The sequence below is a fragment of the Ruegeria sp. YTSA226 genome (genome assembly GCF_059609905.1).
Genome location: NZ_JBXWMQ010000021.1, coordinates 1 through 57,027, shown reverse-complemented (window position 1 = coordinate 57,027; position 57,027 = coordinate 1). Strand labels below are relative to the sequence as shown.

The window sequence follows — 57,027 nt, the reverse complement described above, 5'->3', positions numbered from 1 at the left end:
CAGCGCGGTATCGGCCATCTGGAACACGATCTGGCAATCCTTGAGCGATTCGCGCGACCGATCCTTCACGCTGGGAGCGGCAACCTTCCCATCGAGCTTGATTTCTCCCTCACGCAGCGGCGTCAGGCCGGCCACGACCCGCGCCAGCGTGCTTTTCCCGCAGCCGCTTTCACCAATCACCCCTACGACCGATGCCGCAGGGACATCGACTGACACATCCGAAAGAATGGTCAACGCCCCATAGCCTGCCGTGACGTGTCGTGCGGAGATGACCGGCGCTTGCGCCGCGCTGCCGTCAACATGGTCGACCAGATGCGGTGCGGGCCTGACGGCGTCCATCAGCGAGCGGGTATATTCGTGCTTCGGATCGTTCAGGATCTGGGCGGTTGGGCCTTCCTCGACCTTTTCGCCATTCTTGAGAACAAGAATGCGGTCTGCCACCTGTGCCACAACCGCTAGGTCGTGGGTAACATAGATGGCCGCCGTGCCCTGATCGCGGATGATGTCCTTGAAGGCTTTCAGCACCTCGATCTGCGTCGTCACATCCAGCGCCGTTGTCGGTTCGTCGAGGATCAGCAGATCCGGTCCGCAAGACATGGCCATCGCCGCCATGAGGCGCTGCAACTGACCGCCCGAAACCTGGTGCGGGAACTTGTCGCCCACAGTGTCGGGGTTCGGCAGGTCCAGCTTGCGATAAAGATCAACCGCGGTGGCGGTAAGGGTCGCGGCGTCACCGGCGCCGTGCCAGAGCGGTGCCTCGATCACTTGCTTGCCGATCCGCAGCGCCGGATTGAAGCTGGCAGCCGCCGATTGTGCGACGTAGGACACTTCGTCACCGCGCAGCGTATGGCGCTCTTGCGGCGACAGTTGCATGATGTCACGCCCATTGAGCCAGATCTCACCGCCCGCGATGCGGCAGCCGGGACGGGCAAAGCCCATCGACGCCAGCGAGATCGTGGACTTGCCGGACCCGCTTTCACCGATCAAAGCCAGCACTTCACCCTTGGCAACGTTCAGCGACACGCCCTTGACGATCGGCACATAGCTGCCCCCGGGTGGACGACCCTCGACGCGCAGGTTCTTGATGGTCAGGATATCGCTCATTGGTCGATTTTCTCCAGAACGGTTTCACCCTGCTGACGCTGCTGGAACCAGTCCACGAGCAGGTTCATTGATACGGTCAGTGAGGCGATGCAGGCGGCCGGGATCAGCGCGGCGGAGGATCCCAGGAACAAGCCGCCGACGTTCTCCTGCACCATCAGCCCCCAGTCGGCGGCGGGTTCCTGAACGCCGAGCCCCAGAAAGGACAGGCCCGACAGGAACAGGATCGAGAAGGTAAAGCGCAGGCCGAATTCGGCGATCAGCGGGGCCATTGAATTTGGCAGGATCTCGCGCGTCAGGATCCACCATGTTCCTTCACCTCTAGCGCGCGCCGCCTCGACAAAATCCATGACGCCGATGTCATAGCCAAGCGCGCGTGACACTCGAAAGACGCTGGTCGACAGGACTAGCCCGACCGTCAGCACAAGAACCGTGATCGAGGTGCCGAAAGCGCCGATGACCACCAGTGCCAAGAGGGTCGAGGGGAAGGCCATGAAGGCCTCGACGATGCGGCTGACGACGATGTCGAACCAGCCTTTGAGGATCGCGGCGGCAAAACCCAGCGTTACGCCGAAGGCAAATGAGATCACTGTCGTTATCAGCGCAAGCAGAAGCGTGGTGCGCACCCCGTAGATCAGGCGCGAAAAGACGTCACGCCCCAGTTTGTCCGTCCCCAACAGTCCGCCTTCGCCAATTGGTGCAAAGGTCGTGCCCGAGATGATCTCGGCCTCGCCATGCGGCGCGATCCAGGGGCCAAAGAGCGCCAGCACCAGCCAGAACAGCAGAACAGAGCCTGCGATGGTGGCGGTCCAGGTCAGGCGCAGACCCGCAAAGACCGAGGCGCGCGGCTTGGCAATTTCGGTTGCGTCGCTCATTTGGGGTACCTCAGGCGCGGATTGGCCATGATGGACAGGACATCGGCCAGCAGGTTCAAAAGGATATAGACAGCGCCAAAGATCATGGCACAGGCTTGGATCAGGGGGATGTCCCGTAGCGTGACGCCATCGACCAGCAGACGGGTCAGACCCGGGACGCCGAACACGGTTTCGACGATGATCACGCCGGACACCATATAGCTGAGGTTCAGCGCGATCACGGTCAGGATCGGGGACAGCGCATTGGGTAGCGCATGGCGGATGACCAGACGGCGCTTTGGCAGACCCTTGAGCGCGGCCATTTCGAGATATGGAGAGGTGAAGATGTTGATCACCGATGACCGGGTCATCCGCATCATATGCGCAAGAACCGCAAAGCTGAGCGTGGCAACTGGCAGGGCAAGTGCGCGGAAATTCTGCCAGAAATCGAAATAGGGTCGGGTATTGGCAGAGGCCGACAACCATTTCAGCTCGACCGCGAAGACCTTCATCAGGATAAGGCCGATAAAGAATTCGGGCACTGCAATCAGCGCGAGCGTGGTCATGGCCAGCGTCTTGTCAACCTTGCCACCGGCCCGCATTGCCGACCAGAGGCCCAAAGCCAGCGACAGCGGAACCGAGATTGCTGCCGCCAGCAGCGCCAGTCGAAGCGTGTTCCACATCCGGCTTTCGATCATGTCGGCCACAGGCCGCTTTGTCGCCAGCGAAGTGCCCAGGTCACCCCGCACCATCCCGCCCAGCCAGTCGAAATACCGCACGATCGCGGGGCGATTCAGCCCCATTTCCTCGCGCAATGTGGTCAACGCCTCTTCTGTGCGGCTTTGTCCCAGGATCGCTTCGGCCACGTCGCCGGGAAGGATCTCGGTGGCACCGAAAATGATGATGGATGCCAGCAGCAAGGTCAGCAAACCCTGCGCCAGGCGCGTTAATATGATGCGATACACCTCGTTCCTCCCTCAAGGCTGATCGCAGTTTCAGGGAAAGCGCCGTTTTCGACAAACAACCATAGAAGGCATGATGGGTGTGTTTTCGTTATGGGTCGGGCATGGGTCGCTCTGGATCATGGCAAAGCCCGTATTTTTGTTGTTTGCCTGATGCAACCTTAAAGCGGCACAAACTTCAAAACCGGAGAAGCCCATGACCGCCTACGAATACCCCCTGTTGATCAAGCAGATTCTGTCTGCACCGCTTTCCCAAGCTTCTGGGCAGGAGATCGTTCATTCCGACACCATGCGCTACGACTACCACACTTTCGCAAAGCGGATCGGACGCGCCGCCGGGGCCTTACGCGCCCTTGGCGCTAGCGAAGGCAGCGTTGTCGCGGTGTTGGACTGGGACAGCCACCGCTATCTGGAATGCTTCTTTGCCGTGCCAATGATCGGCGCGACCCTGCACACGGTGAACATCCGCCTGTCGCCGGAACAAATCCTCTACACGATCAACCATGCCGAGGATGAGCTGATCCTATGCCATGTCGATTTCCTGCCGATGCTCATGGGGATCGCTGACCGGATCGAGCGGCCCTGGCGCCTGGTGGTGATGAGCGATGACGGCCAGACACCCCCGGACGTGAAAGCCGAGGGCGAGTATGAGGCCCTTCTGGACGCCGCCACGCCGGTCAGCGATTTTCCAGACTTCGACGAGAATATTCGTGCAACTTTGTTTTACACCACCGGCACGACGGGCGACCCCAAGGGGGTCAGTTATTCTCAGCGCCAGCTTGTGCTGCATACGCTTGCTGTGGCATCGGGCCTGGGTCCGATCCCCGGAGGCGGGCTGAACCGTGGCGATGTCTACATGCCGATCACACCGCTTTTCCATGTTCACGGCTGGGGCATTCCCTACGTCGCGACGCTGATGGGGCTGAAGCAGGTCTATCCGGGGCGATACGATCCCGCGCGCCTTCTAGGATTGATTGCCGAGCATGGCGTGACCTTCTCGCATTGTGTGCCGACGATCCTGGCGATGTTGTTGAATGCACCGGAGGCGGCAACCACGGACCTGAGCCGCTGGAAGGTCATCATCGGCGGCTAGGCCCTGCCCGAAGGACTGGCAAGCCAGGCACTCGCGCGGGGCGTCGACGTTCATGCGGCTTACGGCATGTCGGAAACCTGTCCCTTCCTGACCGTGGCTGACATGATGGCGACGCGCGACCCAGAGGCGCCGATCGAGGTGCGGACTGCGACCGGCAAACCGGCGCCAATGGTCCAGATCCGGGTTGTGGATCCCGAGATGAACGACGTGCCACGTGATGGAAAGTCTACCGGCGAGATCGTCGCCCGCGCCCCTTGGCTGACGCAGGCCTATCTCAAGAATGAAGAAGGCACGCGGGCGCTTTGGCACGGCGGCTGGCTGCATACCGGCGACGTGGGGCTGTTCGATCAGGACGGGACTATGCGGATTACCGACCGATTGAAGGATGTCATCAAGACCGGCGGCGAATGGATATCCTCGCTGGAACTGGAAAACCTTGCTAGCAAGGTTGCGGGCGTATCCGATGCCGCCGCTATCGGAGTGCCAGACGCCAAATGGGGCGAACGCCCGCTTTTGGTGATCGCGTGCGCCGAAGCCGCGGGTGGAACCGTTGCGCAGCTTAAAGCCACCTTTGCAGTAGCGGTTGCAGACGGGACGCTGTCGAAATGGGCCGTGCCCGACCGGATCGAGATCGTCGAAGCGCTGCCCAAGACCTCGGTCGGAAAACTGGACAAGAAAGCCCTGAGAACTCGTTACTGTTAAGAAAGAACCTCCGCCATGAAAGACGCCGTCATCGTTTCGACCGCCCGCACACCCATTGCCTCTGCCTTCAGGGGGGCCTTCAACAACATCAAGTCACCCACGCTGGCAGGGTACGCGATCCGAGCGGCTGTCGAGAGGTCTGGCGTAGATCCTGCCGAGGTTGAAGACGTCGTGATGGGCTCGGTCCTGACTGCCGGCACTGCCGGGCTAAACGTCGCTCGGCTAGCAGCGCTGGCGGGCGGGTTGCCCGCCACGGCGGCCGCACAGACCATCGACCGGCAATGCGCCTCGGGGCTGATGGCCATCGCAACAGCAGCAAAGCAGATTGCGGTCGATGGCATGGGCGTCGTGGTGGCCGGTGGTCAGGAAAATATCTCGGCGGTCCAGGCGCGGTATTTCGACTGGGTCATGTCCGAGAAAGACCCCGCCGTGACCTGCGCGGCCGAGCACGCCTATCTGCCGATGCTAATGACGGCCGAGAACGTGGCGCGGCTGCACGGCATCACGCGTGAGGCACAGGACGAATTCGCCGCACTGTCGCAGGCCCGCACCGCCGCCGCGCAGGCCGCCGGGGCCTTCGATGACGAGATCGTCCCGGTGACCGCCACCAAGCTGATCAAGAACCGCGAAACCGGCGAGGTGCACGAAGAAACCGTCACGCTGACGCGGGACGAGGGCAACCGCCCGGGCACCACGGCGGACACGCTGGCGGGCCTGAAGCCCGTGGTAGAGGGCGGGCTGGTCACCGCAGGCAATGCCAGTCAGTTGTCGGATGGAGCCTCGGCCTGTGTCCTTATGTCGGCAGAAGCGGCCACAAAGTGCGGGCTGTCGCCGCTTGGGGTCTATCGGGGGATGGCCGTTGCCGGTTGCGCCCCCGAGGAAATGGGCATGGGCCCGGTCTATGCCGTGCCGCGCTTGCTTGAGCGGGCCGGGTTGACGGTCGACGACATCGGGTTGTGGGAACTGAACGAGGCCTTCGCCGCGCAAGCCATTCCCTGCCGTGACCAACTAGGGATCGATCCCGACAAGCTGAACGTAAACGGCGGCGCGATTTCCGTGGGTCACCCCTACGGGATGACAGGTGCGCGGCTGGTTGGCCACGCACTGATCGAGGGCAAACGACGCGGTGTCCGATACGTTGTTGTCACGATGTGTATCGGCGGCGGAATGGGGGCTGCCGGGTTGTTCGAGGTGGCCTGATGGCGAATCCCGAAAAGCTTCTTCTCATCATCCTGGACGGCGTGCCCTACGGGAGTTTTCGACGCCTGTTCGGCAATCTGGAAGGTTGGGTCGACTAGGGCGAGGCGCGGATACAGCGGATGCGTTCGGTCCTGCCGTCCACCTCTTCGGCCTGCTATGCATCGAAGCTAGCCGGCTTTCCGCCGCACCTCCATGGCGTCACCGGGAACAAGCGCCGCCAGCGTCTTGAGGCGCCGGATGTGTTCTCGGAACTGGCCGGAGCGGGGCGCAAGACCGGTGCCGTGGCGCTGAGTTGGTGGAGCGAACTGTTCCACCGGATGCCGTTCGACCCCGTGCGCGACATCGAACTCGACAGCCCGCAAGGCCCGATCCACCATGGCCGTTTCCACACCATGGCCGATGCGACGGAAGCCAACCAGATGAGCCCGTCCGACGCCGATCTGTTCGCCACATTGACATATCTTTGCGAGGCCAAGGGGATCGACTACGGACTGCTGCATACGTCGACACTTGACAGCATGGGACACCGGTTTGGCCATGGGAAACGAGAGATGAGCGACGCCTGCTACTATCTTGACGCAGCACTTGCGCCCTACGTAACTCGTTGGCGCGACCTTGGCTATGACGTCATTATCACAGCAGATCATGGTCAGGATGACCTTGGCCATCACGGCGGTGCCGGAGAGGATCAACAGGACGTTGCCTTCTATTACTTCGGTGACAGTGACTTGCCTCCAGAAGAGACGATGCTGGATCAGCTGGCACTTGCGCCATCGATTCTGACGCGAATGGGTGTGCCTGTTCCAACAGGCATGACCGCAGAACCATTCCTGACGCGCGCGCGGTGAAAGTCGGACCCATAACCTCAGTTATGGCAAAGTCATGAAATCGGTTGTTTGTGCACTCTGCTTGTCCCCCGCAATCTCTAATGAATAGCGGGGGCAGCCCGTCATCGGTCATCTGGGAGGAAAGATATGTCCGACATCGACAGCTTGGTACGGCAATACAAGGCCGGCGCGCTCAGCCGCCGGGGTTTTTTCAAGCGCGCGGGCGCATTCGGCCTTTTGGTGCCGGCGGCAAGCGGTATCCTTGCCATGGCCGGACCGGCCCGTGCCGAAGAACCGAAGCGCGGCGGCTGGCTGCGGATTGCACAGGGCAACACGGACAACACGCTCGAGCCTGTGCGCATGGTCGATACCGATGACGGCATCTATTCGAACTGCGTCTATCAGCGCCTGACCCGTTTCGCGCCGACGCTGGAGGTCGAAGGCGACGCGGCTGAAGAATGGAGCGTCAACGGCGCGGCCACCGAATGGAGCTTCAAGCTGCGTGGCGGCCTGACCTTCCACAACGGCCAGCCGGTCACCGCCGCTGATGTCGTCGAAAGCCTGTCACGGCACATCGCTGAGGGTTCGGAATCTCCTGCCAAGGCGCTGCTCTCGACCGTCACCGCGATCGAGGCGCCGGACGCCACGACAGTCAAGATCACACTGTCCTCGGGCAATGCCGACCTGCCGGTGATCATGTCCGACTACCATCTCGCCATCCACCCTGCTGGCCATACCGATTTCGCAATGGCTATCGGTTCGGGTCCATTCAAGGTGATGGAGTTCATCCCCGGCGAGCGTGTGGTCCTTGAGCGGTTTGAAAACTACTACGAAGAGGGCAAGCCCTATCTTGACGGGATCGACTTCATCCCGGTACCGGATGCCAACGCCACGCTCAGCACGCTGCTGGCCGGTGACGTCGACGCCATCCGCGATGTGCCCGCTTTCGCCGTAGAGCAGTTGAGTAGCAACGACTCCATTACGCTTCATAACACGCCCACAGGCGCCTTCACCAACATGGTGATGATGGTGGATCGGGCGCCGACGAATGACCCGAACTTCCGGAAGGGGATCAAGCACGCACTGGATCGCGAGTTGGTGCTTCAGCAGGTGTTCAAAGGCATCGGCACGATCTCGGCCGACACGCCGATCGGGCCGACCTACAAATACTGGTGTGAGGACGTGAAGCCCGCCGAATACGACCTCGATAAAGCGAAGTTCTACTTCGACAAGGCGGGCGTCAACGCGATCGACCTCTACACATCGGAAACTGCCGGCAGTTCAGCCAACGACATCGCGCTGACCTTCCAGCAATCCGCGAAAGGTGCGGCTGATATCAACGTCATCAAGACCCCGTCTGATGGCTACTGGTCGAATATCTGGATGCAGAAGCCGATGACCATGTCGGGTTGGCAAGCGCGCCCGACTGTCGATGCCTTCCTGACAATCGCACACATGAACGGCGGCAGCTGGAACGAAACCATGTGGGGCTCCGAGCAATTCGACGCAATGATCATCAGTGCACGTGCGGAGCTCGACGAGGCTAAGCGGGCACAGATGTACTGTGACATGCTGCATATGATGAACGACGACGGCGGCTTCGTGAACGCGGTCTTCCAAAACCAGCTTGAAGCAACCGCCAAGAATGTGATGGGATGGACACCGCATTCCGTCGGCGGTCTGGGCGGGTTCGGGCAGACGCTGCGCAACGTCTGGCTCGCATAAGCCGGTATTCTCCCTGTCAGAGGTAACTGCCCGCTGACTTTTGGCCGCCGGTCCACCCGGATCGGCGGCCTTTCATTTCTCTTCCACTCAATAGCCGGAGCAAACATGCTTTCGATCTCGCCTTCCACACGTCTGCGTCCTTCGCCCTTCTACGAGGCGACATTGGCGGATGGCGTCTGTGCCATGACAACATACAATCGCATGCTGATGCCTACCTCGTACGGCCATCCCGAAGAGGAGTACTGGCGCATCATCAACGGCGTCTCGATGTGGGACGTGGCAGTTGAACGCCAGGTGCAGTTGAAAGGCCCCGACGCAGGGCGGCTGGCACAGATCCTTGCGCCCCGTGATCTGTCGAAATGCAAGATTGGACAGGGCAAATATGTCCCCCTGTGCAATCACCACGGCGTGTTGATCAATGACCCCATCCTGCTGAAGCTGGAGGAAGACCGCTATTGGCTGTCCATCGCAGACAGCAATATCTGGTTCTGGGCCGAGGCCATCGCGCGCGAGCGCGGTCTGAATGTCGAGGTGAGCGAACCAGACGTGTCGCCCCTCGCAGTCCAGGGGCCAAAGGCGGAAACCGTCGTCGCCTCGATCTTTGGCGACTGGGTTCGCGACCTGAAATACTTCTGGTTCCGCGAGACAGAAATCGACGGAATCCCCGTCGCGGTGGCCCGATCAGGATGGTCCAAGCAGGGCGGTTTCGAAATCTACCTGATGGATGGCACCAAAGGCACCGCACTCTGGAACATCGTCAAGGAAGCCGGACAGCCCCACGGCATCGGGCCGGGCAACCCCAACTGGTGCGAACGTGTCGAAAGCGGGTTGGTCTCGTATGGCGGCGACTCGGATGGGCAAACCAATCCGTTCGAGGTTCGGATGGGCAAGTATGTCGATCTTCATGTGCCCGACGACACGATCGGGATCGAGGCCTTGCGCCGCATCGCGGCCGAGGGGCCGAAACGGCATCAGTTGGGTGTCGTCCTTGAGAATTCGGAACCGGTCAAGGCGGAATTCACCTGGAACGACATCGACATGGATGGCACGCGCATTGGCGACATGACCACCTGTGTCTGGTCCTACCGCATGAAGAAAAACATCGGGTTCGCGCTTGTGGCGACCTCTGCAAAACCCGGTGACCGGGTCGTCGTAAGGCGCGCGGCCGGAGCCGTCGAAGGTACCCTGTGTGAATTGCCATTCCTCTGAGGGCAACATGACTGTCATCACGGAACCCGCCCGGCAGACGCCGGTCATACACAATACGGACGTGCTTGTGGTCGGATCCGGCCCCGGAGGGCTTGCCGCAGCCTTGGCAGCTGCCCGGGCCGGGGTCGAGGTCTGTCTGGTCGAGAGGTTCGGATGCTTCGGCGGCAACATCACGGTCGTCGGCGTCGAAGGCTTTGCCTGGTATCGCCACGAAGCGACTGTCGAGGCCGGCGGGATCGGGCGCGAATTCGAGGACCGCGCGCGCGACATGGGCGCTGCCGTGCCCGAAAGCCAGTCGCTGAGCTACGAGATCGACAGCGAGGGCTTCAAGCTCGTCGCGGATCGGCTGGTGGAAGAGGCCGGAATCCACGGCATGCTGCATCGCCAGTTCGTGGCCCCGGTGATGGATGGCGACCGTATCGCTGGGATCATCGTGGAATCGAAGGCCGGGCGCGAGGCGATCCTGGCGAAAGTCGTGATCGACGCCACGGGAGACGCCGACGTGGCGCATCGCGCAGGCGCACCGACGTACAAGACACCCGCCGAACACATGCAGGCCGCGAGCGTGATGTTTCACCTCGCGGGTGTGGATAAGGCCGCTTTCATGGCCGAGGTGCGCCGCGATCCGCAGACCTACAAGGACTGGTCCACCGGCGAATGGACGGTCGAAACCGATGGGAAAGAAGACGAAATGTTCTCTCCCTTCCTCAAGAAACCCTTCGCCAGGGCAATCGAAGAGGGTGTGATTCCGGCGCATCTGAACACCATCGCGGGCACCTGGGGCGCGATGCATGACACGGGCGAGTTGACCTACATGAACCTCGTGCATCTGGCGGGGGTGGATGGCACCGATCCCGACAGCCTGACGCGGGGCGAGATTGAGGGGCGCCGCCAGGCGATGCTGGCCATCGAAGCGCTGCGCCGCTTTATGCCGGGCTGCGACGGCGTGCGCCTGCGCAACTTTGGCATGACCATCGGCATTCGCGACACGCGCAAGATCCGTGCCGCTTATGACATGACGGAAACCGACGTGCGCCAGCAAGGCCGGTTCGAGGATTCCATCGGCATCTACCCCGAGTTCATCGACGGCTATGGCGTGCTGATCATCCCGACCACCGGGCGCTACATGCAAATACCGTACCGCGCGTTGCTGCCAGGCAAGGTCAAGGGCCTACTGGTGGCGGGCCGCGCCATCGGTGGCGACCGGATCGCCCATGCGGCAACACGCAACATGGCCTGCTGCGCTGTCGCCGGGCAGGGCGCGGGCGTCGCCGCGGCGCTGGCGATCAAGGCGGGCTGTGATGTGTCGCGGGTGGACATGGCTGGGATTCAGGCCGAGCTGCTCCGCCAGGGCGTGAGGATCGCCTGACCATGGCAGTGCTGATCCTTGAGATCGAAACCGATGTGTTGGTTGCGGTGTCGTACTCTATGCGATCACCAGCTCGCAGTTCGGTCCGGGGCAGCGCAGCCAGCAACTGGCGGCACCATGTTCGTTGTCGTCCCATTCTCCCAATTGGACGAATACATCACCGCGCAAAGGTATTCTCGATTTAGCGAATTTCGAGAACTTCAAAAGATCGATCTGAGAAAACTTGCTGCATCGCCGAATGTACAATGTTGCATTCGCGAATGCTTCTGACACTCACGTTCGCTGCGCCTGCACAAGTCCGGTTTGTCCGCAACACGGTCGTCCACCCCGGGCGCCTGAATGTCTGGCTTTTCCGCATGTGCATCCACGGAGTACATTGCAGACATGTCGCTGAATGCTGCAGAACGCGTTTAGGACTGCCGCTACAGATCTCCCAAACACGGCATCACTTGCAGTAAGATTAAAGCGAGTGGCCCGCGCTACGGTGATTATTGCGGGCATCTAGCTCTCGTTCAGCCGCTTCTCGGCGTCTTTCGCTAGCTTCCAGCTGGTCTCTAACCCCGACTGCAGCGTGTCGTAATTCTGCTCCTCGCGCAGCAAGTCGGCCAATGTGGTGACGGACGTGAGATGTGACTTCATCAATAGCGCCACGCAATGCGCCAAGCCATTCACCTTGCTTTCGATCCTGCTGGTCGAGCGTTTCTCCAAGGCGTGCAATTCCTTGGCTGAGCTCTCGCAGGCCGTCACCAACCGTTCGACGGATGCGAGCAATTCGCGCTCCAAAGCTGTCAGGGGTGTTGTCGGTGGATTGGTCATCTAAGGCTCCTTGATCTCGATACAGATGATGGGCGTTTGCGCCATCGTGCAGGTCTTCAGTTCTGTCCGGTTCGGGTCCAGCGTCACCCATGTCTGCCCGGATTGTTCGATCGGGGTTAGACCCAGTTCCTTCAACTCCGAGCGCGTCATCAAACCCGTCCAAAACCAACTCGCGATCAGCACCGTCACGATCCAGGCCGAGACCATCGCCACGATCACCCATGGGGAGATCGTCAGCCAGCGCCTGATCGTCTCGCTCCGCCTCTCCAACTCGCTCTTGCTGTCGCTGAGAAAGAACCTGATATCGGTCTCGATTATATGCAGCGCGCTGGTCGCAATGCTGCTGAAATCGCTCCTGAAGCTCTCCAGCTGAGATGCCATCAAGGCGGCGTGGTCGCTGCGTACTGTCTCCAGGTCCGCGTTCAATTTCTCGGCGAGGCGGTTCGGTTTGCCAGTCGTCATGGAAAATCTCTCCTTTCAAACGCCAGCGCTCTCCGGTGTCGGGGTCTTTGGCGGTGATGTAATTCTTGTTGGCACGCGGGATCTCGAAGCCCGCATCGGCCAAAGCATCGATCATGCTGGCGCGTTCCGTGATGATGCCAACGCTGATCTGATCGAGGATCCAATCGTGCAGCGCTTCGCGACCTTGCGCGCGGGTTGGGGCCTCAATCGTCGCCCTCACTTCACGGGCGCGTTTTGGGTCCAAAGGGTCTGCCCAATCGTGGGTCTTGTTCATCAAATCGCGAAGGCTGGCAAAGGCGTTCTCATGCCCTGGCGGTGCGATGTTAAGCGCCTTGCCGGTGCTGAGCTCAAGGCGTGGCGCGCAAAAGTGCAGTTCAACGTTACCCTCATGCGAGTGGCGCACCCAGAGACAATCGTATTGATCCCTGTCCAGCCCAGCAAAGGCCAGAGCCTCAAATAGCTCAATGGCCTCTTGCTGGGCGGCGGGACTGGGATCATCGCTCTCGGCAAAGCTGATTACGCCCGCCGTGTAGCTCCATTTGTTAGGGCTCGCATCGATCAAGTCACGGGTTTGGTGGGGGTTGCCGTGCAGTACCTCGGGCAGCGGGTTGCGGATCTTGGTTTGCGGCTGGCCGGTGTCGTCGCGGATGAGGTTGCGGTTCTCGTCATAGGCCAGAACTTCGCGCGCGGTCAGGTAGTCAACGGGGGCCGCACCGCCACCGGTGCCTGTGGAGAAAAACGAAATGATCATGCGTCACCGCCTGTGTGTGCCGCCACGATCTGCGCCAAATGCCGTTCGATGACCACCAACTGCGCCGCAACCTTGAGCGCATCGATCTGGCTCGCACGGCCAGATTTGACCGCGCCGTTGATCCAGCGGGAGAGCTGATTGAGGTTACCGCCGACACGGGCAATCGCAAAGGTCAGCTTTGGGTCAACACGTGGGACGGGCTTGCGCCGACGTGCCTCAACCAGCCCCAAGGCCTCGCGCATCAGCGTGGCATTGGGCAGGCCAGCGGCGCGCGCTTTGGCCACAAGCGCTGCCTTTTCCGACGGGGTGCATCGAAAGATCACGCTCTCGGAATGGCCCTCTTTGACGCCGCTTGCGCGCGTCTGGTTGGGGTTTGAAGGGGAGGCTTGCCGCCCATCACAAGTCCCGCCGATGTAATCGGTGGGTAACCTTGCTCTCTGGTCTTTGTTGGGATCGGTCGCGTTCATGCTCTGAGTCCCGCCGCCTCAATTTCGGACCGGCTAACCAAGTTTGCGGCCAGCAACGCGGTCACTTGGCCGGGTGTGATGTGGCGGCACAGTGGATGTTTGTCTGTGACCCATTCGGCCAAACCCTTCAGCAGTTCGGCCTCTTTGGCTTTGCCTGCTTCTCGCGCCTCCTCAACGTCCTGAAGGTATTTCAACCAACGGCCAGACGTGAACCAATTGTCGGAGAAACACACCTTGGAACGGGTGAAGCCTTTGCTTTCGGTTGCATAGGCCCGCACGACTTCCTCGAGGTCTTTAGCATCCACACCATCGGCCAGCGCGTGGTGGATTTGTGAGAGGCAAACCGCTTTGCCGCGAATGCGATCTTCGGGATAGGCGGACAAAATTTTTTCTGAAATCTCATCCTCCACCGCCGCCTTCGCGTGCGAAGGATTTGGTTTTTGATATGGTTTATATCTGTTCTTATAGGATTTGCCCTCTGGGGCAGATGGCTTGCCCTCAGGGGCAAATGCATCATTTTCCCTTTCGGTCGGATCCATTTGCCCATTTGGGCAAATGGAGTTGCCCAAGGCATACCAGCAGGTCCGATCATAACGATCATCGCTGAAATTGCCCTTGATGATCAGCTCCGCGCTGACCAGCTTTTCGAGCGCTGTTCGGATCTGCTTCTCGCTCAGATACGGGAACAGCTCACCAAAGGCCGAGATCGAGTTGTAGGTCCAATACCGCCCGTCGCGAAGATTGCGGCGATTGGCTTGGTTCTTCTCGATCCAGAAGGTGATGTTCTGGAAGATCACAGCTGCATTGAGACCGACACGTCCGGCGATTTCAGGATCAAAGCTATGGCGGCTCATGACTGACCCCCGAAATACGCACAAACGTGCGAATTTTGTACAGGTTTTGTACGAGAAATCGGCCGTTTCAGCCGATTTCGGCCTGAAAGCTCATGGGACTTTCTGCACGCTCCCGCACAAAGCCCTGTAAATAAGCCATATTTTTCAGATGTTTTTGGTGACCCCGGCAGGATTCGAACCTGCAACCTGCCCCTTAGGAGGGGGCTGCTCTATCCAGTTGAGCCACGGGGCCGCGCAAAACTCTCTGTAGCGTGGTTTTTTCGGGTTGTCATCGGCTTTGAAGGGCAGTTGTAAAATGCGTCCTGTTCACGCTACCATCGGACAAAACAACAACGCAGGTGCACCCCGTGACCACAGAAAACAAACGCCCACTCACCCTTCGTGATGTTTCTGAAGCGTCCGGAGTGTCTGAGATGACGGTCAGCCGGGTTCTGCGCAATCGGGGTGACGTGTCGGATGCGACCCGCACACGCGTTCTGGCCGCAGCAAAAGAGCTGGGATACGTGCCGAACAAAATCGCTGGTGCACTTGCCTCAAGCCGGGTGAACCTTGTGGCAGTGATCATCCCGTCGCTGTCGAACATGGTGTTCCCCGAGGTGCTGACCGGCATCAATCAGATTCTTGAGGATACCGAGCTACAGCCAGTGGTCGGCGTCACCGATTATTTGCCCGAAAAAGAGGAAAAAGTCCTGTACGAGATGCTCTCGTGGCGGCCTTCGGGCGTAATCATCGCCGGATTGGAACATACCGATGCCGCACGCGCCATGCTGGATTCGGCGGGGATTCCGGTGGTCGAGATCATGGACACCGATGGTAAGCCGGTGGACGCGATGGTCGGGATTTCCCATCGCCGCGCTGGACGTGAGATGGCACAGGCGATCCTGAAAGCGGGCTATGAACATATCGGCTTTATGGGCACCAAAATGCCCCTGGATCACCGCGCTCGGAAACGGTTCGAAGGCTTTACCGAAGTGCTGGGCAAGCATGGGATCGAGATCGAAGACCGCGAGTTTTATTCCGGGGGCTCGGCCTTGGCCAAAGGCCGCGAGATGACTCAAGCCATGTTGGAACGCTCACCGGATCTGGATTTCCTGTATTATTCCAACGACATGATTGGTGCTGGCGGGTTGCTGTATCTGTTGGACCAGGGGATAGACATTCCAGGCCAGATCGGTTTGGCAGGGTTCAACAATGTCGAACTGTTACAGGGTCTGCCGCGCAAGCTGGCCACAATGGATGCATGTCGACACGAGATTGGGCGCAAGGCAGCCGAGATAATCGCCGTTCAGCTTTCCGATCCCACTTCCGAGGTCGAAAACCGCATAACTCTGACCCCCAAGATCAGTTATGGCGATACGCTGAAACGCCGCTGACCCATGGCGATGCAAAGGCTGAACAATCGGGCGGCCCGCGCCCTGTTCATGGACCGGCACGCGCTGGCAGAACAGCCGTCCGGGGCTGCGAAAGGGCCTGACCTGCTTGAATTGATCAGGCGTCTGGGATTTGTTCAGCTGGACAGTATCAACACGGTCGCCCGCGCCCATGACATGATCCTGTTTTCGCGCAGGCCCGCGTATCGCGCCAAAAACCTCAAGCATGTGTATGAACGTGACCGTGGGCTGTTCGAACACTGGACCCATGATGCCGCAGTCATTCCGATGGAGTTCTACCCCCATTGGCACTTGCGGTTTCAGCGCGACGCTGACCTGCTGAAATCGCGCTGGAAAAACTGGCGTCGCGATGGGTTCGAGCAGCAATTTGAAACCGTATTGCAGCATATACGCGATCATGGGCCAGTTTCCTCGTCGGATGTGGGAAAAGACGAAAAGAAAGGCTCCGGCGGATGGTGGGATTGGCACCCGTCGAAAACCGCGCTGGAGTTCCTGTGGCGCTCGGGCGCGCTGACCGTGATCGGCAGGCAAGGGTTCCAGAAACGCTATGACCTGACCGAGCGGGTGATCGAGACGCATCTTTGCCCCGGCAACATGCCGTGTGACGCCGAACATACCTTGGATTGGCTGTGCCATGCGGCACTTGACCGGCTGGGGTTTGCGACCTCGGGCGAATTGGCGGCGTTTTGGGATACGGTCAGCACCGCAGAAGCCCGAAGCTGGTGCAAAACCGCCTTGACCGAGGGCCATGTCGAAGAGATCGAGATCGAATGTGCCAATGGTCAGGTCAGGAAACTGTTTGCACGCCCGGATGTTGCTGAACAAGCCGCGCAGATCCCCCCAGCGCCGGGTCGGATCAGAGTGCTGAGCCCGTTTGACCCCATGCTGCGGGACCGTGATCGCGCGCAGCGGCTGTTTGGGTTTCACTACCGGATCGAGGTTTTTGTTCCTGCCCCTAAACGCACCTATGGCTATTATGTTTTCCCGCTTCTCGAAGGCGACCGGCTGATTGGCCGGATCGACATGAAGGCCCATCGCGATCAGTCGGTGCTGCGGGTCAGCGCCCTGTGGCCAGAACGTACAGTACGGTGGTCAGATGCCCGCACGCGCCGCCTACAGGCCGAACTGGACCGGGTTCGTCGCTTTGCCGGGTTGGATGACATAGAATTTGCCGAGAATTGGCAAAAAGACCCTATTTAGGGTCTGATATAATCAATTTGACCGGCTGCAACCCGTCAATCTCACCCTCGAGTGAATCTCCGGGATGAACCGGCCCTACACCGGCCGGCGTTCCGGTCAGGATCAAATCCCCTGGTCGCAGATGATAATAGCCGGACAAGTGACTTATGATCTCGTCAATCGACCAGATCAGCTCATCCAAGGTTGCGTCCTGCCGGGTTTCGCCATTAACGCGCAAAATGATGCGTTTTTGCGGGTCGGGTTGCCAATCGCTCACGCGGGTCAGAGGGGCAAATACGGCTGCATTCTCGAAATCTTTTCCAAGATCCCAAGGGCGCTGTTTGTTGCGCTCGCGAATTTGCAGATCACGTCGGGTCATGTCCAGGGCGCAGCCAAAGCCAAACACCGCTTCCTGCACCTGAGAAGTATCAGCCTGAAAAACCGGCTTTCCGATTGCAACAGCCAGCTCCATCTCATGGTGGAAATTTTCGGTCCCCGGAGGATAAGCCGTCGTCACCCCAGACAGGACCGCGTTTGCAGCGGCCTTGGTGAAATAGAAAGGGGCCTCACGGTCGACCTCATGTCCCATTTCAGCCGCATGTGCGGCATAGTTCCTGCCCACACAAAAGATTCGCCCAACCGGGTATGTGTCGTCCTCGCCGGTAACCGGCAAAGCGATCGGATCAGGAATAGAGAACAGGCTACCCATCATCATGCCGCCATAACACAGGTTAGTTAAAGTGGATATTAAAGGGCATAAACCAGAGCAAGTCGCAATCCTTGGAAACCCGCACGCCGGTTTTTGCCGACAATTCGGGGATGATTCGGCACAGGCTTGCCCAAATCGAACCGGTAAGCCTGCGCGTGTTTCAAAATTCGCAGGCATGGCTACTTATGGCGCTGGGCTTACTTTCAACATGCGGCTGAAAACACTGCGACAGCTCATTCAGTTTTTAGCCGTTAAACCTTGGAAAACCGCTGTATCGCGCTAGCTTGTTGCTAACAGAAAGCGTTCAGCACTGAGACGTCACCACTCACAAAGGCGGCGGACCACCAATCCTTCGCCTTCTTGCGAAGACACCCGCGTGGACGGCAGAAATCGCTAAAATCCGGGTGCGAGTATTCAGAGGACCACGGCTAAACACCCATCCCCCTGGGTAAGTTTGCGCCTGAGAAACCCCGATTTTCGGGGTCTGATGTTCTCTGAAACGTTGCCGGATCGTTTGAACACCCCTCGTATCCGGCTGTAGGCCAGGCACATGGTCCACTCGGGCCTGGCCACTCCGCCAGAGAGGTCACAAAGGCCCTCTGGCGGAGCCCACACACCGTTAGTCCCGAGAATCTGATTGTAATTTCAACTCGTGCAGATCGTTGAGAAGATCCAGCAACGCCTCGTGCCTCTCTGGTCCCAGCGTGTTGCGGATTTCTTCAGCCAATAGCAACGTATAGTCGATGTTATCCCGGATAATCCCTGCCCCTTTGACCGTGATCTCAACAATCTGCCTGCGCTTGTCGACCGGATGGCTTTTCCGCACGACAAGGCCCTTGGCCTCAAGCTTTTGCAGAATGCGGGTCAGGCTGGGCAAAAGCAGACAGGCACGGTCAGCAATATGGGTGGGCTCTTGCGGGCCTTCCTCTTCCAGCACTCGCAGAACCCGCCATTGCTGTTCGGTTACACCTGCCTCGACAAGCATTCTACGGATGGGCCCCATAACCCGTTCCCTCGCGCGCAGCAGCGCAATAGGCAAAGACCGGGACGTCAATGGAATTTCATGAGCCATGTTAAATTCTGGCCGAATTCGGTTCATTCTTCAACTGACCTTTCCGTGTTTGGAATTCCAGGCATTTATCGCTTATTAGAGCTTAAATTATTCCATTTCTCTCTGCGGAAACATATTCAGAAAAACCTCAGACCACTGGATTCCTGCAAAGGGCGTTGACGTTTCAACCCGGATATTCATCACTGGCACAGGATCGAAAGCGGTGTTCAGAGAAGATTGGAAGATAAAATGAACTGGGATGAATTCTCGGATTGGGGCGCCAAGATTGCTGAGTGGGCACAGGACTACCATCTGACTGTCGGCGACAATCCGGTTCGGGCCAGAACGGAACCCGGTGATATTCTTAACGCCTTACCCGCGCGCCCTCCCGAGCGCTCCCAGGCGATGGAGGAAATCTTTCACGATTTCGAACAGATCGTGATGCCTGGGATTACCCATTGGCAACATCCTCGCTTTTTTGCCTATTTTAATGCAAACGCCTCGGCCCCGTCGGTTCTGGCCGAGTTTCTAACCAGCGCCATCGCTCCGCAATGCATGTTGTGGCAGACATCCCCCGCCGCGACCGAGATGGAGACGCGGATGATGGATTGGTTGCGGCAGGCCCTGGATCTGCCCACGGGCTTTGCAGGTGTCATTCAGGATTCCGCCTCGTCCGCGACCCTGGCCGCTGTGCTGACCATGCGGGAAAAGGCGCTGAATTGGCAGGGCAACCAACAAGGGTTGTTCGGACAGAAACCGCTGCGCGTATATTGCTCGGCCGAGGTCCATACCTCGGTTGATCGTGCCATATGGGTTGCGGGGATCGGGCAGGAAAATCTGGTGCGGGTGCCCATACAAGGCGACTGGCGCGGGATGGACCCACAGGCGCTGGAAACAGCAATCCAAGCCGATTTAGACTCTGGTTATCAACCAACCGGCGTGATCCTCTGCGTCGGCGGCACCGGAACCGGCGCGGCCGATCCAGTAGAGGAATGTCTGAAGATTGCGCAAAAATACGGGCTATATTCGCATGTCGATGCAGCTTGGGCTGGCTCGGCCATGATATGCCCCGAATACCGCCATTACTGGGAGGGAGTCGAGCAAGCCGACAGCATCGTGTTCAACCCGCATAAATGGCTGGGTGTTCAGTTCGATTGCTGCGCCCATTTTCTGAAGGACCCCGATGATCTGGTACGGACACTCGCGATCAGCCCGGAATTCCTGAAGACCCACGGCAAGGACGGGATCATAAATTATTCTGAATGGTCGGTACCGCTGGGCCGCAGGTTCCGAGCCCTGAAACTGTGGTTCGTCATCCGCGCCTATGGTCTGGAAGGGCTACGTGAAAGGTTGCGCAATCATATAACATGGTCAGTGGCTCTGCATGACCGGCTGAAAGCTGAATCCGATTTCGAAATCACCACTAACCCTATGTGGTCATTGTGGACATTCCGCTATGCCCCCCCTGGATCAACCGATCTGGACGATCTGAACCTACGGCTGGTCAATGCGATCAATGATGATGGCCGCATTTACTTGACTCAAACCCGCGTTGATGGCGACTTGGTGATCCGCTTTCAGGCCGGTCAGTTTGAGACCACGCAGGCAGACGTCCAAATGGCATTTGACGTGATCACTGAAATCGCCCGCTCGCTAAACTAGAGGTTCCACATGTCCGCACCCGTCAACACGTTCAAACAAGCCCTGAAAAACGGCGACCATCTGATTGGGTGTTGGTCCAGCTTTGCTGAGGCGGTAACAGCCGAGATCATGGGCACTGCCGGATTCGACTGGCTGGTGATCGACGGTGAGCACGCGCCGAATGATATCCGGTCCATCCGGGATCAGCTGATCGCGCTGGCCGCCAGTCCGACACATCCCGTCGTGCGAATCCCGGTGGGCGACACCGCATTGATCAAGATGGTACTGGACGCAGGTGCTCAGACAATCCTGGTACCGATGGTGGAAAGTGCCGAACAGGCGCGCGATCTGGTACGTGCCTGCCACTATCCGCCCCAAGGTGTGCGAGGCGTCGGCGCGATGGCCTCACGCGCAACGCAATATGGAACGGTTCAGGACTACATTCAGACCGCAGACGATCAGATATGTCTGCTGTTACAGGTGGAAAACCGCGCCGGTATCGCCGCATTGGATGCCATTGCACAGGTAGAAGGCGTGGATGGCGTGTTTATCGGTCCGTCTGACCTGTCCACTGACATGGGTTTTCAGGGAAACAGCGCCGCGCCCGAAGTCCAGGCGGTGATCGCCGACGCGATGAAGCGCATCGTTGCAGCAGGCAAAGCCCCGGGCATTCTTGGTGTCACGGATGAGGCATCGCAGGCCTATAAGGACATGGGCGCCCAGTTCCAAGCGGTGGGGATCGACGTGATGCTGCTGACACAGGCGGCGCGTGCCCTGGCCGCAAGGTGGAAGGCCTAAGCCCGCATCGCCGAGGCCGCCTGAGCATACCCGCCCGAGGCACCATCGACGAAATGGACGTGATCGTCACGGGTGGCTGAGGGGACAAAGCAGGTCATCATCGCCTCATCCTGCGCGTGCAGCCCGTATCGGATCCTGCCCTGTTTCCGGGCCTGTTCAAGAACGGTCTGAATCTGGTTCAGGGTGGCCGGGTCACAATCCAGGGTCATTTTCAGCCCGTCATCGAATTTGCGGAAATCCGCATTGCGGCTGACCGTGCGCTTATAGTGTTCCGGCTCAAAATTCCCCAATCGCTTGCCGGATTTGAACAGCAGCCCGATCATCAAATTCTGCGCCAACAGCTTGATTTTCTGCAGCAAAAGATTGCGACCCGCACGGGACACATGGGCGTCCAGCGCCAAACCAGGCGGAGGCCAGCGGATCGGAGGGCCGCTTTCCGGCATCGGGTGGCCGGACCGGTCCAATCCTTCAGCGGCCACTAGAACAGCCCTTGACAGGTCGGCGAAATCGGTCTCGGTAGCGCGGGCAGTTGGCTGAACCACCACCGAGACAATCTGACCATTCTGCGCCTTGCTGTTGGACCAGCGGCAGGACAGCCCGGTCAAATCCGGCAGCGCACCAGGGGCTGCGTACGGAACCTCAAACCGGCCTGCTTTCATCTCGGCCTCGGCCCAGGCCAGACCACCGCCCGAGAACATTGCATAATCCACCCCCTCGGATGGCGCGTAACGCGCAACCCGAAGATCCTTGCCCGCCTGCCGGATTTCGGTGACGGGCACGACGGCCCCACGCAACGCGATCGAGAACTCTTCTTCTGCCCAGCGCCGCAAATCGGCCAGAACGCTACGTGCTGCCTCTGCCGCGCTTGCCGGTACGGCGAACCCGGCACCATCACCCCCAAAGACATAGGGAAATTCTTGCCCGCGAAGCGCATTGATCATGGCCGAGATCACCGCGGCCCCAACCATGTTCACGGCCTTGTATCGTCCCCGCTCTATCTGACCGGTGGAATCCACGACATCTGCGACACCAAGAACCCATTCCGTCGGCACCGCGGTAAAGCGTTCAGGATCGGTCAGATTGTTAAAATCCCGCAACAGCGGAAGGCTGTCATAAAATGCGGCCTGTGCATCTTTCATTGGTTCCTCGACAATATGAATAGACCTTCAGATAGCCCAAATTTGTTCGATGTCCGCTGAAAACATCATAGCACACGCGCTTGTACATATCACGGGGACATGCCAAGCATTTGCTGGCGGGTTGGGCGAAAGAGGCGTCTCATGAAAACCGGACTGGTGGTTCTGTGTCTGGGCTATGTGCTCAGCCAATTTTTTCGCGCCTTTCTTGCCGTTCTCAGCGTCGATCTGGGGCGTGACATCGGGGCAAGGCCCGAAGATCTGGCCTTTGCCTCGGGGCTTTGGTTTCTGGTTTTTGCCGCCATGCAACTGCCAGTGGGTTGGGCGCTGGACCGGATCGGGCCGCGTTTGACGGCTGCGGTTTTGTTGCTGGCAGGTGGCGCGGGCGGCGCTGCGTTGTTTGCAGTGGCCAGCACCCCGTTTCATATCGCAATCGCGATGGGGCTGATCGGAGTCGGGTGCTCGCCCGTTCTGATGGCATCCTATTACATCTTTGCCCGCGAATACCCGCCCGCCCGCTTTGCCACGCTAGCAGCCATCATGCTGGGCGTTGGGTCGGTCGGCAATCTTGTGGCCTCCTACCCCACAGCACTTGCGGTCGAACTGATGGGCTGGCGCGCCACAATGGCTACACTGGCCATCGTCTCGGCCATTATCGCAACGGGCATCTGGATCAGCGTTCACGACCCCAAACCGGTTGAGACCGAGCATCGCGGGTCAGTGCTGGACCTGCTGAAAGAACCTGCCCTGTGGGCCATCCTGCCGCTGATGCTGGTGGCCTACGCCCCCGCGGCTGCGACACGAGGCCTGTGGGCGGGTCCATATCTGAACGACGTTTTCGCCCTCAGCACTACGCAGATCGGAACCGCGACGCTGGTCATGGGGGCGGCTATGATTGCCGGTACCTTTGCCTATGGGCCACTGGACCGGCTGCTGGGAACACGGAAATGGGTGATCTTTGGCGGCAATGCCTTGGGCGCGGCGGCGCTGGGGCTGTTGTGCCTGTGGATCGACATGGCGGTCTGGGTGTCAGTAAGTCTGATGGCGGTGATCGGATTCATGGGCGCCAGCTTTCCGGTCATCATGGCCCATGGCCGCGCCTTCGTGCCGCCGCATCTGGTCGGGCGTGGCATGACCCTGTTGAATCTGTTCGGCATCGGCGGAGTGGGACTGGCGCAATTTGTCACCGGCCGCGTCCATGCCGCGACAGTGGACATCAGTCCAACCGCGCCCTACACAGCGATATTCGGCTTTTTTGCAGTCACGCTTGCCATTGGATGCGTGATTTACCTATTCAGCCGCGACAGCGTTGACTGACGCTGGAACCATCGGGAGAGCCCATGTCCGACCCTGTTGTCATCGCACCCAACCTCAAACGCAGGCTGTCCGGCGTGACCGCGACGATTGCGCGGCTGGTGCCTTTGCAGGTGCAATGGATCGACATCGCCGCCACCGGACCGGGCCTTCCAGCCGACCTGCCCCATATCCCGCTGGGCCGCCTGCCCTTTCTGTCGCGCAAGACCACGCGCGTCTGGCATGCGCGCCGCAATACCGAGATGCTGTTGGGCCTGTTCCTGCGCAATGTCTTTCGTCTGCGCCTGAAACTGCTATTCACCAGCGCCTCGCAGCGGTCGCATACGGGCTATACCAAATGGCTGATCGACCAGATGGACGCGGTGGTTGCCACCTCGCGCAAAACCGCCGGATATCTTGAGCGGGACGCGCAGGTCATCATGCATGGCATCAACCTGCAGAATTTCACCCCGCCCGTGGACAAAGCCGCCCTGCGGGGCAAACTTGGCCTGCCCAGTGGTCTGCTGCTTGGGTGCTATGGCCGTATCCGGCACCAGAAAGGCACCGATGCTTTCGTCGATGCGATGATCGACCTTTGTGGCCGTTTCGAAGACGTCCATGGCATCGTCATGGGCCGCGCGACCGAAAAACACACCGGCTTTCTGGCCGAGTTGAAAGACAAGGTCGCCAAGGCGGGCCTGTCTGACCGCATCCTATTCAAACCCGAGGTCACTGTGGATCAGATCGCCGAGTGGTACCAGGTGCTGGACTTGTTCATCGCGCCGCAACGCTGGGAAGGCTTTGGTCTGACCCCGCTCGAGGCGATGGCCTGCGGCGTGCCTGTGGTGGCAACCGATGTTGGTGCCTTTGCAGAGATCGTGACCGACCCCTCACTGGGCCATGTGGTCGAACCGGGGAACATTCCCGCCCTGGCTGATGCCGCCGCTGAAATGCTGTCGAACTCCGAGTCGCTGGCGCTATCCGGCAGCGCCGCCCGCGTCCATGTGGAACAGAATTTCGACATCTACGGCGAGGCAAAGACCTTGGTGGCGCTCTATGAACGGCTTCTAACCGACGCCTGAGGCGATGCACCGCGTCAAATCGGTGTCATTGGGGGAAATATCCCGTGAAACCTCTTTTTTCTTTGCTGCAACGCGGCTATGAACGCGCGTCCTTAACTTTGGAGACATGAAATGGGCTATCGCGTCGTAGTCGTCGGCGCCACAGGTAATGTGGGCCGCGAAATGCTGAACATTCTGGCAGAACGCCAGTTCCCCATCGATGAACTTGCCGTGCTGGCAAGCCGTCGGTCGCTGGGAACCGAAGTAAGCTTTGGCGACAAGACACTCACGACCAAAGACCTGGACACGTTTGATTTCACCGGCTGGGACATGGCGCTGTTTGCCGTGGGATCCGAGGCGACCAAGGTCTACGCCCCCAAGGCGGCGGCGGCTGGCTGCGTGGTGATCGACAACTCGTCCCTGTATCGCTATGACCCTGCAATTCCGCTGATCGTGCCGGAATGTAACCCCGAGGCGATCCACGACTATAAGAACAAGAACATCATCGCCAACCCCAACTGCTCGACCGCGCAGATGGTTGTCGCGCTGAAACCGCTGCATGACCGCGCCAAGATCAAGCGCGTCGTCGTGTCGACCTATCAGTCGGTTTCCGGCGCGGGCAAAGAAGGGATGGATGAGCTGTGGGATCAGACCAAAGCCATCTACAACCCCACCACCGAAGTTCCGCCGAACAAGTTCCAGAAGCAGATCGCCTTCAACGTCATTCCGCAGATCGACGTCTTCATGGAAGACGGCTCGACTAAAGAAGAGTGGAAGATGGTTGTCGAAACCAAGAAGATCGTCGATCCCTCGATCAAGGTTACAGCCACTTGCGTCCGCGTTCCGGTCTTTGTCGGCCATTCAGAGGCCGTGAATATCGAGTTCGAGGAATTCTTGGACGAAGACGAAGCCCGTGACATCCTGCGCGAAGCACCAGGTATCATGGTGATCGATAAGCGCGAACCGGGCGGCTACGTCTCGCCGATCGAATGCGCAGGTGATTTCGCCACCTTCATCAGCCGCATCCGTCAGGATTCAACCATCGAGAACGGCCTGAACCTGTGGTGCGTCAGTGACAACCTGCGCAAGGGCGCAGCGCTGAACGCGGTACAAATCGCCGAATTGCTGGGCCGTGAGGTCCTGAAGAAGGGGTGAGCGATACGCACAACCCTTAGCATTGATTAAGTAAACCCCGCTGCATGGTCAGCGGGGGGTTTTTTTTTATTGAACGTCGGCTAGGCGGACAAAGCCGACCTTGGAGAAAAGCGAGGTAATGCTTGAAAAATCTTGCTTCCGCTGGGATGGTTTATCCGACAGAATTTTCTGAGGAATTTCGAATGCATTTTCCCAAACTTGCCGCAGTTTCGTCGATTGCTCTTGCAATAACCAGTTCGCAAGCGCTCTCCCAGGATGGGGGACCGATACTGTTCACAAACGTCAACGTGTTTGATGGTGTGAATGAGGAAATGATTGCAAATGCCAATGTCGTTGTAACCGACAATCTGATCACAGATGTGTCCTCAGAACCCCTCGCCGTCGCCAATGGTATCGTCATCGACGGTGGCGGGCGCACGTTGATGCCGGGCCTGATCGACGTGCACTGGCACACGCTTTACTGTTGCAATCCGCAGAGTGTGGTTGTGACCGGCGATATTCTTGAGGTCGCGGTGCGGGGTGCCATCGGGTCCGAAGGCACGTTAATGCGCGGCTTTACAACGGTGCGCGACGTTGGCGGCAATTCATTTGCCATAAAACGGATGATTGACGCAGGCGAGATCGAAGGCCCCCGTATTCTGCCGTCCGGCCCACCCGTGACACAAACCGGCGGCCACTTTGACTATCGCCCCTACCAAGCGGTTCCGACGAACGGCGCGGATTCGCAATGGTACTGGTACAGCGTTGGTTTGATGGCGCAGGCTGATGGTGTTCCGGAAGTGGTCAAACGCGCGCGTGAAATCATGCGCATGGGCGCAAGCCAGCTTAAGATTTCCACCGGTGGCGGGGTGTCATCTACCTATGACCCTCTGGATGTACGCCAATACACCAAGGCCGAAATCGAGGCATTCGTAGAGGTGGCTGACACCTACAACACCTATGTTGCATCTCATGTCTTCACGGACGAGGCAGTGGAGATAGCCGTTGCCGCTGGCGTTAAGTCCATCGAGCATGGCTTCTTGATGAGCCGCGAAACGATGGAACTGATGCGCGACAACGACGTGTGGTTGTCAGTGCAGCCTCTTCTGGATGACGAGGATGGCTTTTCTTTCGACGACCCTGTTAGCCAGCAGAAATGGATCGACGTCACCAACGGTACAGATTTCACCTACAAAACGGCGAAAGAAGTTGGCGTGAAAGTCGCTTTCGGCACCGACATCCTGTTCGATCCCAAACTGGCCGAACGTCAAGGCGCGTTCCTTGCCAAGTTGCAGCGCTGGTACACGCCATACGAGGTGCTGAAAATGGCGACTTCAACCAATGCTGAACTGCTCAAACTCTCAGGCCCGCGCCACCCCTATCAACAAGGCGATTTGGGTGTAATCGCAAAGGGCGCTTATGCCGACTTAATCCTTGTGGACGGCAATCCGCTGCAAGATATCGACCTGATCGCAGACCCGCATGAGAATTTCGATCTGATCATGAAAGACGGCAAAGTCTACAAGAACACGCTGGACTGAGTTCCAGATGAAGTCCTTTGCTCAAAGCCAGCTTTGTAACGACTGCTCGGGGCTCAAAGCCGCCATCCGAATACACCTCGGGGTCCTCTAAATCACCCCTGCCCCTCGACCAGCGTTTTCAGATTATCCAACCCGCGCTGGTAATCTCCGCCAACCCATTTATCCATCATCAGCCCCATCCAGCGGGACATGGGATTCATACCCAATTCGGATTCAAACCCCCAGGTCACTTTGGTGCCGCTGCCCTCCGGCTGCAGTTCAAACATGGCAATGGCAGTGCCCATTGGACCAAAATCCAAGGCGGTTCTGACCATCTGGTTTTCAACGCTTTCGGTGATCTCTTGCGAACCGGTGCCGACCTGCGGGTGATCCGACGACCAGTTCAGCACATTCCCGACCCCGGAATCAGGCCCGCCATAGGTCAGCTTCGTCTCGGGATCACGAGATAACCATGGCGACCATTTCTCGGTCTCCTGCATGGAGTTGACATAAGGAAAGATGACCTCGGGCGAGGCATCAATCGTGATGCTACGCGAAACATCTGCTTTGCCTGGCAATATAAAGGACACCCCTACCAGAACCAGAATCAAGACTAGCAAGGTGACAAGAACACGTTTGATCAATCGCATGGAATGCTCCGAATCCCTAAAATGACATCCCAAACTTATCAAAAAAACAGCGCGGAATCAGTAGTCTGATCCGCGCTGCCTGAAATTGTCGAAAATCCGCCGGGTCAGACGACCACGAATTTCTTTTCGCCGGGATCATAACACTGAAGGCCACCTTCACCGATATCTGTCCACAAACCGTGCAGGCTGAGCGAGCCGCTCTCTACCGCCGCGGAGATGAAGGGGAAGGTCATCAGGTTTTCGAGCGAAGCAACAACCGCCTGCCGTTCGAACTGGCGCGCTTGGTCGGTGCTGTCTTCGATATCGGCAACCAGATCATATTTTGGTTTGAGGATATCCATCCAGCGACCAACAAAGCTTTCTTTGGCTTCCAGCAGTGGTGCCTGGCCCTTGCACATGTCGATACAGCCCTGCACACCACCGCATTGGGAATGGCCCAGCACGATCAGATGCGCCACTTTCAGCGCGGTCACCGCGTATTCGATGGCAGCACTGGTGCCGTGATGATCACCGTCGGGCGCATAAGGCGGCACCAGATTGGCAATGTTGCGGTGAATAAAGAACTCACCCTGATCCGCCCCAAAAATCGAGGTGACATGAACCCGGCTGTCGCAACAGGAAATCACCATGGCCCGCGGACGCTGCCCTTCGGTGGCCAGACGGCGATACCAGACCTGGTTTTCCGAATATGTGGTGGCTTTCCAGCCATGATACCGATTGACCAGATAGTTTGGCAAAGGTTTGGCGAATTCCATTCTTGTGTCCCTGTTCGTGTCTCGGTGGACTGCTGTAACCTGAATTCGAAGAAAATTCGAGCCATTATCCTGCCCCATGGCAAGGTTTTGCAAAGGAATTGCGCACCACATTCGGGCTATGCCGTGGGGGCGTATGGAATTGGGGTGAATGTGGTGGATAAGATCGTCACGCTTGAACACAAAGAAACAGTGCGGCTGGATTCGGATCGTCTGAATGGGCTGTATCGACAACTGGGTGAGAAAAACGCGTTGGACGTGCTGTGTCGCACGGTCGAGGAATTGGCGGTGCGCCTGTCGAATTGCGAGCGGTTTTGGCGACAGCGTGACTGGGCCGGGCTGCGCAAATGTGCGCGATCCCTTGTGGCGATTGCCGAACAGATCGGAATGACTGCGTTAGCCGGTGTGGCCAATGATGTGGCACAAAATGTGGATGCGGGCGACTCGGTCGCCGCCGGGGCCACCCTGTCGCGGCTGATCAGGGTGGGTGAGAAATCGCTGACTGTGATCTGGGATCAGCAAGATCTTTCGGTCTGACAGGGCTTGCGGACGGTCCATGGACGGCTAGGTTGGGCATAAGCCACAACAGTCGAGATTTCCATGACCCTATCTTTCGCTCCATCGTCGGACGCATCTGTCTCCCTTCACGTCATTGCCCAGCCGGATCTGGACGATTGGCTGGCGGGCCAGCCCGAAGCCGTGACGACCTGGGCCAAGATCAGTGGATTTACCGGTGCACTGGGTCAGGTCTTACTGATTCCCGGCGCTGACGGTGCGGTACAGTCTGCTTTGGCGGGGTATGGCACAACCACAGGCCGGGCCCGCAAGCGGTTTCCGCTGGCCGCCGCCGCCGAAGCCCTGCCCGAAGGCACATATCACATCGCATCGGGCATAGACCAAGCGGATCTCGAAATCGAATGCCTGGGGTGGTTGCTGACCGGTTATGCCTTTGACCGCTATGCCAGCCAATCCCCGGCCAAGGCTCGTTTGGTTGCCCCCGACGGCATCGACACCGCCCGGCTTGAAATTCTGGCCGGGGCCGAGGCCTTGACCCGCGATCTGGTCAATACACCGGCCTCTGATATGGGGCCGGAACAGCTTCATAGCGCAGCCGAAGCCCTGGCACAGGAATTCGGCGCCTCTTTCGAGGTTGTTCTGGGCGACGCCCTGCTAGAGCAGAACTTCCCCATGATCCACACGGTTGGCCGCGCCGCCGCACAAGCGCCCCGTCTGATTGAGATGAACTGGGGCGTGACAGGCCCAAAGCTGACCCTTGTCGGCAAGGGCGTCTGCTTTGACACTGGCGGGCTAAACCTGAAACCCGGCGCCTCGATGGGGCTGATGAAGAAAGATATGGGCGGGGCCGCAAATGTATTGGGGCTGGCCCGGATGATCATGGCCCTAGAGCTGCCCGTGCAGCTGCGCGTGCTGATCCCGGCAGTAGAGAATTCCGTTGCGGGCAACGCCTTCCGGCCCGGCGACATCCTGACCTCGCGCAAGGGGCTGACCGTTGAGATCAACAATACCGATGCCGAAGGGCGCTTGGTTCTGGCCGATGCATTGGCGCTGGCGGATGAGGGCGAACCGGATCTGGTGATCTCGATGGCGACGCTGACCGGGGCGGCACGTGTGGCAGTGGGCGCCGATCTGGCGCCGTTCTATACCGACAACGATGCCGCGGCTGATGCCTTGACCCACGCTGCAGGCAGAGCAGCCGATCCTGTCTGGCGCATGCCTTTCCATGACCCCTATGAGGGCCTGATCGAACCCGGCATTGCCGATCTGGATAACGCTCCGGCAGGTGGTTTTGCCGGTTCGATCACCGCCGCGCTGTTCCTGCGCAGGTTTGTCGGTGACAGCCCCTATATGCATTTCGACATCTTCTCGTGGCAGCGCAGCAAGGAACCCGGACGCAGCAAGGGCGGGTTCGGTCAGGGGCCCCGCGCCCTTCTGACGGCCCTGCCTGAGATTTTGGACATATGACCCGGCACCGCATCATACAACCGGTCATCGACCTGTTGCGCGCCCCGGACGGGCCGCGAGATCGCCAGCTTTTGTATGGGGATGGTGTTTGCACGCATGAAGAGAACAAGGGCTGGAGCCGGATCACCTCGGACAAGGACGGCTATGCGGGCTGGGTCCGGTCAGACTGTCTGGCTCCCGAATTGCCTGCCACCCATTGGATCACCGCGCCCTCAACCCATGCTTATGAGCAGCCCGCGATGAAATCCCGGGACCGAACCTCGTTAAGCTTTGGCAGCAAGGTTCAGGCCCTGTCCGAACAGAATGGATTTCTTGAGACGGAACTAGGCTTTATCCCGGCCATACACGCCAAACAGATCAACGTAACCCTGACCGATCCGGTCGCCGTGGCCGAGCTGTTTCTGGGAACGCCCTATCTTTGGGGCGGCAACAGCCGGTTCGGACTTGATTGTTCAGGTCTGGTTCAGGCCGGAATGCTGGCTTGTGGGCTGCCCTGCCCCGGTGATAGTGGCTACCAGGAGCGTGATCTGGGTCAGGCGCTGACCCCTGGCACACCCGCTCAGCGCGGTGATCTGTTGTTCTGGAAAGGGCATGTGGCCTGGGTCTACGGCGACAATATGCTGCTGCACGCAAATGCGTTCCACATGGACGTGACCTTTGAGCCGATGGATGTTGCAATCACGCGCATTCTGGAACAGGGCGATGGGCCCGTGACCGCCCATAAAAGGCTCTAATCCAAGTCGACCGACCGTATCAGCTTGCGTTCCAATACCCGCAGAACCGTGCGCAGATCATGACCGCGTTTCAGGATGCGACCATCCATACCGACCACCGAATACATCCCTTGTCGTGCCCGCAGACGCGGGTCCTTTTCAACCCGATAGATCGGATGTTCTGCTGTGCGCCTGAAAATGGAAAACACCGCCATATCACACAGGTTCGAAATCCCGTAGTCGCGCCATTCTCCGGCGGCGACCATCCGGCCATAGACAGAAAGGATTTGGGACATCTCGTGCCGATCGAACGCGACGGGCATCTGGGTCGAGTTTGCAGAATACCGGCTGGGAGGCTGCATGTTCATGGTTCAAGCCTTGCCGGAAAACGCGTTCGAATCAAGCCCATCCGCAAATAGGTGTGGTTTTTTGGTCAAGTCTAACGCTGTCGCCCGACTTGCCGACAGATCAGGATCACCGGCAGCAACCCCACTGCCAATATGACCAGCGAGGGCACAGCAGCGCCCTCTAACCGCTCGTCTGATGCCAGCCTATAGGCCTGCACCGCCAGCGTATCGAAATTGAAAGGCCGCATGATCAGGGTCGCGGGAAGCTCTTTCATCACGTCCACAAAGACGATCAACAAAGCTGTCAGCAAGGAGGGTGTCAGAATCGGCAAATGCACCCGGCGCAACGTCCCTAGCGGCGTCTGCCCCAAAGACCGCGAGGCCGCATCCATATTGGCATGCACCGTGCTCTGCCCTCCCTCATATGCGCTGAGCGCGGCGGCCAGAAACCGCACCATATAAGCGGCTACCAACAGCCAGATCGAACCGGTAACAAGCAACCCGGTCGACAGGTCGAAATTCTGCCGCATCCATGCATCCAGTGCGTTATCGAAACTGGCAAAAGGCACCATCAGCCCGACGGCAATCACACCGCCTGGAACCGCATAGCCCAGCCGCGCCATGTACCCGGCACCAGAGGACACCCTCCCCGGCCGCAATCGCTGGAAGAACCCAACGCTGATGGCCGCAAAGACCGTAACAAACGCCGCCACACCGGCCAGCGTCAGCGAATTCTGAATGAACCCGAGATAGCGCCGTGACAGAAGGTTCTGTTCGGACTCCATCCCCATCTGAACCAGAATGAACACCGGCAACAGAAATCCGAACAGCACCGGTATGGCACACAGGGCAAAAGCCGCGCCCGCTTGCCAGCCCTTCAGCCGGGCGGATGGCAGCGAGGCGTGGCTTTTGCCTGCCTGATAGTATTTGGCCTTCCCGCGCTGCATCCGTTCTGCCACGGCCATGACCAGCGCAAAGCCCAGAAGGCAGAGCGCCAGCTGCGCCGCACCCACCCGATCACCGATCGAAAACCAACTGGTATAGATGCCCGTGGCAAATGTCTGCACCCCGAAATAGGCCACGGTGCCGAAATCGGCGATGGTTTCCATGATGGCAAGCAGCACGCCACCCGCAATCGCCGGGCGCGCCATTGGCAGCGAAACGTGCCAAAAGGCCAGCCACGGACTTTTGCCCAACGCGCGCGCTGCCAGAAAGGCCGTTGCACTCTGCTGCAGAAAAGCGGCCCGGGCCAACAGGTAGACGTAAGGATACAAGACCAAGATCAACATCACCGCCGCACCCTCGGTCGACCGAATCTCGGGGAACCAATAGTCGCGCGGGCCCCAGCCCGTTACCTGACGCAGGGTGGTCTGGACAATGCCCGGGTGATCAAGAATGAATGTATAGGCATAGGCCAGCACATAGGCCGGAAAGGCCAGCGGCAGCACCAACGCAATTTCCAGAATGCGCACGCCAGGGAACCGCGTCATCGTCACGAGCCAAGCTGCGCCCACGCCGATGGAAAGCGTGCCCGTGGCCACCAGCACGACCAGTATCAGCGTCGTCATAGCATAGCCGGGCAGAACAGTTTCCAGGAGATGCGAAACCGTATCCGTGCCGCCCGTCGTAGCGGCCAGAACAACCGCAAGCATCGGCAACAGACAGGCTGCCGCCACAAGGCAGGCCACTACGCCGACGAGGCGTGTACCTACAGCGCCGCGGTTGCGCCGTCCGTGCTCAGAGATTTCGATATCGGCCATGATCCCGGCTTTAACTGGCTAAGGCGCAGAGTCCGTCTTTAATCGACCAAAACGCTCGGAAACACCAGTGGGCAGCGAAACAAATCTGCGACACATACTGCCGCAGAGTTGCACAGCCTTCATTCGTAGACGCGCTGATCCTCGATCACCAAACCATCTTTCGGCAGCGATCCCGGCGCCACGACTTCGATCGCGCCTTTCAGCTTCAGCACCTCGACGACGGATTTCGCATAAACCAAGTCATTTCCGCCGGCGCTTTCGATCTGAACCGTCATCGTGTCCATCTCACCCTGGCGGGCGGCAATGACGCGCGCCTTGACGATTTCATCATGCTTGTCGACCAGCGCCGCGACCTGTTCAGGGCGCACGAACATACCCTTGATCTTGGTTGTCTGATCCGCGCGTCCCATCCAGCCCTTGATGCGCATGTTGGTACGACCGCAAGGTGACTGACCAGGTTGAACCGCCGACAGATCACCGGTGGCAAACCGGATCAGCGGATAATCGGGGTTCAGTGAGGTCACGACAACCTCACCCACTTCACCCGGCGCGACCGGGTTTCCGGTTCCGGGGGTGACGATCTCGACGATGACATGCTCATCAATGATCATCCCGTCCATCGCCGGGCTTTCATAAGCGATGCTGCCCAGATCGGCGGTGGCATAGCATTGCAGACAGGCGATACCGCGATTGGCGTACTCCTGACGCAAAGACGGGAACAAAGCACCGCCGCCAACAACGGCAGTCACGAAATCCAGTGCCACGCCCATCTCATCGGCCTTGTCCAAAATGACCTTGAGGTAATCCGGTGTGCCCGCATAAGCGGTGCAGCCGACATCGCGCGCGGCGGTTACCTGCAGTTCGGTTTGGCCTGTGCCGGCAGGCAGCACCGCAGCCCCCACCGCCCGCGCGCCACTTTCAAAGATCATGCCCGCCGGGGTCAGGTGATAGCCAAAGCAATTCTGAACGATGTCTCCGGGCCCGACACCTGCTGCGTGCAGGAACCGCCCCATCCGCCACCAGTCGTGATCGGTGCTGCCGGGCTCATAGATCGGGCCGGGCGACTGGAAAACATGATGGAAATGCCGGGCCGGTTTGACGGTAAACCCGCCAAAGGGCGGGCGCGACGCCTGCGCCTTAGCCATATCGGACTTGCGCAGAACTGGCAGCTTCACAAGGTCGTCCAGCGACTTTACAGCTGCCGTATCAACATCCGCCATATGCGCCGCAAACCCCGGAGCCGAGTTCGCGCGCGTGATCTGTACCTGCAACGCCTCAGCCTGTTCAGAGGCGCGCTGGTCGGCCGAGCGGGTTTCTAGCGCATCGTAGAATTTCGTCATCGCCAAATCCTCCATCCGCCTACAGCCACCTCTTGCGGCGGCGGTATGAGCGCACATCGCGGAAGCTTTTGCGGCCGTCATCCGACATGCCCAGATAGAATTCCTTAACATCGGGGTTTTCGCGCAGCTCGGCAGCTGGGCCATCCATCACAACGCGGCCGGATTCAAGAATATAGCCATAATGTGCGAACCTGAGCGCCACATTGGTGTTCTGCTCGGCCAGCAGAAACGAGACGCCCTCTTTTTCGTTCAGATCTTGGACGATGCCGAAAATCTCTTCGACAAGCTGCGGGGCCAGTCCCATGGACGGCTCATCCAGCAGGATCGTCTCGGGCCGCGACATCAGCGCCCGACCCATCGCAACCATCTGTTGCTCTCCGCCCGACGTGTAACCCGCCTGACTGCGGCGGCGTTCCTTCAGACGTGGGAAATAGGTGTAAACAAGGTCCAGATCCTGTTGGATCGCGGCCTTACCATCTTTGCGGGTATAGGCGCCGGTCAGCAGGTTTTCCTCGACCGTCAAATGTTCGAAACAATGGCGGCCCTCCATCACCTGGATGACGCCTTTTTCCACCAGATCTGCAGGATCGCTTTCATGCACGCTGGTCCCGCGATACTTGATTGATCCCTTGGTGACTTCGCCCCGTTCCGAATGCAGCAGGTTCGACACAGCCTTGAGTGTGGTGGTCTTGCCTGCCCCATTGCCGCCCAGCAGGGCCGTAATGCCCCCTTTGGGCACCGTTAGGCTGACGCCTTTCAGCACAAGGATCACATGATTGTAGATCACCTCGATATTGTTGACCTCAAGCAGGGTTTCCGCCTGCACGTCAGTGGTTTGTGCCGCATCCAGCATCAGCGCGTGTCCTCATGACTGTCCCGCGAGGGACCGTTGGGATAGAGCGGCGGCTGCCCGCCGCTCTGGTCAGTTTCGCGGCCCCGGATCAAGACCGGGGCCAGCCATTATTCACACCCGGGTGTGATGTTGTTTTCCGCTGCATAGGCTGCGGAATCTTCTTCGATCAACGTGTTGATCACATCTGCATCGGTCGGCTGGAAGTCCTGAACCGGGTTCCAGGTTCCGGCCGCAGCATCCCACTGCACAACGCCGACAAGGCCGGGTCCGCCGTGATTTTCGCACGAGACCGAGAATTCAGGCCCGAAACCGGTCATGCCCAGCGCTTCCATCTTGGCGTTGGTCATTTCCAGCGCCTCCATACCATCGCGCATCATGGATGCGTCGATATCAGCGGTATTGTGGATTCCCTGCGCAGTCTTCACAGCTTCAGCGGCCAGCATGGCGGCATAGAGACCGCGGTTATACTGAACCGAGCCAAGCTGATCGCCCGCACCCGCCGCTTTGCCTGCATCCACCACGTATTTTTGCAGATCGTCATAGACCGGATAGTCCATGCCCAGCCCGGTAAAGGTCAGTGCCTTATAGCCGTTTGCCTTGTCGCCCGCGGGCTGCACGTCAAATTCAGCGCCAGACCACCAGACACCGATGAAGTTTTCCATCGGGAAGCGGATGTTCGCAGCTTCCTGCACCGCGACCTGGTTCATCACGCCCCAGCCCCACATGATTACATAATCAGGCTTTTCGCGGCGAATTTGCAGCCACTGCGATTTCTGTTCCTGACCGGGGTGGTCAACAGGCAGCAGCGTCAGGTCGTACCCGTGCTTTTCAGCCAGGGTTTCCAGCGTGCGGATCGGTTCCTTGCCATAGGCCGAGTTGTGATAGACCAGTGCGATTTTCTTACCGTTCAGGTCACCATCGTTTTCGCTCAGCAGATAGTTGATCGCGCCCGAAGCTCCGTTCCAGTAGTTGGCCGGATAGTTGAACACGTGGCTGAATACCTTGCCGTTCGCAGCAGAGGTCCGGCCATAGCCCATCGTGTGCAGCGGAATGCCATCTGCAGTCACTTTTGGGATCAGCTGGTATGTAATGCCGGTCGACAATGGCTGATATACCAAGGCGCCTTCGCCCTTTGTGGATTCATAGCATTCCACGCCTTTTTCGGTGTTATAGCCGGTTTCGCATTCAATCACATTGGCCGAAACACCTCCGATGCCGCCGTCACGCTCGTTGAGCAGTGTGAAATAATCGGCATAGCCGTCAGCAAACGGGATACCGCCTGCCGCATATGGTCCCGTCCGATAGCTGAGCGACGGGAACACAAGGTCGGCCATGGCCGGACCTGCGGCCATCATGGCGCCCAGCGCCAGGGTTGCCAGTTTCGTCTTCATCGGGTGTCTCCTCCCTTGATTGGTCCGATGTTGAATTCGGGCTTTGCACCCGTCTTGTCTTTGGGCCTGCCCGTCAGTGCGGAAACGGCCAGAGTCTGAGTTTCTCTTTCGCCACACGCCAAAGCTGCGCCAGTCCATGCGGTTCCAGAATCAAGAACATGATGATGAGTGCGCCGACGATCACCAAATTGAGATGCGCAACGATATCAGTGGGCCAGCCCAGTAGATCGACACCGACCACCTTCAAAACAACCGGCAGCAATACCAAGAAAGCTGCCCCGGCGAAGGAGCCGAAGATAGACCCTAATCCGCCGATAATGACCATGAATAGGACCAGGAACGATTTCTGGATGCCAAAGACTTCGCCAACCTCAACTGCGCCCAGATAGACCGCAAAGAATAGCGCCCCCGCGATACCCACAAAAAATGAGCTGACAGCAAAGGCGGTCAGTTTTGCCTTAAGCGGGTTTACCCCGATGATCTCGGCCGCGATATCCATGTCGCGGATCGCCATCCATGTCCTGCCGGTCGTTCCCCGAGTCAGGTTCCGTGCAATGATGGCGCAGAAGGTCAGGAAGATCAGGCAGAACAGATAAGTTGCCCAGGCCGGAGCATTCGGCCCTGTGATGATGATGCCGAACACATCCCGCTCGGGCGCGTTGATCTGCCCAGATGCCGAGTAGTTGTAGAACCACGGCACACGGTTGAACAGCCACACCAGAAAGAACTGCGCCGCAAGCGTGGCCACGGCCAAATAGAACCCTTTGATCCGAAGCGAAGGCAATCCGAACAGAACACCGACAATGGCGGTGATCCCGCCCGCAAGGATGACATGGATGAACATGCTGACTTCGGGAAAGGCCGTCATCAGCTTGTAGCAGGCATAGGCCCCCACAGCCATGAACCCACCGGTACCCAGCGACACCTGCCCGCAATAGCCAACCAATACATTCAAACCGATGGCGGCGATCGCATAGATCAGAAACGGAAGCAGCAGCGCGTTCGCCCAGTAGTCATTGATGATGAATGGAATGATCCCAAATGCCACTGCCAGCACCACATAGTACCGATACCGGTCAAATTTGATCGGAAAGGTCTGGCTGTCTTCCACGTAAGAGGTTTTGAAATCTCCGGCCTCGCGATAAAACATGTCTTACTTTCCCCATTCTTCCTGCGCCCGGTCGCGTGCAGCAGTGTTCAGTTGGCTGGAGCCTTTGGCATATCCGCTCGCCTCTGAGGCGCGCACAAGTTTCATGTAGGCCATGACACCCGTGACCAACCCGGCAAAAGCCAGGATCGCGGCGATCGTCAGTTGGCTGTCGGTCAGATCGTCCGAGGTCAGGGCGATATACCCAAACGCCCAGAACCCGGCCCATGCGATCACGTTGAGAATGGCGATGAGCTTGGTCATGACTACACCCTTTCGATGATCTTCTCGCCGAACAGGCCCTGCGGCCGGAACACAAGGAAGATCAGCGCAAGCACGTAGGCAAACCAGTTCTCGGTCGCACCGCCAACCATCGGGCCAATGGCGAACTCGAACAGTTTCTCACCCACACCGATGATCAACCCTCCGACGATGGCTCCGGGGATCGAGGTAAACCCGCCCAGCATCAGCACCGGCAACGCTTTGAGCGCGATCAGCGACAGTGAGAACTGCACGCCAGACTTGGTGCCCCACATGATGCCCGCGACCAGAGCCACGAACCCGGCCACAGACCAGACCATGATCCAGATGAAATTCAGCGAAATCCCCACCGACAGCGCCGCCTGATGGTCATCCGCCACAGCGCGCATCGCCCGGCCCTGCTTGGTATATTGGCTGAACACAACCAGCGCTGCCACCAGCAGCGCCGCAATTACCGTTGCCACAATGTCCAGATTGTCGATGAAGAACCCATAGCCGAAGACGTTAAAGGTCGCCTCATCGAGCCAGAGGTTGATGCCCTGCGGCAGGCCTACATCCAGCGTCTTGATCTCGGACCCCCACATCAGGTCGGCCACGCCCTCAAGGAAATAGGCCAGCCCGATGGTGGCCATGAACAGGATGATCGGCTCTTGGCCAACCAGATGGCGCATCACGAACCGCTGCACCGCCCAAGCCAGCAGAACCATCACCGCCATAGTCAGAATAATCGCCAGCAGCGCAGGGACACTCCAGCCAAAGTAATGGATATGCGTCCCGAAAGTCGCATTGATCAGATGTGCAAACGGCACCTGCCCGTTCATGATTCCGACAAGAGTCATCGCGGCAAACAGGGCCATAACCCCTTGCGCATAATTGAAAATCCCTGACGCCTTGTAGATCAGCACAAAGCCCAGCGCGACCAGCGCATAGAGCACCCCGGCCATAAGACCGTTGAGGATGACTTCCATCGCAAATACGAGTTGTTCAGGCATCCTATGTCCTCCGAACAGATTTCATCTGGCGCGTCATCCCGGAAAATTCGTCGAATTTTCTCAGCCCGTTCCGTAGATCAGTCATGGCTCACCCCCAGATAGGCATCGATGACTTCCTGATTGTTGCGCACCTCATCAGGCGTTCCGTCGCCGATCTTCTTGCCGTAATCCATCACGACCACCCGATCGCTCAGATCCATCACCACGCCCATGTCATGTTCGATCAGGGCGATGGTGGTGCCGAATTCATCATTCACGTCGAGGATAAAGCGGCTCATGTCTTCTTTCTCTTCAACATTCATCCCGGCCATCGGCTCATCCAGCAGCAACAGCTTGGGTTCAGCGGCCAGCGCCCGGGCCAGTTCGACCCGCTTTTTCAAGCCGTAGGGCAGGCGTGAAACGGGCGTCTTGCGGATATGCTGGATTTCGAGAAAGTCGATGATCCGTTCGACTGCCTCTCGGTTTTCGGTCTCTTCGGCCTCGGCCTTACCCTTCCACCAAGCCTGCTGCAGGATATTGGTCTTCATATAGTTCAGGCGCCCGGTCATGACGTTGTCCAAAACGCTCATGCCTTCGAACAGGGCGATGTTCTGGAATGTTCGCGCAATCCCCTGCCGCGCGACCTCATAGGGCCGCATTGGAGGGCGCTTGGCCCCGTGAAACCAGACCTCGCCCTCTTGTGGGACATAGAACCCCGAGATTACGTTCAACATCGAGGACTTACCCGCCCCGTTCGGACCGATAATGGCGCGGATCTCACCCTCACGGATGTCGAACGAGATATCCTTGATCGCCACCACACCGCCAAAGCGCAGAGTGATGTTCTTCATCTCCATCACGACGCCGCCGATCTTGCGGCCGTCTTCGGTGACATATCCTTCGGAACTATCCAACATCAGCCCCTCCTTGACTTACGCAATACACGGAATGGCGGGCGGGCGATGACCATAGGTCGAGCGGCGCAGGACCGGACTTCATTCCGCCGCTACCTTGTGTTGCGTGACCGTTACAACCGGCGCATCCACGATCTCAAGTGTGGCACTGATCGAGCCCTTGCGGCCGTCCTCATAGGTCACCTCGGTAGTGGTCGAAACGCTTGAAGACCCGTCGTAAAGGGCGGTGATGATGTCGTGGAATTTCTCTTCGACAAAGCCCCGGCGCACTTTGCGGGTTCGGGTCATCTCACCGTCATCCGCATCCAGTTCCTTGTGCAGCACCACAAAGCGATGCACCTGACAGCCCGACAGCATTTCATCGGCGGCGACCGATTTGTTGACCGCTTCCACATGGGACTTGATTGTCTCTAACACTTGCGGATGTGCCGTCAGTTCCTGATAGGACCCATAGGCAACGTTGTTGCGCTCGGCCCAGTTCCCCACGGCTGTAAGGTCGATATTGATGAACGCCACGCAGCGATCCTTGCCATTGCCGAACAGCACGACCTCAAGAATATCGGGATAGAACTTCAGCTTGTTCTCAACATATTTCGGCGCAAACATCGAGCCATCGACCATTTTTCCGACGTCCTTGGCGCGGTCGATGATCCGCAGATGACCGCTGCTTTCCTCAATGAACCCGGCATCACCCGTGGCCACCCAACCCTCGGCATCCTTGGTCGAGGCGGTCGAGTCCGGGTTGTTGTAATATTCGACAAACACACCTGGCGAGCGATAGTAGATCTCGCCCGTTTCGGCGATCTTCAGCTCGACATCTGGCGCGGGCACACCAACCGTATCGGCGCGCACCTCGCCATCGGGCTGCACGGTGATGAAGACCGTCGCCTCGGTCTGCCCATAAAGCTGCTTCAGGTTAATCCCCAGCGAGCGGTAGAAATCGAAAATCTCAGGCCCGATCGCCTCGCCTGCCGTATAACCGACCCGGAACCGGCCATACCCCAGCGTATCCTTCAGCGGCCCATAGACCAGCAGATTGCCCAGCGCGTATTTGATCCGATCACCAAACCCGACCGCTTTGCCATCCAGCAGTAACCCACCCACCTTTTTGGCATGGGCCATAAAATGGTGGAACATACGCTGCTTCAGCTTGCCCGCATCTTCCATCCGGATCATGACGTTGGTCAGCTGCGTTTCAAATACTCGCGGCGGGGCAAAGAAATAGGTCGGACCGATCTCGCGCAGGTCGGTTATCATCGTGTCAGCGCTTTCGGGGCAGTTTACACAGAACCCGCACCAATAGGCCTGACCGATGGAAAAGATGAAATCACCTACCCAAGCCATCGGCAGATAGGACAGGATGTCCTCATTCCGGGTCAGGTGGTCAAACTCTGCAGAATTCTTGGCGCTTTCGATCACATTGCGGTTCGATAGCACCACGCCTTTCGGCTTGCCTGTGGTGCCCGAAGTATACAGCATCACACAAGTGTCGTCATAGGTGATCGCAGCGATACGCGCGTCCAGCTCGGCATCAAAGCGAGCATGACCTGCGCTGCCTTCGGCCTTGATGTCGTCCAGCGCGTTCATCTGGGAATGATCATATTTCCGCATCCCACGCTTGTCAGTGTAGAGGATGTGTTTGATCTGGTGAACTTTTTCCTGAATCTCGATGACTTTATCGACCTGTTCCTGGTCACCGCAGACGACATATTTCGCACCGCAATGTTCCATCACATATGTCATCTCTTCGGCGACCGCGTCCTGATAGAGCGGCACCGGAATCGCACCCACCATTTGGGCCGCAACCATCGACCAGTAATGCGCCGGGCGGTTCCGGCCTATGACGGCGATATGGTCGCCCTTTTCAACGCCAATCTCAAGAAACCCCAGCGCAATGGCGCGGATTTCCTTGGCCGCCTCGGCCCAGGTCCAGCATTGCCAGATCCCGAATTCCTTTTCGCGATAGGCCGGGGCATCCCCGAACTGAACCACATTGCGGTGTAGCAGCGCCGGAAGAGACTGCATCCCTTCAGCGCCTGACTGCGTCTGAGTCAATCTTTTTCTCCTCCCCACCCGGCCCCTCCCCGGGCCGGAAATGGCGGGTCCGGGTCTGGCCCGGACGCCAACGCCCCGATTAAGGGACGTCGACACGATCAGCGTCAAGTTTTGCCTGATGTTTTCTCAATTCTTACGAAATGTAACAAGTTGGGCCGTGCCGCCCGGGTCATACACCTCGTCAGAGACCCGACCCGAGATGACCACAAACTGTTCCGCGAACTGCAAATTTGCAGCAGGTAAGCGCATTCATCCACGTATACCGGTATTGGCTTGGGGTTTTGTATGTTTACCGCGCCTGGAATTCACCGTATGCATCCCGCAACTGAGTAGGATATTCAGAGCGGTTTTTCATGCCGATTTGCTATGCATGTGTATCGACCGAAGGCATCGGTTATGCGGAATGATCCAGATCGCATGACCAAAACCGCTCGAATTGTGCGATCAGAGGCGTGCGCCTTTGAAATCAACCGTTTTCTTGGACGGTCGGGCAGCACGAATTCCGACTCCTTTCCCACCCCAATACGCAAGGCAGGACTGCCGAGATGAATGTCACTCACCAGAGCATCACCAATGTGCTTTCACAGCATTATGACCTGACACCTTCGACCGAATTGGTTGAGGAAATGCAGGAGACCTATGCCCGGATGGACCGGGTGGTGACGCCGCCGGATTTCGCGATCTATGCGCCCTATATCAAGGCGATCAATGCGCTTAAAAAAGAGCGGAACGCGGTCATTCTGGGCCATAACTACATGACGCCTGAAATTTTCCATGGCGTGTCGGATTTTGTGGGTGACAGTCTGCAACTGGCGATGAAGGCCAGCGACGTCGAAGCCGACGTGATCGTACAGGCGGGCGTGCATTTCATGGCCGAAACCTCGAAAATCCTGAGCCCCGAGAAAATCGTGCTGATGCCGGACATGGCCGCAGGCTGTTCGCTGGCCGAAAGCATCACCGCCGAGGGAATCGACGAGATGCGCGCCAAATACCCCGGCGCGCCGGTCGTCTCCTATGTGAACACCACCGCCGAGGTGAAAGCCGCGTCCGATATCTGCTGTACATCGTCCAACGCCGTTCAGATCGTCGATGCGATGGAATCCGACACCGTCATCATGACGCCGGATCAATATCTGGCGCAGAACGTGGCAAATGAAAGCCGCAAGAACATCGTGTACTGGCCGGGCTCGTGCATCGTGCATGAACAATACACCGCCCAGGACCTGCGCGATTTTCGCAAATGGAATCCGGGCACACGGTTGATTGCCCACCCGGAATGCCCGCCCGAAGTGGTGGCCGAGGCCGATTTCTCTGGCTCGACCAGCGGGATCATTAAGTATGTCAGCACCGAAAAGCCCGAAAAGGCGATGCTGATCACCGAATGCTCGATGGCCTCGAACATCGCCGATGAACTGCCCGAGGTCGACTTTGTCGGCCCCTGCAACATGTGCCCCTACATGAAGAAGATCACGCTGCAAAAAATCCTCTATGTGCTGCACACGATGGAAGGTCAGGTCGAGGTTGACGCCGAGATCGCGGAAAAAGCGCGCCATTCGGTGCAGGCGATGATCGACCTGTCGCGAAAGCTGGGTCTCTGATCCGAGATGGAAACCCTCACCACCGACCGCGTTATCATCGTGGGCGCCGGGCTGGGCGCGCTCTATGCTGCGCTGAAACTGGCCCCGCATCCGGTGGTGATGATCTCTCCTGAAGCGTTGGGCGAGGGTGCTAGTTCTGCCTGGGCGCAGGGGGGAGTGGCTGCGGCGATGGACGCTGATGACAGCCCGGAAAGCCACGCGGACGACACCGTGAATGCCGGTGCGGGCACCGTTGATCCGCAGGTGGCTGAATTGGTGACGCGTCAGGCGCGCGACTATATTCTGGACCTGACCACGCTGGGCACGCCTTTCGACCGGACCGCGGGCGGCGATTACGTGCTGTCGCGCGAGGCCGCGCACAGCTTTGCCCGTGTCGTCCGGGTCAAGGGCGATCAGGCAGGCGCGCAGATCATGGCCGCCCTGATCGAACAGGTGCACGAAACCCCGTCGATCCAGGTTCTGGAGGGCACCATGGCCCTTGGGCTGGACGTCGAAGACGGGCGCGTTACCGGCGTCAGCATTCAGCGTGCGGATAATGGCGGGTCAGCCCCGGTGATGCTGCGCGGGGCTGCGGTTTTGCTGGCCGGGGGCGGGTCAGGCGGGCTCTATGCGCTGACAACCAACCCGCCGCGTATTCGCGGGCAGGTGATTGGCATGGCGGCACGCGCGGGGGCGCTGATTGCGGATGCCGAATTTGTCCAGTTCCACCCCACCGCGATGGATGTAGGTGAAGACCCCGCGCCGCTGGCGACCGAAGCGCTGCGCGGTGAAGGGGCCATTTTGATCAACCGTCATGGCGCGCGGTTCATGCAGGCCATCCACCCGGATGCCGAGCTTGCCCCGCGCGACGTCGTCGCCCGCGCCATCTATGCGCAGGTTCAGGCGGGCAACCGTCCCATGCTGGACACGCGCGAGGTTCTGGGCGAGGCGATCAAGGCACAGTTCCCCTCGGTCGCCGAATATTGCGCCCGCAATGGCATCGACCCGGCGCAGGAACCCATCCCCGTTGCCCCCGCTGCGCATTACCACATGGGTGGCATCGCGACCGAAACCAGCGGATGCGCCAGTATCGACGGCTTATGGGTCTGCGGTGAGGCATCCTCGACCGGGTTGCACGGTGCCAACCGTCTGGCCTCGAACGGTCTGCTTGAGGCGCTGGTCTACGCCCGCATCTGCGCGGAAGGCATCGCCCGGACCCTGCCAACACCTAGCGCGACGCCGCCGCTGGAAATCACCTTTCAGGACGGCGGCACCCCATCTGACCCTGCCGCCGTGACAGAGCTGCGCCAGACCATGACCCGCTATGTTGGCGTTATCCGTGATCGCAAGGGCCTGATCAAAGCGCTTGGCATCATCGCGCGGCTAGAGGCAGCAAACAGCGACAACCCGTCTTTCCTGAACATGTGCGCCACCGCCACTTTAATCGCGGCGGGCGCTTTGGCGCGCGAAGAAAGCCGCGGCGCGCATGAACGATCCGATTTCCCCGACCCCTCGGCCGGACCCGGCAAACGATCCGAAATGTACCTTTCCCAAGCACTCGCCATCCGCGCGCAGGCCTGCAAGGAGCAATCATGAGCTTCTCTACCGTTCCCGATCTTGTCCTTGAACCGATGATCCGCATTGCCCTGATGGAAGATCTTGGCAGCTATGGCGACGTCACCACCCGCGCGGTGATCCCGGCGGATACCACCTATGATGCTTGCCTGAACGCGCGCGAGGATGCGGTCGTGTCCGGCATGCAAGTCGCGGCGCTGGCGTTTCGCCTGATCGACCCCTCATTGGACATCACCACGCATATTGCCGATGGCCAACCCTGTAAGGCAGGCGATACGCTGATGACCATCAAGGGATCGGCCGCCTCAATCCTGTCGGGCGAACGGGTGGCCCTGAACTTTGCCGGTCGCCTGACCGGGATCGCCACAAAGACCGCCGGCTTCGTGGCTGAAACTAAAGGCACAAATGCCCGCGTCACCTGCACCCGCAAAACAACCCCCGGCCTGCGTCTGGTTGAAAAACTGGCCGTGCTGCATGGCGGCGGGTTCAACCACCGATACTCTCTGTCAGATGCGATCCTGATCAAGGACAACCACATCGCAGCCGCTGGCGGGGTGCGTCAGGTGCTGGAGGCCACCAAGGCCCATGCCAGCCACATGATGGCCGTCGAGATCGAGGTCGACCGTCTGGACCAACTGGCCCAAGTGCTTGAGGTCGGAGGCGCCTCGGTCGTCCTGTTAGACAATATGGACAATGACATGCTGCGCGAGGCGGTGGCGATGGTGGATGGCAGGCTCAAGACCGAAGCCTCGGGCAATGTGAAGCTGGATCGCATCGCCTCAATCGCGGCAACGGGTGTTGACTATATCTCTTCAGGTGCATTGACCCATTCGGCGCGCACCGTGGATTTGGGATTGGACTTTCCGGTCTAGACCACGGTCGCGCGTCAGCACTGGCACATGGGCTACAGCTGCTAACCCTGTGCAGAAAGCTCCACCATTTCCCTGTGCCGGTCCCGCGCCTGCCCCTGTACACGCTTGACGAAGGGCTGAGGCAGCTCCGGGCCAAGGCGCGTCCCATATTTTTCGCAGGATTTATCACCGATCAGCTCAGCGAACCTGACCCATGTCCGAAAGGCAAAAACGTCCCGCAAGCTGAGGATCGGTTTGGAATTGCTTGGTCTTTCCGGGGCAGGCATCGGAATGTCCGTGAAATACGCCTCTTCGATCCCGCTCCAATCGGATGGTGTTTCAAAGTCGTCCCCCGCACCCTCGGAATACTTAAACGCGGGGTATTCCATACTGTATTCAGAACATCCGTGGGATATTTTTGAGTGAACCCCAGTGATCTCAAATTCCGCCTGTGCGGCACGGAAAATCGCAAGACACTCTTTCGCCTCTGCGATCGACTCACAATAGATATACGCCTTATAGGGAAACTTGACCGCTTCGCGCAGCTCGATCATGCTTTTTCTGGCATTGTCCCTGGGCAGCTGCAGGTTGAGCAGCAAGAAATAGACCTGAAACATCCCCTCAAGGTTCTCAGGCAGGATCTGCACCTTGTAGCACTCGTGGCACAGTCCACAGATCACCTTGGTTTCTTCAAAGAAATTCAGGCGTTGGCCGCAATTCCCATGCTCGCCATTGATGGTGATGGTTTGACCCACATAGATCTGGGCGATGGGCACGGCCAACTGGATTTTCTGTGTGTCCAGGGCTTTCATCCAACCAGAATAGGCGGCGGTCTGCCGTCCGGTGTCGACCAGGGCTGCCTGCCAGCCCTTTTTCAACCCGCCCGTCACCTCAAGCTGCGCTTTGCTGTAGGCGCCCAGATGCTGTTTCGGTAGGTTGGAGTATTCCAGCATCGTCACAAGCTGCCGGATGGCCTGTCGGTCATTGGGCTTGAGTGAAACCCGCTTCTCAAGACGTTCCAGCTGCGCGTAATCCATCACTCTGGCCTCCTGCTTCGGGTTTGGCCCGCCAGTTTTTCTTGTGATTGCGCCGAATGAGGTCGCCGTCAACTGAAATGCGCGAAACTGGCTAGCTGCCGGATTGTTCTGAGACGATCTCTCCGAGCCGGGTAAAGAATTTCCCCGACAGTTTCTTGGCAGTCCCGGCAATCAAACGGCTGCCAAGCTGGGCGATCTTGCCGCCGACATCCACCTTAGCAGTATAGGCAAGAACCGTCTCGGACCCGTCTTCGGTCAGGGTCACATCGGCACCGCCCTTGGCAAACCCCGCAGCCCCGCCCTTGCCCTCGCCCTGCAGCGAAAATCCGTCCGGTGCCTTGGATTTATCCAGCGTGACCTGACCCGCGAACCGCGCTTTCACCGGACCGATTTTCAGAACCACCTTTGCCTCAAGGTCTTGCGGCGAAGATTGGGTCAGCTCTTCGCAGCCGGGGATACATTCCTGCAGGATATCGGGGTTGTTCAGCGCCTCATACACCACGTCCCGCGGGGCAGCGATGCGGATTTCGTCACTGAGTTCCATTCTGGCATCCTTCGCACAACAGCTTTGTGCCTATCAATAACGCGGTTTTTGCCAAATGTTTCAATTTTTTGTTTCAGATCAGGATACGCGACCCCAAATCTTACCTAATCGGGCGCCACCGGTTTGCGGTGACGCCAAATGCGGTCAGTCGCTGATCGCGCCCTCTTCGTCGCGGCGCTGATGCATCTTGGCTTTGACACGCGCGCCTACGATCAGAGGCAGAACAAATCCGATCAGGGCAATGGACCACAAGCCGATGGCCAGCGGGCTGTCAACCAGCGTCCACCAGTTGCCATTGTCGATGGTGACTGCGCGGCGCAAGTTATTCTCCATCGAGTTGCCCAGCAGCGTGCCCAGAATGATCGGCACCAGCGGCACGTCCAGCTTGCGCAGAACCCAGCCCATGACACCGAACCCAATCATCACCAGTAGATCAAAGCTGGACCCCGAGATGCCGTAAATACCCACAAAGCTGACCATCGCCACGACGGGCATCAGGATACGCGAGGGCACCATCAGGACGCGGGTGAACAGGCCCACCATCGGGATATTCATCGCGAGCAACATAAAGTTGGCAATGAACAGTGCCGCAATCAGGCCCCAGACCACATCCGGGTTCTGGGTGAACAGCAGCGGTCCGGGCGTGATATTCAGCGCCAACAGAACCGCCAGCAGCACGGCGGTGGTCCCTGACCCCGGCACGCCCAGCGCCAGCATCGGCACCAAGGCCCCCCCGGCGGCGGCGTTGTTGCCGGCCTCGGGCGCGGCGACGCCACGCGGATCACCGGTGCCAAATGTGTTGTCCTTGTCGACCAGCCGTTTCTCCATCGAATAGGAAATAAACGAGCCCAAAGACGCCCCGGCCCCCGGCAGAACCCCCGCCAGAAAGCCCAGGAATGAGGTGCGCAGCATGGTCGGCATGCATTGCTTGATCATTGACATCGGCGGGTAAAGCCGCCCGATATTCAACTTGCGCCCAGCGGCATCCGACCCGCCATGACGGTTTTCCAGAAAGATGAACACTTCGGACAGGGCAAACAGGCCGACAATGGCGACAAGGAAATCCAGCCCATCATACAGGTGCACCTCACCAAAGGTGAACCGCGGTACGCCGGTCTGGGTATCGACACCAATGGTCGCCAACCCAAGGCCCAGCGCAGCGGCAAAAGCCGATTTCGCCTGATTGGTCGAGGACACGCCGCCCAGCGTCATGAAGGCCAGCGCGAACAGGGCGAAATACTCAGCCGGTCCAAACAGCAGCGCGATCTTGACCAGCTGCGGCGCCAGAAAGATCAGGCCCCATGTGGCCAGAAACGCACCAATGAATGAGGCGATACCGGACAGCGAGAGCGCCTCGCCCGCAAGGCCTTTTTTGGCCATCGGATGCCCGTCCAAGCAGGTCATCATCGCAGGCTCGTCCCCAGGGATGTTCAGCAAGATCGACGAGATTCTCCCGCCATACATTGCCCCATAATAAACACTGGTCAGCAGGATCAGAGACGGCGTCGCGCCCAGCCCCAGCGTGAACGCAAGAGGAATCAGAATGGCCACGCCGTTCGACGGGCCCAGACCGGGCAACGCGCCCATGATCGTGCCCAGAAAACAACCCAACAGGGCCAGCAACAAGTTTTGCCATGTTAGCGCGATAGCGAATCCATCGCCAAGGGATGCAAGAGTTTCCATGACGTTCCCCTTAGAAACCCAATGGTCCGCGAGCCAGTGACAGGCCCAGAACCAGATGGAAGATGACGTAGATACCGACAGAAGTACCGATTCCGACCATTACGCTTTCGATCGGACCAGATCCCAGCCGCCAGGCCAGGTAAGCCGCAGCAAAGGCGGTAGAGATTACAAATCCCAGAACCGGCAACAGCTCGGCATAGAAGATCATCACGACTACAGCGGCGCCGACTTCGACCAGCCGGCCCAGCGCGGGCCACTCGGGCTCGGCATCCGGGCGCAACGCGATGACCGCGCTGGACAGGCCAAGGATGGCGGCGACAATCAGTGGAAAGGCCTTGGGGCCAACCGCGTCTGACAGAAAGCTCTCTTCAATCGCCAGCGCTGACAGGGCAAAGCCGATGGCAAGAAGAATGCCGAAGACCCCGAATATGCGATCACTCATGGGTATCTCCTATGTAAGGGAAGTATGGGCCTGGTCGGGGTGCCGCGCGCCCGGCGCGACACCCCGCTCTCAGGTGAGTGCTGGTCTTATTTGATGATACCGATCTCTTTCGAGATGGTCTGGATCTGACCCACGGATTGCGCAACAAAATCCTGGAAAGCTGCGCCTTGCAGGTCCAGCGGGGCCAGACCATTGGCGGCCATGACCTCTTTCCATTCATCCGAGGCGTAAAGATCACCGATCTTACCGACCCAATCGCCATAGGCCTCATCGCTCATTCCGCCAGGGGCGTAGAACCCGCGCCAGTTTGCGCCGATGGCATCAATGCCCTGTTCCTTGGCCGTCGGGAAATCAGCGAATTCGCCGGGCAGACGTTCAGGCGCCAATACGGCGATGACTTTGATATCGCCCGAGTCGACAAAACCCTTGGCTTCCGAGATGTCACCGGTAAAGGCTTGAACCGAACCGGCCAACAGCTGGGTCACAGCTTCGCCGCCGCCATCAAAGGCGATGTATTTGACCGACCGTACGTCCTCGATGCCATAGGCATTGGCCGCGATCAGAACCTTCAGGTGATCCCAACCGCCCACGGCGGAACCGCCCGCCACGGACACAGACGTCGGATCGGATTTGATCTGATCCAACAGGTCGGGCAGCGTGTTAACCGCGCTATCGGCAGCAACGGCGATCACGCCATAATCCGCACCGATGGCCGCTAGCCAACGCACCTGATCCATGGTGTTGCCTGGATAGGCGCCCTGCGCCAGGCGGGTTGCCGTGGCCGCACTGGCCGCTACGATCAGCTCATTATCCTCGCCGCGCTTGTTGACGACCTCGGCAAAGGCAACACCGCCACCGCCGCCGGCCAGGTTCACAACCTGCATGGTCTGGTCGATCAGACCCAGATCCTGCAGAGATTTACCGACCTGACGGCAGGTGAAATCCCAACCGCCGCCGGGGTTGGCCGGGGCAATACATTCCTGTGCGCTGGCGCTCACGCCGGACAGGGCAAAAACAGCAGCCGCAATCGCGCCGCTTGTTCCAAACAGTTTCATTCGTGTCTCCTCCTCTGGTCTTTTTGGGCTGCGTCCTGCAACCGAAACCTGTTCCCGCAAGGGACTGTCCTTGCGGGCTGGTACTGTTTACAGAATAATGCTGTCACGAACCTGTCACAGAAATTCAGGGCAGGGCGCGGGGGGACAATGCGCGTATTGATGATCGAGGATGCCGTAGATCTGGCCGAAGGCGTAATAGCTCATCTGGCGCGGTCGGGCGTTGTCTGTGATCTGGCGACCACTGTCGAATCCGCACGTGATTTCCGCGCAGTTCAAACCTATGACGCGATGCTTCTGGATATAAACCTGCCTGACGGGTCCGGCCTGAACTTTCTGGGCAAAATCCGAGACAGCGGCGACCGCACCCCAGTGCTAATGCTGACGGCACTGACTTCGGTCGAAGATCGTGTCGCGGCTTTGGACAAAGGTGCCGACGATTATTTGGGCAAGCCTTTTGACCAGCGCGAGCTTGAGGCGCGGTTGCGCGCCCTTGTCCGGCGCGATGCCGATCGCAAAAGCGAACAGATCACGCTGGGTCCGCTGATCTATGCCGCCAAGGATCGCAGCGCCACGCTGAACGGTAAACGCCTGAACCTAACCGCGCGCGAGGCGGCAGTCCTGGACGCCCTGATCCGGCACGAAGGTCAGTATCTGTCGAAATCACGGCTGTATAACTCGCTTTACGGGTTCGAAGACGCCGATGTGGGGGAAAACGCGATCGAGCTGTATATCGCACGGCTCCGCAAAAAATTCACCGGCAGCGCCATCAGCATTACCACCCAGCGTGGGGTGGGGTATCGGATCGGTCTGAATGACTAGGCTGCGCCTGCCCCACAGCCTGACGGCCCGCGTTCTGAGTGCGGTGGTTCTGATCCTGGTTCTGGGCGGGTTTCTGGTTGGCCTGTCGATCTGGGCCAATGGTCGGCTGGCGGCGCGGCAGGCCTATGACCGGCTGCTGCTGGGCGCGGCCAGTGACATCGCCGAATCCGTTCGCATTCAGGACGGCCAACCCATTGTCGACCTTCCGGTTTCAGCTTTTCAGCTGTTGGCGCAGGCGCCGGATGACCGGATTTTCTATGCGGTACAGGTGCCTGATGGCCCGTTCATAACCGGGCTGGACCGGGACACCGCGATCGAGGTGCCGCCACAGACTGGCACTGCGCCGGTCTATTTCGCCTCTGATCTGAACGGGGAACCCGCCCGTTTCGTCCGCGTTACCCGCCTGTTTGCCGAGCGCGATTTCTCGGGCGAGGTGGAAATTCTGGTCGGCCAAACCCTGCGCGCGCGCCAATCCATGACCGTGGGCCTGATGCGCGATGCCTTGCTGCCCATGGCGGTGGCCGGGATGTTGCTGCTGATCATGTCGTGGTTTGTCACCCGCTCGGCCCTGCGCCCGCTTGAGGCGCTGTCCGATGACCTGACCCGTCGCGATCCTTATGACCTGACACCGATGGCCAGCGACGGGTTGCCACGCGAATTGCAGGTGATGCTAAGCGCAATGAACCGGTTCATGGGGCGGCTGGACCGGCAGGTAGACACGATGCGCAACCTGATTGCCGACACCGCTCATCAGCTGCGCACACCCGTGGCCGCCATCCGGGTCCAGGCCGAGATTGCGCAGGACGATCCCGACCTTCCAGCCCGCACGCGCGCGCTGGATCGGTTGTTGGGGCGCACCCGGTCACTGGGCACGCTGCTGGATCAGTTGCTGTCGCGCGCCATGGTGATCCACCGTATCGACAGCGCCCCGCGGCTGCCCGTCGACCTGCGCGAAGTGGCGCTGGACGTGCTGGAACACAGCGATCATGAATTGATGGCCCCCACCATCGAGGTGCGTCTGGAAATCGGCGATACGCCAGTTCTTGTGAATGGCGATGCCTTTTCGATCGGCGAAGCCGCCAAGAACCTGCTTGGCAACGCTCTGCGTCATGGTTTGCCACCCGTCCGTATTGGCGCCGCGCAAGAGGGCGCGCGCGCTGTTCTGTGGGTGCGCGATCAGGGGCCCGGACCTGCGACCATAATCGCCGATCAGCTGGGGGACCGGTTCAATCGCAGCACCGGTTCGGGCGAGGACAGCACCGGCCTGGGCCTGTCCATCGTGAAATCCACCGCTGAGGCCTTTGACGGCCGAGTTGAGATGGGGCGGGATGAAACCGGGTTTCGCGCTGCGCTGAGTTTCCCGGCCAGAACAGATGAGAGCAGCACATGATCCGAGCCCTAGCCCTTGTCGTGCTGAGTTTGATTCCTTCGCTTTCGCGCGCCCAAGAAGCCATCGCAGAATTCGGCGCAGGTCAGGATCCGATGTTGATCCGGTCAACCACCGACATTGCGATCATCGCCCCCGTGCTCGAACGATTTACGGCGCTGAACCCCAATCTGCAGGTCACTTATGAACAATGGGGATCTAACGCTCTGTTCCAACACAGCCGCACGGTCTGTAAATCAGGTGAGAATCCTGCAGACATCGTGTTCTCATCCGCGATTCAACAGATGGTCTGGCTGGTGAATTCGGCCTGCGGACACCGGTTTCAATCCGACCTTACCAATGCCCTGCCCGCCGCGCGACGCTGGCGGGATGAGCTGTGGGGGATCACCACCGAACCCGCCGTCATCGTCTACAACAAGACCTTGTTACAGGATCAGAACGTCCCACGCAGCCGGTTCGCCCTGCTGGACATGATGCGAACCCAGCCGGATCTACTGCGTGGGCGCGTGGCAACCTATGACATCGCGGCCTCGGGTCTGGGTTATCTGTTTGCCTATGGAGACAGCCTTGAGGCCACGACTTTCGGCTCTTTGATCGAAGGTTTTGCACGTATCGACGCGGTGGCCACTTGCTGTTCTGCGGAAATCATCCGCGATGTGGCCAATGGGCGCTTTTTGATCGCCTATAACGTTTTGGGGTCTTATGTGGCCAATGCCAAGGCCCCGGGCATTGGGGTGATCCTGCCAGAAGACTATACTCTGGTCCTGTCACGTGCCCTGATGATCCCGCGCCAGGCGCGGAACAAACAAGCCGCCACGGAATTCTTGGATTTTCTCCTGTCGCCACAGGCGCAAACCCTGCTGGCAACTTCGGGTCTAGTCGCCCAGATGGACACCGCCGATACGGGGTTAACGCCCAGCGCCCGAAGGTTCATCGCCCTATCGCCGGCCCTATTGGTAGCCAGAGATCAGAACCGACGGGCCGAGCTGTTCAAGCTGTGGAACGACGCCTTCGACGTGGAAAGTGCGCGCTAGGTCTTTTCGTCGATGGCAGGTTCGATATCAGGCCGAACCGGTTCGATCTCTGCCTCGATAACCTCAGGCTCATCGGCCTCGTCGACCTCATCCATATCGGTGTCGGCCTTGTCCTCAAGCGCGCCAACAATCAATGGCAGCATGTGAACACCAGTGGCCGAGGCGATCTCTGGCGTTTGCGGCGTTTGCCAGCTGAGCGTGTCAAAGCTGTGGCAGTTCTGACAGACCGGACCCCATTCTGGCTGAATGTCATGGCAGTTGTCGCAGACCCATTGCGGCCCGCGCGGCGCGTTCAGCGCCTTTGCCAGCCAGCCCTGCACAACCACATCCGAGGCCCCTTCGCCGCGTTCAATCGCTGCCATCAGCGTATAGGCGCGGGCATCAGCCTGTTTTTCAACCACATCCCCCAGCGCGCGGCGGGCTTCGGGGAAATCTTCGGCGACGATGTTCAACTCGGCCAGAATCAGACAGGTTTCCGGATTCTGCGAGTGTATGCTGGTCAACGTCGCAAAGCGTTTGATGCGCTCGGCCGGTGATTCATCCGGTGCAATATCGGCAAAGGCATGGGCCAGATCGGGATGTGGCTGTGCCTCCCATGCCTTTTTCAGAATCTTCGTTGCGGCACGCGGCTTGCCTTTTTCGATATAGGCACGGGCAGCCATCGCTGCGGCAGGCACCAAATCAGGGGAAAGGCGGTTGGCCTCGATTGCCTGTTCCTGCTGTTCTACGGTCGAGCTTTCGTCCAGAATGCCCTTTGCCTCGGACAAGGCGAGCACCGCATCGCGGCGCTTGAACACATCGCGGGGCAAATGCCCCGATTTCAGCTTGGCGGTCAGCGTTGATCGCGCCCCAGCCCAATCCTGCGACTTGGTCTGCAGGCCCAGCAGGATATCTTGCGTTTCTTGATGGCGTGGCTTGATGGCCAATGCCTTTTCGGCCAGCTTCCGGGCGGTGTCATCATCGCCTTCGGCCAGCTTCTGCTTCATAATACCGCGCACCCCCACAAAACGCGTGGCATTATTCGTCACCAGTTTCTTATAGGTTTCAGATGCCTTTTGGGTATCGCCATTCATCTCGGCGGCCTGGGCCACCAGCAGGTTGGTCAGCTCGGGTTTGTTCAGCAGCTTTTCGGCCTTGGCCGCCTTGTTCATCGCGATCCGCCCCTCACCCGAGGCAAGCGCCATGATCCCATCGGTTAATGCCTGATATCCGCGCTGTTCCCGGCTGCGGTCGAAATAACGCGACAGGGCTGTTTCATCCCCATTGAGGAATTTCAGCGTGGCGATCAGCAGGGTCAGCAGCTTGAAGAACAGCCAGATCGCAATGATCATCACGCCCAGCGCAATGACCGATTGAAGCGGACCAAGCGTGTATTCCGTGCCACCCGCTGTGATCTGCACCCCGCCTTTGGTTTCCATAAGGAACCCGGCGCCAAGAGCCAACAAGCCGACAATCGCAACAAAAACAAGGATCTTAAACAGTGACCACAGCATAGCAGGCCCCTCAGTTCGAGTTCGCGCTTGAGGCAAGCGCATTTGCAGAATCCACAGCAGAAACCCGCGTCTGGGCCGCCTGTTCCCACCCTTCAAATGCAGCTTTGGCTGCATCGGGCAGGGATTTCAGCTCATCCAGGGCAGCAGAGACATCTCCGCCCGATAAAGCGGCTTGAGCCCGCGACAGGACCGCATCGGGGCTGTCACCTTCTTGCGGGGTAACCGAACGTGCACCTGTCTGGCGCTGCAAAAACGCGACAATTCCGGTGCCCTTGTCCGCGTCCCGCGCATCGGCCAGCGCCGTGCGCGCAGCGGGCGCAAAGCTGTCCTGAAGTGCTGCAATCGTCGCGACACCTTCGGTTGCCGGTGCTGCCAGCGCCTCGGGAACGGTTACGCCCGCGGCCTTCAGTTCTGCAATCAGGTCGCCATAAGGTTGACCCGTATTCAACTGTTCATGCACCCGTGACAGAAGGGCTGCATTGGTCGCCGCCAGTGATTTTGCTGCGGCCTCGGCCTCGAGCGTCTGAGCGTCGGACACCATCTTTTCCACCTCGGCCCGTTGCGCGGCCAAAGAGTCTTGGAGTTTTTTCAGCTCGGCCTCGATGGCCGCGCCGGTTTCAGGTGAAGCGCCCTGCGTCAGCGCGCCACTTTCCAACTCGGCCAAACGGCTGGCAAGCGGATCAACCTTGTTGGTCAGATCGGATATGCTGGACTTCACCCCATCCAGATCAGCGGTGATTGGCGCGATTTGGCTGGTCAGCGCGTCAATCTTCTGGGACAGGTCCGACCCGTTGGTCAGAGACTTCGACAGTGTTGATATCTGATCGGATTGTGCGGTCAGCTTCGCCTCAAGTGCGGCGATTGCGTCGGACTCACCCGAGGAGAACGCGCCGCTTTGACCCAGAGCGAACCCGGCCGCCGCAGCAATCGCACCGCCAATAAGCGCCGGGATAAAGCCGCCGCGTTTTTCGACCGGCGGTTCTGCGACGGTCTGATCAGGCGACGTAAGAGCGGCTTCGGCTTCGGCTTCGGCTTCGGCTTCGGCTTCGGCTTCGGCTTCGGCTTCGGCTTCGGCTTCGGCTTCGGCT

Annotated in this window: 50 protein-coding genes, 1 tRNA gene and 2 pseudogenes (1 of these 53 only partly in view); 24 read left to right on the top strand and 29 right to left on the bottom strand. The window is 59.0% G+C overall.

Features of this window, described 5'->3' with window-relative positions:
- The 3 genes in view from AC2FFF_RS18535 to AC2FFF_RS18525 are tightly spaced (each overlapping or abutting the next) and all read right to left on the bottom strand, a layout consistent with a single transcriptional unit that may run on beyond the window.
- Positions 1-1,104 carry the 5' portion of an ABC transporter ATP-binding protein gene (locus AC2FFF_RS18535; RefSeq protein WP_496883035.1) on the bottom strand. Its footprint begins 684 nt before the window's first position, so only the first 1,104 of its 1,788 coding nucleotides appear in the window; it begins with the start codon at positions 1,102-1,104; its stop codon lies off the left edge, out of view.
- Positions 1,101-1,976: an ABC transporter permease gene (locus AC2FFF_RS18530; RefSeq protein ID WP_496883034.1), complete on the bottom strand. Its 876-nt coding sequence runs from the start codon at positions 1,974-1,976 to the stop codon at positions 1,101-1,103. Before AC2FFF_RS18530 ends, AC2FFF_RS18535 begins: the two co-directional genes overlap by 4 nt.
- The gene (locus AC2FFF_RS18525) at positions 1,973-2,920 is read right to left on the bottom strand and encodes an ABC transporter permease (RefSeq protein WP_496883033.1); all 948 of its coding nucleotides are present in this window, start codon (positions 2,918-2,920) and stop codon (positions 1,973-1,975) included. The genes AC2FFF_RS18530 and AC2FFF_RS18525 overlap by 4 nt, the downstream gene beginning before the upstream one ends.
- Before the next feature lie 193 nt (positions 2,921-3,113).
- On the opposite strand from AC2FFF_RS18525, the pseudogene AC2FFF_RS18520 reads away from it, so the two are divergent.
- The 7 genes and pseudogenes from AC2FFF_RS18520 to AC2FFF_RS18490 all read left to right on the top strand — a co-directional run.
- Positions 3,114-4,274: pseudogene (locus AC2FFF_RS18520) on the top strand (AMP-binding protein); the annotation flags it as partial.
- A gap of 96 nt (positions 4,275-4,370) precedes the next feature.
- The gene (locus AC2FFF_RS18515; RefSeq protein ID WP_496883043.1) at positions 4,371-4,712 is read left to right on the top strand and encodes an AMP-binding enzyme; all 342 of its coding nucleotides are present in this window, start codon (positions 4,371-4,373) and stop codon (positions 4,710-4,712) included.
- 15 nt (positions 4,713-4,727) lie between these two features.
- Positions 4,728-5,912: an acetyl-CoA C-acyltransferase gene (locus AC2FFF_RS18510; protein WP_496883032.1), complete on the top strand. Its 1,185-nt coding sequence runs from the start codon at positions 4,728-4,730 to the stop codon at positions 5,910-5,912.
- Positions 5,912-6,760 (top strand): annotated as a pseudogene (locus AC2FFF_RS18505) (alkaline phosphatase family protein). The gene AC2FFF_RS18510 and the pseudogene AC2FFF_RS18505 overlap by 1 nt, the downstream one beginning before the upstream one ends.
- A gap of 126 nt (positions 6,761-6,886) precedes the next feature.
- Entirely contained in the window at positions 6,887-8,464 is a 1,578-nt protein-coding gene (locus AC2FFF_RS18500; protein ID WP_496883031.1) for an ABC transporter substrate-binding protein, read from the top strand.
- Between the two features lie 105 nt (positions 8,465-8,569).
- A complete protein-coding gene (locus tag AC2FFF_RS18495; protein WP_496883030.1) occupies positions 8,570-9,673 on the top strand; it encodes a glycine cleavage T C-terminal barrel domain-containing protein in 1,104 nt (367 codons plus the stop codon).
- A 7-nt stretch (positions 9,674-9,680) separates the two neighbouring features.
- Positions 9,681-11,042: an FAD-dependent oxidoreductase gene (locus AC2FFF_RS18490; RefSeq protein WP_496883029.1), complete on the top strand. Its 1,362-nt coding sequence runs from the start codon at positions 9,681-9,683 to the stop codon at positions 11,040-11,042.
- A 460-nt stretch (positions 11,043-11,502) separates the two neighbouring features.
- Here AC2FFF_RS18490 and AC2FFF_RS18485 read toward each other — a convergent pair whose 3' ends face one another.
- The 4 genes from AC2FFF_RS18485 to AC2FFF_RS18470 form a co-directional block, all read right to left on the bottom strand.
- Positions 11,503-13,071, bottom strand: a complete 1,569-nt coding sequence (locus tag AC2FFF_RS18485) for a relaxase family protein (protein ID WP_496883028.1) — start codon at positions 13,069-13,071, stop codon at positions 11,503-11,505.
- A complete protein-coding gene (locus tag AC2FFF_RS18480) occupies positions 13,068-13,538 on the bottom strand; it encodes a plasmid mobilization protein (RefSeq protein ID WP_496883027.1) in 471 nt (156 codons plus the stop codon). The genes AC2FFF_RS18485 and AC2FFF_RS18480 overlap by 4 nt, the downstream gene beginning before the upstream one ends.
- On the bottom strand, positions 13,535-14,392 hold the full coding sequence (locus AC2FFF_RS18475; protein WP_496883026.1) for a hypothetical protein: 858 nt from the start codon (positions 14,390-14,392) through the stop codon (positions 13,535-13,537). Before AC2FFF_RS18475 ends, AC2FFF_RS18480 begins: the two co-directional genes overlap by 4 nt.
- Positions 14,393-14,547: 155 nt before the next feature.
- Positions 14,548-14,624, bottom strand: a tRNA-Arg gene (locus tag AC2FFF_RS18470).
- A 115-nt stretch (positions 14,625-14,739) separates the two neighbouring features.
- Between AC2FFF_RS18470 and AC2FFF_RS18465 the strand changes: the two genes are divergently transcribed.
- Both AC2FFF_RS18465 and AC2FFF_RS18460 read left to right on the top strand, forming a co-directional pair.
- Entirely contained in the window at positions 14,740-15,765 is a 1,026-nt protein-coding gene (locus AC2FFF_RS18465; RefSeq protein WP_142637565.1) for a LacI family DNA-binding transcriptional regulator, read from the top strand.
- Between the two features lie 3 nt (positions 15,766-15,768).
- The gene (locus AC2FFF_RS18460; protein WP_271952604.1) at positions 15,769-16,983 is read left to right on the top strand and encodes a winged helix-turn-helix domain-containing protein; all 1,215 of its coding nucleotides are present in this window, start codon (positions 15,769-15,771) and stop codon (positions 16,981-16,983) included.
- Here the strand turns inward: AC2FFF_RS18460 and AC2FFF_RS18455 are convergent.
- Entirely contained in the window at positions 16,976-17,674 is a 699-nt protein-coding gene (locus AC2FFF_RS18455) for a fumarylacetoacetate hydrolase family protein (RefSeq protein WP_281973881.1), read from the bottom strand. The two genes, AC2FFF_RS18460 and AC2FFF_RS18455, sit on opposite strands and share 8 nt — an antisense overlap.
- A gap of 616 nt (positions 17,675-18,290) precedes the next feature.
- Positions 18,291-18,743: a homoprotocatechuate degradation operon regulator HpaR gene (gene hpaR, locus AC2FFF_RS18450; RefSeq protein WP_281973862.1), complete on the bottom strand. Its 453-nt coding sequence runs from the start codon at positions 18,741-18,743 to the stop codon at positions 18,291-18,293.
- 228 nt (positions 18,744-18,971) lie between these two features.
- On the opposite strand from hpaR, the gene AC2FFF_RS18445 reads away from it, so the two are divergent.
- Entirely contained in the window at positions 18,972-20,384 is a 1,413-nt protein-coding gene (locus AC2FFF_RS18445; protein ID WP_142637560.1) for a pyridoxal phosphate-dependent decarboxylase family protein, read from the top strand.
- 9 nt (positions 20,385-20,393) lie between these two features.
- Positions 20,394-21,161 (top strand): HpcH/HpaI aldolase family protein, encoded by a 768-nt coding sequence (locus tag AC2FFF_RS18440; protein ID WP_281973863.1) that lies wholly within the window; start codon positions 20,394-20,396, stop codon positions 21,159-21,161.
- On the opposite strand, the gene AC2FFF_RS18435 is transcribed toward AC2FFF_RS18440, so the two are convergent.
- A complete protein-coding gene (locus AC2FFF_RS18435; RefSeq protein WP_271952612.1) occupies positions 21,158-22,300 on the bottom strand; it encodes a DUF3095 domain-containing protein in 1,143 nt (380 codons plus the stop codon). The genes AC2FFF_RS18440 and AC2FFF_RS18435 overlap by 4 nt on opposite strands.
- Before the next feature lie 141 nt (positions 22,301-22,441).
- Here AC2FFF_RS18435 and AC2FFF_RS18430 point away from each other — a divergent pair, with 141 nt between their 5' ends.
- From AC2FFF_RS18430 to AC2FFF_RS18415, 4 genes are all read left to right on the top strand, one after another.
- Complete coding sequence (locus tag AC2FFF_RS18430) at positions 22,442-23,614, top strand: MFS transporter (RefSeq protein ID WP_281973864.1); 1,173 nt, start codon at positions 22,442-22,444, stop codon at positions 23,612-23,614.
- A 23-nt stretch (positions 23,615-23,637) separates the two neighbouring features.
- Positions 23,638-24,672, top strand: a complete 1,035-nt coding sequence (locus tag AC2FFF_RS18425) for a glycosyltransferase family 4 protein (RefSeq protein ID WP_281973865.1) — start codon at positions 23,638-23,640, stop codon at positions 24,670-24,672.
- Positions 24,673-24,783: 111 nt separating this feature from the next.
- Positions 24,784-25,806, top strand: coding sequence for an aspartate-semialdehyde dehydrogenase (locus AC2FFF_RS18420; protein ID WP_142637551.1), 1,023 nt, complete (start codon positions 24,784-24,786; stop codon positions 25,804-25,806).
- Positions 25,807-25,988: 182 nt separating this feature from the next.
- Positions 25,989-27,326: a metal-dependent hydrolase family protein gene (locus tag AC2FFF_RS18415; protein ID WP_281973867.1), complete on the top strand. Its 1,338-nt coding sequence runs from the start codon at positions 25,989-25,991 to the stop codon at positions 27,324-27,326.
- A gap of 92 nt (positions 27,327-27,418) precedes the next feature.
- Here AC2FFF_RS18415 and AC2FFF_RS18410 read toward each other — a convergent pair whose 3' ends face one another.
- Together AC2FFF_RS18410 and AC2FFF_RS18405 are read right to left on the bottom strand one after the other, a co-directional pair.
- A complete protein-coding gene (locus tag AC2FFF_RS18410) occupies positions 27,419-27,955 on the bottom strand; it encodes an SRPBCC family protein (protein ID WP_281973868.1) in 537 nt (178 codons plus the stop codon).
- Positions 27,956-28,059: 104 nt separating this feature from the next.
- Positions 28,060-28,710, bottom strand: a complete 651-nt coding sequence (locus AC2FFF_RS18405; RefSeq protein WP_142637545.1) for a carbonic anhydrase — start codon at positions 28,708-28,710, stop codon at positions 28,060-28,062.
- A 144-nt stretch (positions 28,711-28,854) separates the two neighbouring features.
- Between AC2FFF_RS18405 and AC2FFF_RS18400 the strand changes: the two genes are divergently transcribed.
- The 3 genes from AC2FFF_RS18400 to AC2FFF_RS18390 all read left to right on the top strand — a co-directional run bounded on the left by AC2FFF_RS18400 (position 28,855) and on the right by AC2FFF_RS18390 (position 31,424).
- Positions 28,855-29,244, top strand: coding sequence for a hypothetical protein (locus AC2FFF_RS18400; RefSeq protein WP_281973882.1), 390 nt, complete (start codon positions 28,855-28,857; stop codon positions 29,242-29,244).
- Between the two features lie 63 nt (positions 29,245-29,307).
- Positions 29,308-30,690: a leucyl aminopeptidase family protein gene (locus AC2FFF_RS18395; RefSeq protein ID WP_281973869.1), complete on the top strand. Its 1,383-nt coding sequence runs from the start codon at positions 29,308-29,310 to the stop codon at positions 30,688-30,690.
- Positions 30,687-31,424 carry a C40 family peptidase gene (locus tag AC2FFF_RS18390; protein WP_281973870.1) on the top strand — a complete coding sequence of 246 codons (738 nt, stop codon included), beginning with the start codon at positions 30,687-30,689 and terminating at the stop codon, positions 31,422-31,424. The genes AC2FFF_RS18395 and AC2FFF_RS18390 overlap by 4 nt, the downstream gene beginning before the upstream one ends.
- Here AC2FFF_RS18390 and AC2FFF_RS18385 read toward each other — a convergent pair.
- From AC2FFF_RS18385 to AC2FFF_RS18340, 10 genes are all read right to left on the bottom strand, one after another.
- On the bottom strand, positions 31,421-31,771 hold the full coding sequence (locus AC2FFF_RS18385; protein WP_271950694.1) for a DUF2794 domain-containing protein: 351 nt from the start codon (positions 31,769-31,771) through the stop codon (positions 31,421-31,423). The genes AC2FFF_RS18390 and AC2FFF_RS18385 overlap by 4 nt on opposite strands.
- 71 nt (positions 31,772-31,842) lie before the next feature.
- Positions 31,843-33,510, bottom strand: a complete 1,668-nt coding sequence (locus AC2FFF_RS18380) for an ABC transporter permease (RefSeq protein ID WP_281973871.1) — start codon at positions 33,508-33,510, stop codon at positions 31,843-31,845.
- Between the two features lie 119 nt (positions 33,511-33,629).
- Positions 33,630-34,850: a phenylacetate--CoA ligase family protein gene (locus AC2FFF_RS18375; RefSeq protein ID WP_281973872.1), complete on the bottom strand. Its 1,221-nt coding sequence runs from the start codon at positions 34,848-34,850 to the stop codon at positions 33,630-33,632.
- Positions 34,851-34,869: 19 nt separating this feature from the next.
- Entirely contained in the window at positions 34,870-35,703 is an 834-nt protein-coding gene (locus AC2FFF_RS18370) for an ABC transporter ATP-binding protein (RefSeq protein ID WP_271950688.1), read from the bottom strand.
- A gap of 107 nt (positions 35,704-35,810) precedes the next feature.
- Positions 35,811-37,094, bottom strand: a complete 1,284-nt coding sequence (locus AC2FFF_RS18365; RefSeq protein WP_271950686.1) for an ABC transporter substrate-binding protein — start codon at positions 37,092-37,094, stop codon at positions 35,811-35,813.
- A gap of 73 nt (positions 37,095-37,167) precedes the next feature.
- The gene (locus AC2FFF_RS18360; RefSeq protein ID WP_142637529.1) at positions 37,168-38,244 is read right to left on the bottom strand and encodes a branched-chain amino acid ABC transporter permease; all 1,077 of its coding nucleotides are present in this window, start codon (positions 38,242-38,244) and stop codon (positions 37,168-37,170) included.
- Positions 38,245-38,247: 3 nt separating this feature from the next.
- The gene (locus tag AC2FFF_RS18355) at positions 38,248-38,505 is read right to left on the bottom strand and encodes a hypothetical protein (RefSeq protein WP_271950685.1); all 258 of its coding nucleotides are present in this window, start codon (positions 38,503-38,505) and stop codon (positions 38,248-38,250) included.
- Positions 38,506-38,507: 2 nt separating this feature from the next.
- A complete protein-coding gene (locus tag AC2FFF_RS18350; RefSeq protein ID WP_142637525.1) occupies positions 38,508-39,494 on the bottom strand; it encodes a branched-chain amino acid ABC transporter permease in 987 nt (328 codons plus the stop codon).
- 77 nt (positions 39,495-39,571) lie between these two features.
- Complete coding sequence (locus AC2FFF_RS18345; protein WP_142637523.1) at positions 39,572-40,390, bottom strand: ABC transporter ATP-binding protein; 819 nt, start codon at positions 40,388-40,390, stop codon at positions 39,572-39,574.
- A gap of 78 nt (positions 40,391-40,468) precedes the next feature.
- Complete coding sequence (locus AC2FFF_RS18340) at positions 40,469-42,412, bottom strand: AMP-binding protein (protein ID WP_271950721.1); 1,944 nt, start codon at positions 42,410-42,412, stop codon at positions 40,469-40,471.
- 575 nt (positions 42,413-42,987) lie between these two features.
- On the opposite strand from AC2FFF_RS18340, the gene nadA reads away from it, so the two are divergent.
- From nadA to nadC, 3 genes are read left to right on the top strand one after another with little or no spacing between them, the layout of a single operon-like run.
- Positions 42,988-44,040: a quinolinate synthase NadA gene (gene nadA, locus AC2FFF_RS18335; RefSeq protein ID WP_281973873.1), complete on the top strand. Its 1,053-nt coding sequence runs from the start codon at positions 42,988-42,990 to the stop codon at positions 44,038-44,040.
- Between the two features lie 6 nt (positions 44,041-44,046).
- Complete coding sequence (locus tag AC2FFF_RS18330) at positions 44,047-45,615, top strand: L-aspartate oxidase (protein ID WP_142637517.1); 1,569 nt, start codon at positions 44,047-44,049, stop codon at positions 45,613-45,615.
- Positions 45,612-46,466, top strand: coding sequence for a carboxylating nicotinate-nucleotide diphosphorylase (gene nadC, locus AC2FFF_RS18325; RefSeq protein ID WP_142637514.1), 855 nt, complete (start codon positions 45,612-45,614; stop codon positions 46,464-46,466). Before AC2FFF_RS18330 ends, nadC begins: the two co-directional genes overlap by 4 nt.
- Before the next feature lie 41 nt (positions 46,467-46,507).
- Here the strand turns inward: nadC and AC2FFF_RS18320 are convergent, their stop codons facing one another.
- The 5 genes from AC2FFF_RS18320 to AC2FFF_RS18300 form a co-directional block, all read right to left on the bottom strand.
- Complete coding sequence (locus AC2FFF_RS18320; RefSeq protein ID WP_281973874.1) at positions 46,508-47,482, bottom strand: hypothetical protein; 975 nt, start codon at positions 47,480-47,482, stop codon at positions 46,508-46,510.
- Positions 47,483-47,573: 91 nt separating this feature from the next.
- Positions 47,574-48,026 carry an SRPBCC family protein gene (locus tag AC2FFF_RS18315; RefSeq protein ID WP_142637510.1) on the bottom strand — a complete coding sequence of 151 codons (453 nt, stop codon included), beginning with the start codon at positions 48,024-48,026 and terminating at the stop codon, positions 47,574-47,576.
- 144 nt (positions 48,027-48,170) lie between these two features.
- Positions 48,171-49,709, bottom strand: coding sequence for a tripartite tricarboxylate transporter permease (locus AC2FFF_RS18310; protein ID WP_142637508.1), 1,539 nt, complete (start codon positions 49,707-49,709; stop codon positions 48,171-48,173).
- Between the two features lie 10 nt (positions 49,710-49,719).
- The gene (locus AC2FFF_RS18305; RefSeq protein ID WP_281973875.1) at positions 49,720-50,151 is read right to left on the bottom strand and encodes a tripartite tricarboxylate transporter TctB family protein; all 432 of its coding nucleotides are present in this window, start codon (positions 50,149-50,151) and stop codon (positions 49,720-49,722) included.
- Between the two features lie 86 nt (positions 50,152-50,237).
- Positions 50,238-51,206: a Bug family tripartite tricarboxylate transporter substrate binding protein gene (locus AC2FFF_RS18300; RefSeq protein ID WP_142637503.1), complete on the bottom strand. Its 969-nt coding sequence runs from the start codon at positions 51,204-51,206 to the stop codon at positions 50,238-50,240.
- 147 nt (positions 51,207-51,353) lie between these two features.
- On the opposite strand from AC2FFF_RS18300, the gene AC2FFF_RS18295 reads away from it, so the two are divergent.
- Genes AC2FFF_RS18295 through AC2FFF_RS18285 form a run of 3 tightly spaced genes read left to right on the top strand, consistent with a single transcriptional unit; the run spans position 51,354 to position 54,446 of the window.
- Entirely contained in the window at positions 51,354-52,025 is a 672-nt protein-coding gene (locus AC2FFF_RS18295; protein ID WP_281973876.1) for a response regulator transcription factor, read from the top strand.
- A complete protein-coding gene (locus AC2FFF_RS18290; RefSeq protein ID WP_281973877.1) occupies positions 52,018-53,415 on the top strand; it encodes a sensor histidine kinase in 1,398 nt (465 codons plus the stop codon). Before AC2FFF_RS18295 ends, AC2FFF_RS18290 begins: the two co-directional genes overlap by 8 nt.
- On the top strand, positions 53,412-54,446 hold the full coding sequence (locus AC2FFF_RS18285) for an ABC transporter substrate-binding protein (RefSeq protein WP_281973878.1): 1,035 nt from the start codon (positions 53,412-53,414) through the stop codon (positions 54,444-54,446). The genes AC2FFF_RS18290 and AC2FFF_RS18285 overlap by 4 nt, the downstream gene beginning before the upstream one ends.
- Here AC2FFF_RS18285 and AC2FFF_RS18280 read toward each other — a convergent pair.
- Both AC2FFF_RS18280 and AC2FFF_RS18275 read right to left on the bottom strand, forming a co-directional pair.
- A complete protein-coding gene (locus AC2FFF_RS18280; protein ID WP_281973879.1) occupies positions 54,443-55,939 on the bottom strand; it encodes a heme biosynthesis protein HemY in 1,497 nt (498 codons plus the stop codon). The genes AC2FFF_RS18285 and AC2FFF_RS18280 overlap by 4 nt on opposite strands.
- A gap of 10 nt (positions 55,940-55,949) precedes the next feature.
- Positions 55,950-57,027: COG4223 family protein (locus AC2FFF_RS18275; protein WP_281973880.1), on the bottom strand; the 1,078-nt coding region annotated here is incomplete at its 5' end.

What these genes read in the sequence shown, in the direction of transcription:
- AC2FFF_RS18530 (WP_496883034.1), bottom strand. Translation starts at nt 1,976, where the DNA reads ATGAGCGACGCAACCGAAATTGCCAAGCCGCGCGCCTCGGTCTTTGCG.
- AC2FFF_RS18515 (WP_496883043.1), top strand. Translation starts at nt 4,371, where the DNA reads ATGCGGATTACCGACCGATTGAAGGATGTCATCAAGACCGGCGGCGAA.
- AC2FFF_RS18510 (WP_496883032.1), top strand. Translation starts at nt 4,728, where the DNA reads ATGAAAGACGCCGTCATCGTTTCGACCGCCCGCACACCCATTGCCTCT.
- AC2FFF_RS18500 (WP_496883031.1), top strand. Translation starts at nt 6,887, where the DNA reads ATGTCCGACATCGACAGCTTGGTACGGCAATACAAGGCCGGCGCGCTC.
- AC2FFF_RS18495 (WP_496883030.1), top strand. Translation starts at nt 8,570, where the DNA reads ATGCTTTCGATCTCGCCTTCCACACGTCTGCGTCCTTCGCCCTTCTAC.
- AC2FFF_RS18490 (WP_496883029.1), top strand. Translation starts at nt 9,681, where the DNA reads ATGACTGTCATCACGGAACCCGCCCGGCAGACGCCGGTCATACACAAT.
- AC2FFF_RS18485 (WP_496883028.1), bottom strand. Translation starts at nt 13,071, where the DNA reads ATGATCATTTCGTTTTTCTCCACAGGCACCGGTGGCGGTGCGGCCCCC.
- AC2FFF_RS18480 (WP_496883027.1), bottom strand. Translation starts at nt 13,538, where the DNA reads ATGAACGCGACCGATCCCAACAAAGACCAGAGAGCAAGGTTACCCACC.
- AC2FFF_RS18475 (WP_496883026.1), bottom strand. Translation starts at nt 14,392, where the DNA reads ATGAGCCGCCATAGCTTTGATCCTGAAATCGCCGGACGTGTCGGTCTC.
- AC2FFF_RS18460 (WP_271952604.1), top strand. Translation starts at nt 15,769, where the DNA reads ATGGCGATGCAAAGGCTGAACAATCGGGCGGCCCGCGCCCTGTTCATG.
- AC2FFF_RS18455 (WP_281973881.1), bottom strand. Translation starts at nt 17,674, where the DNA reads ATGATGGGTAGCCTGTTCTCTATTCCTGATCCGATCGCTTTGCCGGTT.
- hpaR (WP_281973862.1), bottom strand. Translation starts at nt 18,743, where the DNA reads ATGGCTCATGAAATTCCATTGACGTCCCGGTCTTTGCCTATTGCGCTG.
- AC2FFF_RS18445 (WP_142637560.1), top strand. Translation starts at nt 18,972, where the DNA reads ATGAACTGGGATGAATTCTCGGATTGGGGCGCCAAGATTGCTGAGTGG.
- AC2FFF_RS18440 (WP_281973863.1), top strand. Translation starts at nt 20,394, where the DNA reads ATGTCCGCACCCGTCAACACGTTCAAACAAGCCCTGAAAAACGGCGAC.
- AC2FFF_RS18435 (WP_271952612.1), bottom strand. Translation starts at nt 22,300, where the DNA reads ATGAAAGATGCACAGGCCGCATTTTATGACAGCCTTCCGCTGTTGCGG.
- AC2FFF_RS18430 (WP_281973864.1), top strand. Translation starts at nt 22,442, where the DNA reads ATGAAAACCGGACTGGTGGTTCTGTGTCTGGGCTATGTGCTCAGCCAA.
- AC2FFF_RS18425 (WP_281973865.1), top strand. Translation starts at nt 23,638, where the DNA reads ATGTCCGACCCTGTTGTCATCGCACCCAACCTCAAACGCAGGCTGTCC.
- AC2FFF_RS18420 (WP_142637551.1), top strand. Translation starts at nt 24,784, where the DNA reads ATGGGCTATCGCGTCGTAGTCGTCGGCGCCACAGGTAATGTGGGCCGC.
- AC2FFF_RS18415 (WP_281973867.1), top strand. Translation starts at nt 25,989, where the DNA reads ATGCATTTTCCCAAACTTGCCGCAGTTTCGTCGATTGCTCTTGCAATA.
- AC2FFF_RS18410 (WP_281973868.1), bottom strand. Translation starts at nt 27,955, where the DNA reads ATGCGATTGATCAAACGTGTTCTTGTCACCTTGCTAGTCTTGATTCTG.
- AC2FFF_RS18405 (WP_142637545.1), bottom strand. Translation starts at nt 28,710, where the DNA reads ATGGAATTCGCCAAACCTTTGCCAAACTATCTGGTCAATCGGTATCAT.
- AC2FFF_RS18395 (WP_281973869.1), top strand. Translation starts at nt 29,308, where the DNA reads ATGACCCTATCTTTCGCTCCATCGTCGGACGCATCTGTCTCCCTTCAC.
- AC2FFF_RS18390 (WP_281973870.1), top strand. Translation starts at nt 30,687, where the DNA reads ATGACCCGGCACCGCATCATACAACCGGTCATCGACCTGTTGCGCGCC.
- AC2FFF_RS18385 (WP_271950694.1), bottom strand. Translation starts at nt 31,771, where the DNA reads ATGAACATGCAGCCTCCCAGCCGGTATTCTGCAAACTCGACCCAGATG.
- AC2FFF_RS18380 (WP_281973871.1), bottom strand. Translation starts at nt 33,510, where the DNA reads ATGGCCGATATCGAAATCTCTGAGCACGGACGGCGCAACCGCGGCGCT.
- AC2FFF_RS18375 (WP_281973872.1), bottom strand. Translation starts at nt 34,850, where the DNA reads ATGACGAAATTCTACGATGCGCTAGAAACCCGCTCGGCCGACCAGCGC.
- AC2FFF_RS18370 (WP_271950688.1), bottom strand. Translation starts at nt 35,703, where the DNA reads ATGCTGGATGCGGCACAAACCACTGACGTGCAGGCGGAAACCCTGCTT.
- AC2FFF_RS18365 (WP_271950686.1), bottom strand. Translation starts at nt 37,094, where the DNA reads ATGAAGACGAAACTGGCAACCCTGGCGCTGGGCGCCATGATGGCCGCA.
- AC2FFF_RS18360 (WP_142637529.1), bottom strand. Translation starts at nt 38,244, where the DNA reads ATGTTTTATCGCGAGGCCGGAGATTTCAAAACCTCTTACGTGGAAGAC.
- AC2FFF_RS18355 (WP_271950685.1), bottom strand. Translation starts at nt 38,505, where the DNA reads ATGACCAAGCTCATCGCCATTCTCAACGTGATCGCATGGGCCGGGTTC.
- AC2FFF_RS18350 (WP_142637525.1), bottom strand. Translation starts at nt 39,494, where the DNA reads ATGCCTGAACAACTCGTATTTGCGATGGAAGTCATCCTCAACGGTCTT.
- AC2FFF_RS18345 (WP_142637523.1), bottom strand. Translation starts at nt 40,390, where the DNA reads ATGTTGGATAGTTCCGAAGGATATGTCACCGAAGACGGCCGCAAGATC.
- AC2FFF_RS18340 (WP_271950721.1), bottom strand. Translation starts at nt 42,412, where the DNA reads ATGCAGTCTCTTCCGGCGCTGCTACACCGCAATGTGGTTCAGTTCGGG.
- nadA (WP_281973873.1), top strand. Translation starts at nt 42,988, where the DNA reads ATGAATGTCACTCACCAGAGCATCACCAATGTGCTTTCACAGCATTAT.
- AC2FFF_RS18330 (WP_142637517.1), top strand. Translation starts at nt 44,047, where the DNA reads ATGGAAACCCTCACCACCGACCGCGTTATCATCGTGGGCGCCGGGCTG.
- nadC (WP_142637514.1), top strand. Translation starts at nt 45,612, where the DNA reads ATGAGCTTCTCTACCGTTCCCGATCTTGTCCTTGAACCGATGATCCGC.
- AC2FFF_RS18320 (WP_281973874.1), bottom strand. Translation starts at nt 47,482, where the DNA reads ATGGATTACGCGCAGCTGGAACGTCTTGAGAAGCGGGTTTCACTCAAG.
- AC2FFF_RS18315 (WP_142637510.1), bottom strand. Translation starts at nt 48,026, where the DNA reads ATGGAACTCAGTGACGAAATCCGCATCGCTGCCCCGCGGGACGTGGTG.
- AC2FFF_RS18310 (WP_142637508.1), bottom strand. Translation starts at nt 49,709, where the DNA reads ATGGAAACTCTTGCATCCCTTGGCGATGGATTCGCTATCGCGCTAACA.
- AC2FFF_RS18305 (WP_281973875.1), bottom strand. Translation starts at nt 50,151, where the DNA reads ATGAGTGATCGCATATTCGGGGTCTTCGGCATTCTTCTTGCCATCGGC.
- AC2FFF_RS18300 (WP_142637503.1), bottom strand. Translation starts at nt 51,206, where the DNA reads ATGAAACTGTTTGGAACAAGCGGCGCGATTGCGGCTGCTGTTTTTGCC.
- AC2FFF_RS18295 (WP_281973876.1), top strand. Translation starts at nt 51,354, where the DNA reads ATGCGCGTATTGATGATCGAGGATGCCGTAGATCTGGCCGAAGGCGTA.
- AC2FFF_RS18290 (WP_281973877.1), top strand. Translation starts at nt 52,018, where the DNA reads ATGACTAGGCTGCGCCTGCCCCACAGCCTGACGGCCCGCGTTCTGAGT.
- AC2FFF_RS18285 (WP_281973878.1), top strand. Translation starts at nt 53,412, where the DNA reads ATGATCCGAGCCCTAGCCCTTGTCGTGCTGAGTTTGATTCCTTCGCTT.
- AC2FFF_RS18280 (WP_281973879.1), bottom strand. Translation starts at nt 55,939, where the DNA reads ATGCTGTGGTCACTGTTTAAGATCCTTGTTTTTGTTGCGATTGTCGGC.